This window comes from Nitratireductor kimnyeongensis (assembly GCF_019891395.1).
GTDB lineage: Bacteria > Pseudomonadota > Alphaproteobacteria > Rhizobiales > Rhizobiaceae > Nitratireductor > Nitratireductor kimnyeongensis.
Genome location: NZ_CP078143.1, coordinates 1,316,026 through 1,373,161 on the forward strand (window position 1 = coordinate 1,316,026; position 57,136 = coordinate 1,373,161).

Consider the following 57,136-nt stretch of genomic DNA (forward strand, 5'->3'; position numbering starts at 1 on the left):
GGGTGCAGCTGCCGGTGCGCCAGTTCCCGTCGTGGTCGACGTCTGGGCGACAGCGCCGGTCGCCACAAGAGTTGCAATTGCGGTGGTCGCCAAAAGGTTGCGGAACATGATATGCTCTCCGTGTGCAGTGTTTCTGTACAGGCCACGCACCGAACCGAACCTGCCAGGGAGGATTGGTGTGTGGCCGTTTGCATCGATAGAACGCGCCGCCCCGATTCTTGTTCCGCGATTTTCTTCTCACTCTGACAGTCTTCTTTCGGGAACCATTCTTTCCGCCTCCCCTTAAGGTCGGACTACAGAGAAACCGTTAGGAAACCCCCGATGCATGTTCTGGCCGTTCTCAACCGCAACGGAGGAACACTCCGAACCCTCGACACAGACGCCCTCGCTGAAGAGATAAGAAACATCTTCGAGACAGCCGGCCATTCCATCGAGGTCAGGCTCTGTCCCGGCAAGGATATCGTGTCGATGATGGAAGAAGCAGCCAGTGATGAGAACGCGGACGTTCTTCTCGCCGGTGGCGGTGACGGCACGATCTCGCTTGCCGCTGGATTGCTTGCGAATTCAAAGAAGGCCCTGGGCATACTCCCCGCTGGCACGATGAACCTTTTCGCGCGCAGCCTTGGCGTTCCGCAGGAATTGCATAAGGCCATGCAGTCTCTGGCGCATGGCTCGATCCAGCAGGTAGACATAGCGGAGGCAGATGGCACCTATTATGTGCACCAGATGTCGATCGGCATGCACCCACAGCTTATACGCTTGCGCGAACGCATGGAGTTCCGGTCCCGACTGGGCAAGATCTTCGCTTCAGCGCGCGCGGCATTCGTGACGATGATACGGCCACCCAAACTGGAGCTGGAACTGGAACTGCCCGAGACGAAAATGCTCGCCACCACATCAAACCTGGCTATCACCAACAATCTGTACGGTGAAGGTCAACGTCTTCCTTTCACCGACAAACCAGACGGTGGCCAGCTCGGCATATACATAACGCACGCTCGTACACGCGCCGAAATGATTCTTTTCTTCCTCAATATGGGGATTGGCCGCTGGCGAAAGAACGAACAGGTGGAGATCCATCAGGCGAGCGAGGTCACCGTGCGTGTCCGCTCCGGAACCCAACGCTTCAAATGCGCCATAGACGGCGAATTGCGACCATTGCCCAAAGAGACGCGGATCGTCCTTCATCCGAAGGCCCTGCGTGTTCTCGTGCCTAGGCAGGAGAGTGAGCCCTCCTAAAAAAAAACCGGCCGGAACGAGCCGGCCGGAAGCAGTCTTGGGAGAAATGTCGCTTATCAATCGGCGATGAGTGCACGCAGCATCCAGAGCGCCTTTTCGTGGAAGGTCAGCCGATCGGTGAGCATGTCGGCGGTAACGAGGTCGCCCTTCTCGTCGGCCTTGGTGCCGATTTCGCGCATCTTGCGCACGGCTTCCTCATGATCTTCGACCAGGTCCTGCACCATTTCGAGCGCCGAGCGGCCCGACGCGCGAAGCTCGATCGACGTGTCGACACCCTTGCCACTCAGAATGGGAGCGTGATGGCCGAGTGCGCGCACGCGCTCGGCGATGATGTCAGTCGCCTCGAAAAGCGTGTTGTATTGCTCTTCCGTCAACACATGGATCGAATGAAACAGAGGCCCCACGACATTCCAGTGGTAAATATGCGTCTTGATCAAGAGGCGGTAGGTATCAACGAGAATTTCCGAAAGACCGGCGGAAATTTCCTTCCTGTCAGCGGCAGACAGGCCGATGTCCATCTTTTCGGCGTGGGTTTTCGGTTTGAGAACTTCGGCGGCATCACTCATGGAATACTCCTGTGTTTAACGTAGTTTGGCGAACACCCGGCCGGGTCAGCTCGCTGGTTCATCCTGTGCGGCCGGCATTTCTATGGCCTGCTGATCATCCAGCATCAGGCCGTAAACTTCGACGCCCCACCAGACCAGGGCAGCCAGCAGCAGGCCGAACACCAGCACCATCAGCACTGGAAAGCCACGACGCCCCTGGCGGGCATCCTGCGGCGTTGTCTTTCTGTTGGTTTCGGGCATGATCACTGCTCCTGTTTCTGTGCCTCATTCAATGCCGAGGTCAGAAGAGAGTTCCATCAAAATCCAGGAACAGCGCTGCGTCTGCCTCTCTAATGGTTGTCCGGGTCTTGACCGGAATTCTCGCGAAAGATCGCGTATCCCAGGACCGCCAGAACCGGCAAAGCTATGGTTCCAAGCCGCCCTGTTCGCGAAAGAACCGAGGGCAACAAGGTCAGGGCTGCCGTGCCGGCGAGCACACCTGCATCGGAAACGCGACGGCGGCGCGCACGGCGGACCTGAATCCGGGTCCACACCTTCAAACTGACGAGGACGACGAGCGCCATGGCCACAAAGGCGATACCAAAGCCAAGTGACGCCTCGAGCACACCCCATTCCCGCGAAGCCGCGATGAACCCGGCCAACACCAGGAAGCCGAGCCCGAAAAGGCCAAGCAGTGCCGCCAGCGCATAGAAACCGGTTGCGACTTTCATGCGCTTGAACACACTCGAGAACTCTCCGGCCGCGAGTGAAGTCAACAGCCTTGCCATCATGGCGAAGACCTAACGGCGGGTGGCGAGAGCGATGAGAAATCCTGCCCCCACAGCCAGCGCAAGCGAGGTGAACGGCCGCTCACGCACTGTGCGAGCCAGTTCCTGCTCAAGCTCCTGTGTACTGTCCTTCACGCTGTTCAAGGCCGCCTCACCCTGCCCCCGCAACTGCTCAATGCGTTCTCCGGCCGCCTTGCGCGCTGCCTCGCCAGACTGACCACCCATGTCCTTGAGATGGCTGACCAACTGCGCCATGTCGGTGCGCAGCTGCTGAATATCTTTTTCCAGATCGCCGGTCGTTACCGCATCGTTGTTCTGGGCTCGTGCGGATTTCGCGGTGGTCGTTGCCATGTAAAATCTCCCATATCTGGCGCCATGTTTCGGGCAGGGTTCACTCACAGCCCAACGCAAAACCTTCAACGAAGTTCCCTCATCGAAGGAACCATTTGGCTTCCGACGCGCTTTTCAGTGAAACTCTCGGCGGAAAACTGGATGGATCAAAAGTCTCTGGACACATCGCGCAAACGCTCGCACATCATGACTCTCGAGATGGCGCTGACCTATGGCGCTCAGAGCTCCGTTCTGCTCCTGGGTCTGATGGCGCTGATTGTCGCGCTGCACTTCGGGCGCTTCCTGTTGGCACCGATGTCGCTCGCTATTTTCATTGGCTTGATGCTTGGGCCCATTGCCAACCGCCTTGAGCGAATGGGCATTTGGCCAGCCGTCTCGGCTGTGGCAGTGGTGCTTATCTTCATCGGTCTTGTCAGCGGGTTCCTGACAGCCATCGCAGCCCCGCTAACTGCCTGGGCCGACCGACTGCCCCAGATATGGAACGAATTGCAGTTGCAGCTTTCGAGCTTGAGGCAGCCTCTCGGCACAATCAAGGAGCTGCAGGAACAGATCCGGTCCGTCACAGGGGGCTCCAGCGTGACAGTCGCCGTGCAGGAAGACACCACCGTGGAAAATGTCGCAGTCCTTGCGCCATCACTGCTGGCTCAATTGCTGATTTTCTTTGCCAGCCTCTATTTCTTCGTGGCCACACGGCACGAGACGCGGGCGGCAATTTTGCGCCTCTGTTTTAATCGTCGTTTGCGCTGGCGGGTCGCGCACATTTTCCGGGACGTTGAGAATGCGGTCTCGGATTATCTTCTGTCGATTACAATCATCAATATTGGCCTGGGCCTCGCTGTGAGCATCGCTCTTTGGCTGCTCGGGGTTCCCTCCCCGGCGCTTTGGGGAGCAATGGCTACATTGCTGAACTTCGTGATCTATATCGGCCCTGCGGTCATGGCCTGCGTGCTGCTGGCTGTCGGGCTCGCCACTTTTGATACGTTGACAGCGAGCTTTCTGCCGCCTCTCACCTATCTGGCACTGAACGCGACCGAGGCGCAGTTCGTCACGCCGACCGTGATCGGTCGCCGGATGACGCTAAACCCCTTCATCGTTTTCCTTGCAATTGCCTTCTGGCTCTGGATGTGGGGGCCTATCGGAGGTTTCATTGCCATCCCAGCGCTGCTGACACTTTATGCAATAGCCGGCAACATCATTCCAGGCATCGAGCCTCCCGCGCCCACAAAATCGCGTTCGTCCACGCCCTCCCATGAACCTCGGAGGCCTATAGAAAAGGCCGCTTCGCCACTTTCTCAGCCGTCCAGTCCGCCAGTTCGGCCAAGGCCTCCGGATTGAGTATCCGGCAGCCTCCATCTTCCCATTTGAGAAATCCCCGTTCGGCGAGGCGCGCAATAGTCTTGTTGGTATGGACAAGCGACAGCCCGAGCGTGTCAGCCACGTGCTGCTGCGTAAGCGAAACAGTACCGTTGCCGATCAGGCCACATTGCCGGCTACGCTCAAGAATGAACATCAACAGGTAAGCGACCTTCTCCAGCGCAGTGCGACGACCGACCGTAAGAAGGTTGTCGTCCAGCATGCATTCCTCTCGGGAAGCGATCCAAGTGATGTCATAAGCGAGCTCGGGAAACTCCCGATAGAGAGAAAAGAGCTCCGCTTTCTCAAACACACACAACACCATGCTCGACAGCGCCTCGACCGAGTGTTTCATCTCGCCGAGCAGGTTTCCCTGCAATCCGACAAGGTCCCCCGGCATCACATAATTGACGATCTGCCGGCGGCCGTCTTCAAGCAGTTTGTATCGAAAGCCCCACCCGGAAAGAACGGTGTAGAGGTGTGGATTGTGCGCGCCCTCGACCAAGACGGTCGCGCCCTTTTTCACCGCGAGGTCACCCTTCTTGAAGCGGCCGATAAAATCCAGTTCACCCTGCTCGAAATCACGAAAAAGATCACGCTTCCTCAAGGGGCATTTTTCACACGGTAGACTGGCGTGAGCGCGTTCTTGTTCTTTGGTCACAGGTTGCCTCGATCCGCGGATCCGGAAGCACGTCCGCCGATCCCCTCAGCTTCTTTGGTAGCATGTCTTTTTTTAATGACAAGTCAGTCAACTAATGAGATTTCAGGAGAAAATATCACTGGTTTCGGAAGGATGCCCGTTTGAAAAAAAGCCTTGATGGGGCCCGAGTGCTTCTGGTTGAAGACGAAGCGCTGATTGCCATGAGCATTGAAGAGCTCTGCAAGGAACACGGCGCAGAGGACGTCGTGACCGTCACTTCATTCAACGCGCTCAATCCGGACATCCTAGAATCCGGGCGGATTTCGACGGCGATCCTCGACATCAAAATTTCCGACAATTGGACAAACGAATTCGCCCAGCTGCTGCAAAGCCGGCAAATCCCGTTCATTTTCGCTACCGGCTACGCCGCCAACCATCAGGTCTTCGAGACCTTCAACGGCGTAACCGTGGTGGAAAAGCCATATAAGGACAGCGACCTGATCCAAGCTTTGGCGCAGGCGATCGGCTCATCGTGTCAGAATGGTACCCGCTCGGATTAAGCGGTGAAGACGGAGTTCGTTATCTGGGCCGAGATTGCATCCGGACCGAAATCGTTCTCGCCCGTGATTTCCAGGATTTCCTGCAGACGGGCGCGTGCACGGCTGACCCGGCTCTTGATCGTTCCGACCGCACAGTCACAGATCTCCGCAGCCTCTTCGTAAGAGAAGCCTGAGGCACCGATCAGAATGATCGCCTCACGCTGATCCTCAGGCAGTTGCTCCAGCGCCCGGCGAAAATCCTTGAGATCAACCGAACCTTCCTGAGCCGGGTGGACAGACAAACGCCCCGTGATGGCACCGTCGCTATCTTCCACCTCGCGCTTCCGCTTTCGCATCTGAGAGTAGAATTCGTTGCGCAGGATCGTAAAAAGCCACGCCTTCAGATTGGTGCCCGGCTGGTAGCTCGCCTGCTTGTCCCAAGCTTTGACGAGCGCCTCCTGAACCAGATCATCGGCCCGGTCAGCGTTCTTCGAAAGTGAGACCGCAAACGCGCGAAGGCTGGGTACGGTGGCCAGAAGATCATCACGAAAGCCAGGATATACACTCATTGACATCAATCCTTGCTTCCGGTCGTTTCAGAGCTGCTCTTCTGTTCCAACTGGCTGAGAAGATCGCTGAACCGGTCCGGAATATCTTCCGCTATCAAATCGTCATAGTACTGCCTGAGCTTGCGCCCGATCTCCGAGTTTGCGCCAAGAGGATCGCTGTCCTTCCCGCGCTTCTCCTGACCCCGTTGGGTATTGGGTTTGCCGTAATTCATGCCCTGTCTTTGTCCATATAGTCTTGTCTCCCAATGAAGCGGACGCACTGAAATGGCCCGCACCACCACTCTTCCATACGGAATAGAACGCTGCTGAGCAGAAAACGTTCCCTCCTTATGGAACATTTTCGCGGAACGAGCGTTTCCCATGACATAAATATTCTTTGTTCGCATTGCCATATTACGAGGGAGACCTGAAATCCATGACCTTGTCAGCGCGTATCGCACCGCACCTTCCATATCTGCGGCGCTTTTCCAGAGCTGTGTCCGGCTCTCAAACGAGCGGTGACGCCCTGGTGGCCGCGGCGCTTGAGGCGCTGATCGCCGACACGAGCATTTTCCCCGAGGCATCGACAGACAAGATCGCGCTCTTCAGGCTTTTCACATCGCTCTTTGAGACACTCGATGTGCGTATCCCCGAAAGTGCGCCGACATCCGCTTGGGAACAACGCGCTTCCAGCAATCTGTCGTCACTCGCACCCCGCCCACGGCAGGCTTTCCTTTTGGTAGCCGTCGAGAACTTCCGCCCGGAAGAAGCGGCGGAAATTCTGGAAACCGACATGAAGGGCATCAATGCGATGCTGCATGAGGCCAGCGAGGAAATTTCCCGCCAGGTGGCCACCGACATCCTGATTATCGAAGATGAGCCGTTGATCGCGATGGATATCGAGGAAATGGTCGAAAGCCTTGGTCATCGTGTCGTCGGCAACGCCCGAACGCACAAGCAAGCGGTCGAGATGTTTGCTAAAACGCAGCCGAAAATGGTGCTGGCAGACATTCAGCTTGCCGACGGGAGTTCGGGCCTCGACGCCGTGAATGAGATTCTTGAAGGAGCGACGGTCCCTGTAATCTTCATCACGGCTTTCCCGGAGCGACTTCTGACAGGCGAGCGCCCTGAACCAACCTTCCTCGTCACGAAGCCTTTCAGTCCGGAAATGGTCAAGGCACTCATCAGCCAAGCGCTTTTCTTCGACCACCAGGCTCGTGCGGCTGCCTGAGCAGCACAGCGCTTTTCTGATGAAAAAGGCCGCCTTCTGGCGGCCTTTTTGTTTGCCGGACTTCTTTCTCCGGGAACCAATCTTCGCGGATAACGTTTAAATCGCATAACTAAACGGAGAGACAGAATGCTTTACTGGGCCCTTATATTTCTCGTCGTCGCTCTTGTCGCCGGCGCCCTTGGTTTTGGCGGTATTGCAGGCGCTTCAGCAGGTATCGCGCAAATCCTGTTCTACATCTTTCTGGCCCTTCTCGCGATTTCCCTGATCATGGGACTGCTGAGAGGCCGCCGTTAAACGAGTACAGAAAACGTAAACATACGCGGCACCAACGATGCGGACCTTCCATGGCTTCCGCATCAGGAAAACAGTGAAAGGAGAACGCCATGGAACACATCGCTGGGCTTCTTCTGGTTGTCGGTTGTTCCGGCAACATGGCTGAATGCCGCGAACTTCCCGCCCCTGCTCCGATCTATGAAACCTTCGAGGAGTGCGAGGCCGAGAAGCCGGTTTCCCTGCGTGAGCTTGAAGGTGAAGCGCCGCGGGTGATTGCAACGTGCGTCTTTGTGGATCCTGCACTCGTCTATGATGACGCAGTGCTGGAATGGGACATCACCAAAGATGGACAGCTCACGGCCTCACTGGAGCCGGTTACCAGCTTCGCTGTCGCTCACAACGGGCATGCGCGTCAGAAGAATATCTTCACCGAGTGATCAGACTGCAACTTCAACGAAACCCCGGCAATTTGCCGGGGTTTTCCATGTCAGCCTGCCTCAGGCTTCTCGTATGGCGTAACCTGCGCCGCGAATGGTCCGGATCACATCGGGAAGCCGGCCCTGGTTCACGGCTTTGCGCAATCGGCCCACATGGACATCGACGGTGCGTTCGTCGATATAAATCGTCTCACCCCAGACATTGTCGAGCAGCTGGCTGCGCGAAAATACCCGTCCGGGATGCTGCATCATGAATTCCAGCAGGCGAAACTCGGTCGGCCCGAGCCGGATCTCATTCTTGCGCCGGTAGACGCGATGCGATTCCCGGTCGAGCACGATATCACCCACAGAGAGCACCGTTGAAAGCACCTCAGGCTTGGCTCTGCGCAGAAGCGCCCGCACACGCGCAACGAACTCCGGGGTCGAGAACGGCTTCACCAGATAATCGTCGGCGCCAGTGGATAGCCCGCGAACGCGGTCGCTCTCCTCTCCGCGAGCGGTGAGCATGATGATCGGCAGACGCTCGGTTTCAGGGCGCATGCGCAGCCGGCGGCACAGTTCGATGCCTGATACAGCCGGAACCATCCAGTCCAGCACGAGCAGATCGGGTACATTCTCCTGCAGGCGCACCTCGGCTTCGTCGCCGCGCGAAATCATCTCGACCTGATAACCCTCGGCCTCCAGATTGTATTTCAGCAAGACGCAAAGCGGTTCGTCGTCTTCAACGACCATGACCTTGGGGGCAATCATGGAAGGCATTCTCCTAAAGCATTGCTACGGCCGTCTAGGCATCCGCATCGACCGTCATCTGTGTTTCGTCTAGCTTCGGCCGCTGGACCGGAAGCTGTTCCCCCGTCACCACATAATAGGCATTCTCAGCGATATTCGTTACGTGATCGCCAATGCGCTCCAGATTCTTCGCGCAGAAGAGAAGATGCGTACAGGACGTGATATTCCGCGGATCTTCCATCATATAGGTCAACAATTCGCGGAACACCGACGTGTACTGAATGTCGATTTTCTCATCGTCGTCACGCAACTGGATCAGCGCCTTGGCGTCGCGCTTGACGTAGTGTTCGACCACAGCATCGACCTGTCGCAGCACCAGACCTGCCATCGCATCGATTGAATGAGCAAGCGTGCGCGGCGTGGCGCTCTGACCCACGGCACTGACGCGCTTGGCGATGTTCTTCGCAAGATCACCGATACGTTCCAGATCCGCGGCCATGCGTATGGCGCCGACAACGCTGCGCAGATCCTGTGCCATTGGCTGGCGCTTGGCGATCAGCGTGATGGCACGCTCGTCGAGATCACGCTGCTTGGCATCCATGATCGTGTCATCGGAGATGACGCGCTGCGCAAGTGCGGTATCGGAATGAAGAAGGGCATTGGTGGAGGCGCGGGTCATCGCACCGGAGAGATCGCCCATATCGCGAATGAGGCGGTCGATCTCACCGAGTTCCTCATCGAAGGAGCTGACTGTGTGCTCACCCATGATCTGGTTCCTTATCTGTGCGTCAACCGAAGCGACCGGTGATGTAATCCTGGGTGCGCTTGTCATCCGGATTGGTGAACATCTTGTCCGTCGGACCTTCCTCGACAAGGTTGCCCAGATGGAACATGGCCGTGCGCTGCGAAACGCGCGCCGCCTGCTGCATGGAGTGCGTCACGATGACAATAGTGTAGTTCTCGCGCAACTCGTCGATCAGTTCCTCGACCTTGGCAGTGGCAATGGGATCGAGAGCCGAGCAGGGCTCGTCCATCAAGATAACCTCGGGCGACACCGCGATGGCGCGCGCAATGCATAAGCGCTGCTGCTGGCCACCGGAGAGACCCGTTCCAGCCTCATGCAAACGGTCTTTCACCTCGTTGAAGAGACCGGCTTTCTGCAGGCTGGACTCGACCACCTCATCCAACGCGCTCTTGGAGGAAACAAGGCCATGAATGCGCGGCCCATAAGCAATGTTCTCGTAGATCGATTTGGGAAACGGGTTGGGCTTCTGGAACACCATGCCAACGCGAGCGCGCAGTTCCACCACATCGACTTTCGGGTCGTAAATGTCCTGCCCGTCCAGCGCGATCTCACCTTCCACCCGGCAAATATCGATCGTATCGTTCATGCGATTGAGGCAGCGCAGGAAAGTGGATTTGCCGCAGCCCGAAGGACCGATCAGTGCCGTGACCTGCTTTTGTCTTACGTCGAGATCGACATCGAAGAGCGCCTGCTTCTCGCCGTAGAAAACCCGGACCTTGGTCCCGCGCATCTTCACCGGCAACTCTTCTGTCCTGTTCTGCACCGCTTCTTCCACGGCCGCGTCCGTCAACATGTTCATATCTCCTACTCCGTTACCAGCGGCGTTCGAAACGCTTGCGCAAGACGACCGCAACGGCGTTCATCAAAACCAGGAAGCCCAAAAGGATAAGGATAGCCGCGGAGGTCTTCTGCTGGAAGGCAGGCTCCGGGAAATCCGCCCACATGAAAATCTGCACCGGCAACACGGTGGCCGGCGATGTGAAACCGCCCGGAATATCCACGATGAAGGCGACCATGCCGATCATCAGAAGCGGGGCCGTCTCGCCAAGCGCCTGTGCCATGCCAATGATGGTCCCCGTCAGGATGCCCGGCATGGCAAGCGGCAGGACGTGGTGGAAGACGGTCTGGATCTTGGACGCGCCCACTCCAAGCGCGGCCTCACGGATCGATGGCGGCACCGCGCGAAGCGCTGCACGCGACGCGATGATGATTGTCGGCAAGGTCATCAGCGCCAGAACCATGCCACCAACCAGCGGGGCCGACCGAGGCAGGTTGAACCAGTTCAGGAAGACGGCGAGACCGAGCAGACCAAAGACAATGGATGGTACGGCCGCCAGATTGTTGATGTTCACCTCGATGAAACCGGTCAGACGGTTCTTCGGTGCGAATTCTTCCAGATAAATGGCAGCGGAAACGCCGATGGGGAAAGAGAGCGCCAAGGTAACCAGCATCGTCAGGGCCGAGCCGACAACGGCGCCCCAGATGCCCGCCATTTCCGCTTCGCGGCTGGCGCCGCCAAACAGGAACTGCGTGTTCCAGGCGCTCGCCGTGCGTCCATCGGCCTCGAGCTGATCCACCCACACGATCTCCCGGTCGGAAATCTTGCGCTGCCCTTCCGGGGTGGCGATGACCCGCAGGCGGACGGGTCCGCCAGCCTCTGCCACCACCGGGGAAAGGATCGAACCGCGCGCAACCACACCGGTGTCGCCCGGCTCCACAGCGGTCAGCTTCACGGCGCCATCGCCAAGATAGGCTATGATTGATGAAGCACCCGTCGTCAGCCGCAGGGCGCCCGCATCCTCTTCAACAGCGCCGGCGGCCCTGGCCGTCTGAAGCAGGCTGTCGTCGGAAAAGCTCAAGGTGGCTTCCGCGCCGTCAATGGCGACATTCTGCAGGGTCTCAACTGTCGTTTCGGTGCTGTCGGCAGCCAGCAACCCTTTCAGATAGAGATCGGAGAAATCGTCCATTGGCACGGCATGGTCGACCGTGCCCCCCGGTTGCAGGCTTCCATTTTGCAGAGCCTGCCGGACCAGGGTTGGCGCGCCGCTTGATACAAGTCCGCGAACCTGTCTGCGCTCCTGCCGGCCCTCGACCTGCGGGAAGAGCGACAACAGCGCGTCGTTGACAATGGTGTCGTAATTGCTGCCCGTCAGATTGTCGGGATCCACATTCTCTGCCGACAGGTTCAGAGGCAGTGTCAGCTGATTGGCGTGGAAGGCGGGAAAAGCCTTGAACACAATGGTGGACAGGAGCAGCAGGAGAAAGAATGCCGAGAGAAGGACGGCACCCGCGCCCAGCCATTTGAAACGGCTTTCGGCTGCGTAGCGTTTGCGAAGGCGGGCGCGCGCCTCGTCATTGGTATGCTGACTATTCTGCGGCGTCGCGCCGCCGGCAAGTGTATCAGTCATATTGCTCTCGATATTTCTTCACCACACGCAGGGCGATGATGTTGAGTGCGAGGGTCACGCAGAAAAGAACCAGGCCGAGGGCGAAGGCCGCCAGCGTCTTGGCGCTGTCGAATTCCTGATCGCCGACGAGAAGCGTGACAATCTGCACGGTGACGGTGGTGACAGCTTCCAGAGGGTTGATCGTCAGATTTGCCGCAAGGCCGGCGGCCATGACAACGATCATGGTTTCGCCGATGGCGCGGCTGATGGCCAGCATCATCGCTGACACGATGCCTGGAAGGGCGGCAGGAAGCACAACCTTGCGGATTGTCTCCGACTTGGTGGCGCCGAGACCGGCAGACCCGTCGCGCAATGATTGCGGAACCGCGTTGATGACGTCATCGGATAGCGACGACACGAAGGGGATGATCATGATCCCCATGACGATGCCAGCGGCAAGGGCCGATTCCGAGGCGACACTCAGGCCAAGAACCTCACCGAATTCGCGGAAGAAGGGCGCGACGGTCAAGGCCGCAAAGAAGCCGTAGACCACCGTTGGGATGCCGGCCAGAATTTCGAGCATGGGCTTGGCCACCGAGCGCACCTTCTTGGAGGCGTAATCGGAGAGATAGATGGCCGACATCAGCCCCACAGGAGCAGCAACCAGCATCGCGATGAAGGTGATAAGCATGGTGCCGACAAACAGCGGCACAGCACCGAAAATGTCGGGATTGACGGCGCCGGCTTCCTGCCCCGCGCCGGTGAAGGCGCTTTGCGGGCTCCAATGCGTGCCGAAGAGAAACTTGTAGATGGGAACCTGCTGAAAAAACCGCAGGGATTCGAAGATGAGAGAAAGGACAATGCCAAGCGTCGTGAGGATCGCCACGACCGAGCACAGGATCAGAAACAGGCGAACAACCCGCTCGACCACATGACGCGCGCGGAACTGCGGCGCAATCTGGCGATAGCCCCAGAAGAAACCCAGAGCGGCAAGCAGGGTGACAAACCCGCTGACCAGCCATTCGCTTTGTGAGCGCAAGGTGGAAAAGTGCTCCGCCGCAGCTTCTTTCAACTCGTTCGGGAAACCGGCTATACCGCCAAAGGCAAGCGCACGCGCATCGCGCAAAAACGCCTGTTTCTCAGGAAGGTTCATGCCCGAGAGTTGAGCTGCAAATCGCCCCTCGACAATCGAGGCCTCGACACCAGGGGTCATGACGCCCCAGACGATCAAGGCCAGAAGGGCAGGTCCTGCCGACAGGAGCGCCAGAAACATCCCGTGTTGACTGGGAAGCGAATGCAGCGAAGCGGTTCTGCCGTCGACGCTCGCGAGCGCGCGGTTGCGCCCCAAATAAAACGCCACGGCGAACAGCACCAGCAGCGCGATGACAACATAAGTGATCATACTACCCCCGAGGGTCGGGTACGGACAGATTTGCCGCAACCCACCGGATCCCGCCGGTACCACATCTCAGCGCGACTTCACATTTTGCAGGACCGAAAAATCCGGTCGCCGAAGCGACCGGGTTCTCGTTCGGCCTATCAGGAACCCATGCCTTTGAGAGCCTGGGCATCTTCTGCCTGCTGGGCACGAGCATCATCCGGAAGCGGGATCAGGCCCTTGTCCGCAAGATAGCCCTCGGGGCCCCAAGCTGCATCGGTGGTGTATTCCTTGATGAACTCTTCCATGCCCTTGATCGCACCAACGTGCTCTTTCTTGGCATAGATGAAGAGCGAACGGGAAACGCCATAATCGCCTGCAGCGATTGCGTCGAAGGTCGGGGCAACGCCACCGATCGTCGAACCCTGAAGCTTGTCGGCGTTCTGGTCGAGGAAGGAGAAGCCGAAGATGCCGAACGCATCAGCGTTGGCTTCAAGCTTCTGAACGATCAGATTGTCGTTCTCGCCGGCTTCCACATAGGCGCCGTCTTCACGGATTTCCGTGCAGCCATCAGCAGCCTCGATGGCTTCCGGGCAAGCCTCTTCCATAACCAGCTCGACGAAAGCGTCGCGCGTGCCGGAGGTCGGGGGCGGGCCCAGAACTTCGATCTTCGTGTTCGGCAAGCTCTCGTCGATGTCCGACCAGTTGGTGTAGGGGTTTGCTACGACCTTGCCGTCAACTTCCACATTCTTTGCCAGAGCGGCGAAGATCTGTTCCTTTGTGAGGTCGATCTGATCTGCCGCTTTGGAGTTGGAGATGACGATACCGTCAAAGCCAACCTTGATCTCCACCGGCGTCACGCCGTTTGCCTTGCAGTCCTCAAGCTCGGAGTCCTTGATGGCGCGCGAAGCATTGGTGAAATCCGGGTGGCTCTCGCCAACGCCGGCGCAGAAAAGCTTCATGCCGCCGCCCGTGCCGGTAGATTCCACGACCGGGGTCGGGAACTCACCGCTCTGGCCAAGGCGCTCGGCAACAGCGGTGGTGAAGGGGAACACCGTCGACGAACCGACGACACGGATCTGGTCACGGGCAGCAGCCGTACCAACCGCACCTGCGAGGGCGATTGTGGCCGCCGAGGCGGTAAGAAGGAATTTTTTCATTGGAGACAGCTCCCTGTTCGGAATTCGGTCAGACGCCCAGCCGGCGTCGAGGAGCGGGATAACAACTCTGTGTAACAGTTCCGTGACAGTTGCGTGTCAGCCCGATTACGAACGGAGATCAACGTGGCCTTCCCAAATCAGCGCAGCAGGCAAACGGGTGCCGCGGACCTGCGAAAACCATTGGTCTGTGCACCGCGAACACCGACGTCGACGCCGTTCCAGTGGCTCAGCTCAAAGATACATCTCTTGAGATCAGAAAAAGCCGGGCGGGGGGAAAGACCATATAGAATGGCTAATCACACTGGGCTGGGTTTAAAAAACCCGGATAGATCCTGTTGGGGCTCGTTTGGACCACCCATGGCCTGTGGACCTCCACCCGCCCGGAAAACCATGATCAAGAAATGACCATTTCTCTCAACTTTAATGAGAGTGTTTATTTCTCTAAATGGTGCGATCACACCAGTAATACAAAACACGCAAGTTTGGATAAAAATAATATATATATCAGTGTCTTATAAAAAATTCTTACTCATTTTTGGATTGATTTTACGGATGGATAATTCACCCAGGAGTTGATTTTGTCCAAAAGAGCTCTGGGGCTGATGGGCTTGGAGAGGTAATCGTCCATTCCTGCTTCGAGACACAATTCGCGATCGCCCTTCAATGCGTGTGCCGTCACGCCAATGATGGGTAAGCGTGATAGGGCTCCATATTCGCGTTGACGAATCTCCCTCGTTGCTTCCAACCCGTTCATTTCGGGCATGGAAACGTCCATCAGAATCAGCCGTGGCTTCTTTCGTTCGCACTCTTCGATTGCGCGTCGACCATTCTCGACGATTTCGAAGCGCAATCCCGCTTCGCTGAGAATTTGCCGGAAAACGAGCTGGTTGACCTCATTGTCTTCCGCAACCAGGACATCAATTTCTGGACAGGTTGCGTCATCCGTCAAGGACGCAGCGTCTGACGCTGGCATCGATTCGGTGTCGGGTTCCGCACGCCCATCCCCTGCCGCGAGGGGCGCCGCGCCTGACGACGTGGCTGTCGTGCTCTGCATCGCAGTGATCATCGCCTCAAGAAGCGCGGACGAGCGCGCCGGCTTGATGAGATGCGCCGCGATTGACAGCTCGCGCGCGCCAAACCCGGACAAAGACTGATCGACAGATGTAAGCAACACCACAGGCACCTCCGCGATCTCGGGTTCAGCGCGGATCGCTTCGACCAGCTCCAGTCCGTTCATGCCCGGCATCTGGTAGTCGACAACGATGCAGTCGACCCGCAACCCCATTCCGGCCACGGCACGAAGCACTTCCAGCCCTTCAAGCGAATTGCGCGCGACGCAGGCATCAAAACCCCAATGCTCCATCTGCTCGCGCAGGATCATCCGGTTAACCGAATTGTCGTCGACAACCAGAACACGGGCATTCTTCACCTCGCGCGGGGCCAACGGCTGCTGCGCGGCACCCGCCGCCTTCGGGAGGGTCAGGGTGAACCAGAACGTCGACCCGCGTCCTTCAACGCTTTCGACGCCGATTTCCCCTCCCATAAGACCGACAAGACGCGAGGTGATGGCAAGCCCAAGACCGGTTCCCTCATGGCGCCGGGTCGACGATGCATCAACCTGGCTGAACTTGTCGAAAATCAGGTGAAGCTTGTTCTTCGGGATACCGATGCCCGTGTCGGTAACGCTGAATTGCAGCGCGAGTTCGCCATCGGGCGTCTCGCTGCCACTTACATTCACGAGAACATGTCCCTTCTCGGTGAACTTGACGGCATTGCCCACGAGATTTGTGAGTATCTGACGAATGCGCCCGACATCCCCCACAACCGCGCGCGTGATGCCGGGGTCCACCCGGACGATCAGTTCGATGTCTTTTTCCTTCGCCCGGGAAGACATCAGCGTCGTAACATCTCCGACGGCTTCGCCAAGATAAAACGGCTCCGCCTCGAGGACGATGTGCCCCGCATCTATCTTCGAAAAATCGAGAATATCGTTGATGATGGTCAGGAGCGCGTTTCCCGACTTCAGAATGATATCCGTGAAGGTCTTCTGTTTGGCTGTGAGGTCTGTTTTCGCCAACAGCTCAGTCATGCCCAGAACGCCATTCATCGGCGTTCGGATTTCATGGCTCATATTGGCAAGAAACTCGGATTTTGCCCGGTCGGCGAGCACCGCCTCTTCCCGCGCGGCCTGCAACTCGGCCTCACGTTGTTTCAGCTCGGTGATATCCACCCGCACGCCGACGAAGGTTCCATCCTCCGTCCGTGTATCGATGGCCTTGACCCAGCGACCATTGGAGTGACTGCGTTCGAAAATGCGGTGACGCACCTGGTATGACCTGAGGTAGCCTTCAATCCACGCCTCTCGATCAGTCTCGTAAAGTGCATCGAGCTCTGCATCGCCGCTCTGCCGAAAATATCCGGCGTCATGCGCCAGCTCAACCGCATAACGCAAGGACTTCCCCGGCCGCATAGCCGGAATCATGGCCGGCAATGCCTCCTGCATCTTGTGATTCGCCAGAACATACCGGTCATCACGATCGTAGATGACGACACCGGCCGGCAGCGTCTCGAGAACCTCAGCAAGTTGCCGCCTGGCATCCTCGGCATCGTTCTCGCGCTTACGGATGTCCGAAATGTCGAACAGGGCGCCCACCACGTAGGGCGTCCCGCTTTCCGTCTCCACGCGACATTTTCGGACGATGCGATACTTGCCAATGCCCGGCTGGTCGAAATCCTCCTCGACTTCAAAATCCTCGTGCGTGTCCAGCACGTGCCGTTCGCTTCTCTCGAAGTTTTCAGCGAGTTCGGGCGATGAGAAATCTGTGGCTCGCCGACCAAGGATGTCAGGGACTTCGACGCCAAGCGTACGCTTGAATGCCCTGTTGACCAGGACGAAGCGAAGTTTCTCATCCTTCGCGAAAACCGGATTCGGCAACTCATCGAGAATTGCCTCGGCAAGCTTTGCTTTTTCGAGAGCCGCCGCCAGCGCATCCTCATGACGCCTGAGCCGAGTAATGTCGGTGCAGATGCCTATCGTGCCACCATCGGCTGTCCGCTTCTCACGATGCATGATCCAGCGTCCATCGGTGAAGCGGATAACGCTTTCGAACGCATCTTCACAACTGCGAAGAGCCAGCACCTTCTGAAGCCAGACCTGCGGGTCCGCGCCCTCCGTTGAAAGGATGCCACGCTCAATACCCGCACGCAGCAATGCTTCGAAAGACGTCCCAGGACGGATGAAATCCTCGAGTCCGGCATACATCACAAGCATCGCCTGATTGCACAGGACGAGGCGATCATCCGCATCGTAACAACACAAGGCGTCCCGAGTGACATCGAGCGCGGCCATCAGTCTCGCAAAGTGTCCCCCGCTGCCGGGGTAACGCTCCTTCGGGTCAGCATCGTCATCCGAGCGATGCACACCACGCAGAAGTCCCATCATCTGCGTGACATTCTGCGCCACCCCACGATAGCCACAGAAGCGGTTCTCGTCGTCAAACACCGGGGAACCGGATACCGAGATCCAACGACAGTCCGGCGGCCCCCCTTCAAGGTCATAGACAAACTGCTCGAATGGTGCCCGCGCAGCAAGAAGCCTCTCATGCGCCTCCACGTCACAAACGGGATGAAAGGCATTGCGGACTAGCGTGATACGCGACCGGCCGATGAAACGCTTCGGATCGAAGCCTGTGACCGTCTGAAATTCTTTTGAAATCCAGGTCAGACGATGATTTTCGTCCGTTTCCCACACCCAACCGGAGGCAGACCGAAGCAGCGCGGCCAGTGCATCACCGCGAAATCGCTCATCAACATCTGAACCCTCACCGGTTGCCAAAACCACACGCTCCCCAGAAAGGCACAATCGAACCTTCTCGTGCTCCCAAAACTTCAACCTCAGTGTCGTGTCCAAGGCTTAACGATTCGCAAAGCATAAGAGATGTTCGCAGCATACCCTGCCAGACGGAGCTTGCCCGTCGCTGGACAGATGACGGCGAAGCCGCAAAAAAGAATATGGTGAGAGAATGGTACTCCCAAGGGGACTCGAACCCCTGTTTCCGCCGTGAGAGGGCGGCGTCCTAGACCACTAGACGATGGGAGCGCAGTGATTGCGGCGATATAGTCGCCTTCGCCGGCAAATGCAACAGGGGTTTTACGTTAGCTGCGATTTCGGCTCCAAAAGATCCCAGAGATTGCCGTGGAGATCCGAAAAGACGGCGACCGTACCATAGGCTTCTTCCCGAGGCTCTTGATGAAATGCGACGCCCGCTTCTCGCATGGCGTGATAATCACGCCAGAAATTATCGGTGTGGAGAAAGAGAAACACACGGCCACCCGCCTGATTGCCGATGGCGGCCTCCTGTTCCTCACTGGCCGCCCGCGCCAGTAGCAACGCGCCGGATGCACCGCGTTGTGGCGCAATGACCACCCAACGCTTATCAGGTGACAGCGGAGTGTCTTCCAATAGCTGGAAAGCCAGTTTCTCACGATACCAGGCGATCGCCTCGTCATAGTCGCGCACGACAAGCGTGGTGAGCGCGATGCGACGGTCGGCCAACGTCACGGCTCCAGAACGAATCGGGCGATCATCCGACCGCTTCTGAGATCGAAAAGGCGCAACTCCTCACCGCCATTCGCCAACCTCAAATGCAGAGAGACCCGCATCCCGTCCAGCCCCTGAGAGACGATGCGAGCCCCCTGGGGCAGAACAATTTTTCCCTCAACAGGATCGCCCGGCAGCGCGATCGTGGCCGCTGGTTCTTCAGGTCGGCTGCTAAGGGTCTTGTAGACAAACGCGAGTACGACGGCCATAACCGCAGCGAACAGAATGCCCAGATTGATGGCCATGAAGCGGACCATCTTGCGGCGCACACGCTCGGCCGCCGGGTCGAGTTCGTCCTGCTCCAGGTCTTCCTGTTCTTGTGGCGTGGCCATGTCTCACCGTTTCGAAAGCAGTTTCAATGGGCGATCCTGATACCGAAGACCACCATGAATGGGAAGCCATGAACGGGCGCAAAGCGTTTTCCGTTGCGCCTGAAGACGCCGGCGAGCGGCTGGATCGCTGGCTTTCGGGCAGGCTGGGCGCGTCGGTTTCACGCAGCCGTCTTCAGGCGCTCATACGTGCTGGCTCGGTCATGCAAGGTGAAAAGCCGGTCACCGAAACCAAGCTCAAAATTGCCGAGGGTGAGGTTTACACACTTCTGATCCCGGAAGCGGCGCCCGCAGAACCCGAAGCCGAAGCGATTTCGCTCGACGTGCTCTTTGAAGACGACGCCCTGATCGTCATCAACAAGCCGGCCGGGCTGGTGGTTCACCCCGCCCCCGGCAATTGGTCGGGCACGCTGGTCAACGCGCTGCTTCACCATTGCGGCGATTCACTCTCGGGGATTGGCGGCGTGCGCCGCCCCGGCATCGTGCATCGTCTCGATCGGGACACCAGCGGGGTGATGGTCGTCGCCAAGACAGACAATGCCCATCGCATTCTATCGGAGAGCTTTGCCGACCACGGGCGCAGTGGCGATCTGGAACGCGCCTACATCGCCCTCGTCTGGGGCGCACCCGAACGGATGTCCGGAACGATCAACGCGCCGCTCGGCCGTCACGCGCAGAGCCGCACCCTGCGCGCTGTTGTGCCGGCGGGACGCAGCGATGCACGCCATGCCGTAACCCGCTATCAGGTTCAGCAACGCTACGGAACCGACGGCAGCGGCAAGGCGTTTGCCGCGAAAGTGGAATGCAGGCTGGAAACCGGGCGCACGCACCAGATCCGCGTGCACATGGCTCATATCGGCCATCCCCTGATCGGCGACGCCGATTATGGCCGCGCCTTCCGCACGAAGGTCAATCGGCTACCTGAAGACATACGCCCCACAGTTGCCGCTTTTCCGCGCCAGGCTCTTCATGCGCGCCTTCTGGCATTCCGCCATCCGGAGACCGGCGATCTCATGCGTTTCGAGGCCGAACCGCCCTCCGACATGATGGCATTGACAAAGGCACTCGATATTTTGTAATCATCGGTACAATAATATTATCGTTCACCATCTGGTGACATAATGTTGACAACAGAGTGAAACTTTAACCGTCGGAATTCGTTCCTATATAGGATATGGTGCAGCGCATCAAAGATGGTCGCACTGTCTCTCATTTCAGCATACGCCAAGGTTTCAAGGCGTCCCGCATGAGGGCATATCCGGCAAAGGAGGGTGCTTTAATGGCCCAGACATTACCTAGTATCGCTTCGGGTGAAGGCGGATTGACCCGCTACCTGGAGGAGATTCGCCGCTTCCCCATGCTTCAGCCTGAGGAAGAGTACATGCTCGCCAAGCGTTATTCCGAGCATGACGACACGGCTGCAGCCCACAAGCTTGTTACGAGCCATCTGCGTCTCGTGGCGAAGATAGCCATGGGTTACCGCGGCTACGGGCTGCCGATCGGCGAAGTTATCTCTGAAGGCAATGTCGGCCTGATGCAGGCCGTGAAGAAATTCGAACCGGAGCGCGGCTTCCGTCTCGCCACCTACGCCATGTGGTGGATCAAGGCCTCCATTCAGGAATATATTCTACGCTCGTGGAGCCTCGTGAAGATGGGCACCACGGCGAACCAGAAGCGGCTCTTCTTCAACCTTCGCAAGGTGAAGAGCAAGATTCAGGCGCTTGACGATGGCGACCTGAACCCCGAACAGGTTTCGGAAATCGCTACACGCCTGAATGTGAGTGAGGAAGAGGTGGTTTCCATGAACCGCCGCCTCTCCGGTGACGCTTCACTCAACGCGCCCATTCGGGCGACCGAGGGTGAATCGGGCGAATGGCAGGACTGGCTGGTCGACGATGGCGAGAGCCAGGAAGACATCCTGGTCGAGCAGGACGAATTGGAGACCCGCCGCCGCATGCTCGGCGACGCCATATCCGTGCTCAATGACCGTGAAAAGCGCATCTTTCAGGCGCGGCGCCTCTCCGAAGATCCGATGACCCTGGAAGAGCTTTCAGGCGAGTTCGACATCAGCCGCGAACGGGTGCGCCAGATCGAGGTTCGCGCATTCGAGAAGGTACAGGAGGCCGTGCAGAACTCGGCCCGTGAGCAGGCGATGGCCGCAAAGGCCATGGCTGCAGAGGCACACCGGCAGGCAGGCGCCTGACGCTCGCTCTCAAAATCGGGCGCGACCCACAATCAAAAAAGCCGGCGGAATACTGCCGGCTTTTTGCATTCTTGTTCCTGCTATTGAAGCGAATTCCGGTTAACCGCTCGTCGCAGATTGCCAGGCGTTCAGCACGTCGGTGAACACCTTGTCTCCCGGAATCCCTTTTTCGATCGTGATCAGTGCACGCCTGCCCGACTTGTAAACCACGGGTATGTCGATCCAGCTCTGCCGACGCAGCAGAAGCATATTCGTTTCTGTATCTGCGGTGCTGTCGCTGAGCGCCACGAGGAAGAAGCCATCGGCAATTTTAGCCGGGATGCCCAACAGCGGATTGCCCGTATCCTGTTCGGAACGCTTCAGGGAGACCCGCAGCACACTGTCGATCCCACCGCCATCGAAATCATCGGGTGTTAGAAAGATGATCTCCAATATGTGGCTGGCCGGCAAGGACTCATCGGCGTTCCTCCGAATCGTCATCTTCAGCTGGAGATTCTTCTCTGGAATGGTCGCATCGGCGCGAATGGCCGGTTCCGGCGGGAGATCATTGCCCGGCGATTCCTGAACGACCGACCAAACGACCGCGCCAAGATCCGCTGACCCCTGCGAAACGCTCGTCCGTTCTTCATAGTAAATGGCTTTTTGCCCCACCGGCAGTGCTTCACTGGGGCCAGGGCTCTCTGTCTGACTGCCTTGAGAGGGTGGCGGCTGGATGGCGTCGCCATCGTTCGGTACAGTCGCCTGCGCAACGGAGGTGCCTTCGCCCAGACCCGGTTCTCCACCAGCAGGGCCTTCGTCGACCTCGCGCCCATCAGCCAGGAGACGTTGGGTGAATTTCTGCACAGGCTCGGGCTGAGCCGGCTGCTGGCTCGCGTCCGTATTGCCCGTCTCCGAAGGTGCGGGTGCCGCGCTCTCATTGTCGCCAGACGTCTCGCCCCCAGAAACCGGCGCAGATTCGCCGTTTTCGGCAAGCGTCTGCTCAGCACCATCAAAACCGGCCAGACGCGTGAGATCGTCTTTATAAAACCAGGCTCCGGCCACGAGTGCAGCAAGAAGCAGCACCACCCCGGCAATCAACCCGGTTGCGCCACCCTTTCCTGATTTTCTGCGCGGCGGCGGCGGCGGCGTTTCGAGAGCAGGTTCCGCTCCCGAAGCCGATGGCGCCTCAACCCGCGCAGCTTGGCCCGCTTTTCCATCCACCGGTTCGGGCCCGGCGTCCTGTGATGTCCTGTCCTCGAAGGAAGCAGGCTCCGGCGGTGTCCGCTGAGCCTGGAAGGCTGAAGGGACCGGATCGCGCGGCTTTGCAGGATCGACGTCCAGCTCGGCAAAGATCTGGTCGAGCTCGTCCTGTGCAGGTTCTTCAGGAGCCGGCGGGGGGGCGTACTCGGCCTCAACCCGGGCAATTGCATCTTCCAGCAGCTTGCGCTGCCGGTCGGCAACGGCGGTTGATGGCGCCGGGTCCATGCCCTTGAGCTTGTTCTCGATCGTTGCCCGGGCTTTCTGATAGATACGCTCGCGCGCCGCCGGAGTGTTTTCCGACAATGCGTCGATCGTCTTCTTCAGAACCGCAGAAAAATCCGCCATGCCGTATCAAACCTGTGTTACTTCCAGAACGCGCACTCATCTGAATAGCACGCAACGCAATTTTGCACGCGAAACTAGTCCTGAAAAGGATCTGTCACAAGTATGGCGTCTTCGCGTTCGGGACTGGTGGAAAGAATCGCCACCGGCGCGCCGATCAATTCTTCCACGTGGCGCACATATTTGACGGCCTGAGCCGGCAAATCCGTCCATTTGCGCGCGCCCCTGGTGGTGCCCTTCCAGCCTTCGAGCGTCTCATAGACAGGCTCAAGTCGCGCCTGCGCACCCTGGCCGGCCGGGAGGTAGTCGATCAATTCGCCATCAAGCTTGTAGCCCGTGCAGATCTTGATCTCATCCATGCCATCCAGAACGTCGAGCTTGGTGAGCGCGATGCCATTCATGCCATTGGTCACCACGGCCTGTCGCACCAGAACGGCGTCAAACCAGCCGCAGCGCCGCTGACGTCCTGTCACGGTGCCGAACTCATGCCCCCGTGTGCCGAGAAATTCACCAACCTCGTTCTTCTGCTCGGTCGGGAACGGTCCCTCTCCGACTCGGGTGGTGTAGGCCTTGGTGATGCCGAGCACATAATCGATGGATCCTGGCCCAAGCCCGGAACCGGTCGCCGCCTGCCCTGCAATCGTGTTGGAAGACGTCACGAACGGATATGTGCCATGGTCGATGTCGAGCATGGTGCCCTGCGCACCCTCAAACAGGATGCGCTGACCGGCCCGGCGCGCGTCTTCTAGGATTTTCCACACACGATCGACATAGGGAAGAATCTTGTCGGCGACCGACGTCAGCTCCTCCATGATCGCTTGATGCGTGACTTCTTCATGCCCAAGACCGCGACGCAGCGCATTGTGATGCGTGAGCAGCCGGTCGATCTTCATCGGCAGCGTGTCCTTGTTGGCCAGGTCCATCACGCGGATGGCGCGGCGGCCCACCTTGTCTTCATAGGCCGGGCCGATGCCGCGGCGTGTGGTGCCGATCTTCGTGCCCGAATTGGAAGCGGCATCCTCGCGGAAACCATCAAGCTCGCGGTGAAGCGAAAGGATCAAAGCCGTGTTCTCGGCAATCTTCAGCCGATCCGGCGTCACCTCCACGCCCTGCTCGGCGAGGCGCCCCATTTCCGCAACAAAAGCATGCGGGTCGAAGACCACACCATTGCCGATGACAGAAAGCTTTCCGGGGCGAACGACGCCGGAGGGAAGAAGCGACAGCTTGTAGCTCACGCCGTCGATGACGAGGGTATGCCCGGCATTGTGCCCGCCCTGAAAGCGCGCCACCACATCGGCGCGTTCCGACAGCCAGTCCACGATCTTGCCTTTGCCCTCGTCGCCCCACTGTGAGCCGACAACCACCACATTTGCCATGAAAATGTCCTTCCGGCGCAACGTCCGGCGGGTCCCCCGCCTGGATGATCTAAAAAATCGAAAGGCTTCTATAGAGCCTCAAAGCCCCGGTGGGAACCATCTCGGACTCTCCCAAACCGATTTCCGCAGCGAATGGTCCTCATGTCGCACTTGACGGAAAAAGCGGATGGGCGTAACTCCGTCCGTGGGCCACCTCTCCCCACCGAGAGGCGTGCTATCTGGAAGGATAGGATATATCATGAGCACACTCCCTACGCCGGACCTCCGTCCGGCCAATACGCATTTTTCATCAGGTCCCTGCACAAAACGTCCCGGCTGGTCGCTCGACGCGCTTGCCGACGCTCCCCTTGGCCGGTCGCATCGATCCTCCATCGGCAAGGCGAAACTGGCAGAGGCCATCGATCTTACCCGTGAAATTCTGCAGGTTCCGGCGGATTACCGCATCGGCATCGTGCCTGCATCCGACACCGGCGCCGTGGAAATGGCGCTCTGGTCGCTTCTGGGCGAGCGCGGCGTCGACATGGTTGCCTGGGAATCCTTCGGTGCCGGGTGGGTCACCGATGTGGTCAAGCAGCTGAAACTCGTCGATGCGCGCCGCATTGAGGCCGACTATGGCGATCTGCCCGATCTCAATTCCATCGATTTCGACCGCGACGTGGTGTTCACCTGGAACGGCACCACATCCGGTGTGCGCGTGCCCGATGGCAATTTCATTCCCGCCAACCGCGCGGGCCTGAGCATCTGCGACGCCACATCGGCGGCTTTTGCGCAGCGCCTGCCCTTCGACAAGCTCGATGTGGTCACCTTTTCCTGGCAGAAAGTGCTGGGTGGCGAAGGCGCACACGGTGTCATCATCCTCTCGCCGCGCGCCGTGGAACGGCTGGAAAGCTACACGCCCGCATGGCCGCTGCCGAAAATCTTCCGCCTCACCAAGGGCGGCAAGCTCATCGAAGGCATCTTCCGTGGCGAGACGATCAACACGCCATCCATGCTGTGCGTGGAAGACTATCTGGATGCGCTGAACTGGGCCAAATCCATCGGCGGCCTCGACGGTCTCGTCGCCCGCGCCAATGCGAATTTCGCTGTTATCGACGAGTTCGTGCGCAAGACACCCTGGCTCGACCATCTGGCGAAGGTTCCGGCCACGCGCTCCAACACATCCGTGTGCCTGACGATCGTCGATCCCGAGATCGCCGCACTCGATGCGAGCGAACAGGCGGCTTTTGCAAAGGGCATGGTTTCTGCGCTGGCCAAAGAGAAAGTTGCCTTCGACATCGGCCATTACCGCGACGCGCCGTCTGGTCTGCGCATCTGGGCCGGCGCCACGGTTGAAGCCTCCGATCTGGAAGCTTTGATGCCCTGGCTCGACTGGGCGTTCCAGTCCCAGAAGGCAAGCCTCAAGGCTGCGGCCTGACGTTGAACTGCGGCTCCGCAATCGGAGCCGCCTCCCTTCTTCATTGTATTGAAACAGGAGGCCGCCATGGCGCCCCGCGTACTCGTATCCGACAAACTGTCGCCCACCGCCGTTCAGATCTTCAAGGATCGCGGCGTCGAGGTGGATTACCTGCCCGATCTGGGCAAGGACAAGGAAAAGCTCCTTTCCGTCATCGACCAGTATGACGGCCTTGCCATCCGCTCCGCGACCAAGGTCACCGAAAAACTCATCAACAACGCCACCAATCTGAAAGTGGTGGGTCGCGCTGGCATCGGCGTGGACAATGTCGACATTCCGGCAGCTTCCCGCCGCGGCATCATCGTGATGAACACGCCTTTCGGCAATTCCATCACCACCGCCGAGCACGCCATTGCGATGCTGTTTGCGGTCGCCCGCCAGATTCCGGAGGCCAACGCTTCCACCCATGAAGGCAAATGGGAGAAGAACCGCTTCATGGGTGTCGAGATCACCGGCAAGACGCTGGGTGTCATCGGTTGCGGCAATATCGGCTCCGTGGTCGCCATGCGGGCCATAGGCCTGAAAATGCATGTGGTGGCCTTCGACCCGTTCCTTTCGGCAGAACGTGCCTCCGAACTGGGTGTCGAAAAAGTCGAGCTCGACGAGCTCTTCAAGCGCGCCGACTTCATCACCCTGCACACGCCGCTGACCGACAAGACCCGTGGCGTCATCGACAAGGATGCCATCGCCAAGATGAAAAAGGGCGTGCGCATCATCAACTGCGCGCGCGGTGGCCTTGTGGTTGAGGCGGACCTCGTTGAAGGCCTGAAATCCGGCAAGGTGGCCGGTGCCGGCATCGACGTTTTCGAGACGGAACCGGCAACGGAGAATCCGCTCTTCAACATGCCTAACGTGGTCTGCACACCGCATCTGGGTGCATCGACCAGCGAAGCGCAGGAGAATGTCGCCATCCAGGTGGCGGAGCAGATGTCGGATTACCTGACCAAGGGTGCGGTGACCAACGCGATCAACATGCCTTCGATCAGCGCCGAGGAAGCCCCGCGTCTGAAACCCTTCATCAAACTCGCGGAAGTGCTTGGTGCGTTCGTCGGCCAGGTGACCGACGAGGCTATCGAGGAAGTGGAGATCCTGTTCGACGGTTCCACCACGGAGATGAACCGCCGCGCGCTGATCAGCGCAGCGCTCGCCGGCCTGATCCGCCCGCAGGTGGCCGATGTCAACATGGTCTCCGCCCCGATCATGGCCAAGGAGCGCGGCATCATCCTATCGGAGGTCAAGCGCGACAAGTCGGGCGTGTTCGACGGCTATATCAAGCTGACCGTGAAAACCTCCGAGAAGACGCGTACCATCGCCGGCACCGTGTTCTCCGATGGCAAGCCGCGCTTCATTCAGATCAAGGGCATCAATCTTGATGCCGAAGTCGGCCAGCACATGCTCTACACGACCAATTACGACGTGCCGGGCATTATCGGGCTTCTGGGCTCGATCTGCGCAAAGCACCAGGTCAACATCGCCAACTTCCAGCTCGGTCGCAACCGGCAGGGCGGCGATGCCATCGCGCTGCTTTATCTTGATGCGCCCTTCCCACCGGAAGTCCTGCGCGAGCTGCGCGCCACGGACGTAATTCTGTCAGCCAAGCCGCTTTCCTTCGACGTGGCTGCGTAAACTTCAGACTATCTGTAAACGTGCAATGCCGGCGTCACGCGCCGGCATTTGCCTGTCTGGATGCCAGTTTCCGGCCACCATGCTCGGCCAGCCATATACCGCCCAGCACCAGAACAAGCGCAACCGCATGATAGGTAAAGAACGCTTCGCGCAAAATGACGATAGACAGAAGCGTTCCGAAGATCGGCACCAGATTGATGAACAGGCCGGCACGATTTCCGCCGATCAGCTCATTGCCGCGAATATAGAGCGTCTGTGCGAAGATCGAAGGGAAGAGCACCACATAAAAGACCACCATCCAGCCCTGCAGGTCAGGCACGATGAGCCGATCCGTCGCGGCCTCCCACGCCACCAGCGGCAACGAGGCGAGAAGCGCGAATACCGAAAGCATGAACATCAGGCTTAACCAATGAATAGCCGGTTTCAACCGAAGCCCGACCGTATAGCCTGCGTAGAGCAACACGGCGACAAGCATGAGCGCGTCGCCGAAGTTCACGTCCAGTTCCAGGAGGCGGGAAAACTCGCCATGGCTGGCGACCAGCGCCACACCGACGAGAGATAGAACAAAACCAGCAATTTGCAAAAAGCTCACGCGTTGGCGGAAGAGAACAAAATTGGCAACGAATATGACCATCGGTATTGCGCCCTGTTCGATGGCGATGTTGATGGCGGACGTAAACTGGGCCGAACTGTAGAAAACCGCGTTGAACCCGGTAAAGCCAAGTGTGCCCAGTGCGGCCAGCAGAGGCAATTTTTGTCGGATCGCCGGCCAGTCGCGCCGCAAATGCGGCCACGCGAAGGTGACGAGCAACACGCAACCGATGATCCAGCGAAGCGTTGTCAGCATCATCGGCGACACATGGCCCACAGCCAGCCGGCCGGCCACGGCATTGCCGCCCCAGAAAAGCGTGGTCAGACAGAGAAAGAGATAGGCTTGGCGATACATAGGGTCACAGTCACAACAGCGTTGAACCTCGCCTGATAGAGCCTCGAGCCAAAATCGTAAATGCCAGCGTCACAAATCGACATTCAAATTGAGGCGCAACGGCGGGCGCTAAGAGAATGGCCTGCGGTTGAACGTTTCCCTGAAACAATGAACCGGTCTAAGGTCAGTCGAATCGCTGCCGATCCACGGCTCTCCATCGAGGTTGTCTGTGGACGCGGGAACAATCATCGATTGCGTTTCCATTTTTCGCATGGCAAAGCGCGGTTGTACGAGTTCTTACTGCGCGTCAGGAAGTAACGTTGAACGACTGGTCAAAAGCAACGGGCGAAGGTGACCGACCAGGAAGTCGGAAAGCAGGGCGCGTTCTGACGCGTAGCCTGGCCGAAACGAGTCCCGATCTTGAAGACGTTATTCAACACGGAGCCTCTCTGCGGAAAAGGCGGTTCTTGCGAAATTTGCGCCCCATGCTCCCGGAGATTCTCGCGGCGTCATTTCTGCAATGCGTCGTCTATACGGCATTCATTCTGAATGCGCCGCGCAACGATTGGAACAATCTCGCGATTGTCTGCATTGTCCTGTTTGCGCTGCCTTTCGCCATTGCGCTGGCGCTCCTGGGCTTCCGCCGGCAGCGCAACACCTTTTCCATCGCGATCTTCGTAACGTTCGTCTGTTTCAACGTCGCCGTGGCAGGCTTGTCGGGACTGCGTATCCCGGTAAGCTACTCAGCCCTGTTGACGGCTTGCCTCATTGCCATGGTTGCAATGACAATTGCCAATCTCAGGCTCCACCGTTCACTGGAAGATCGTGTGGCCCTGCTGGACTTCCCAAAGGCCGAAGAAGTTGCCGCAAGGCTCGCCGGCCACGTGGCGGTGATCAGTGACAAGACCACAGACATCGGTGCTTTTGACCGATTGCTGATCGACACCAGGACGCATCACAACCCTGAGTGGTCGGCCTTCCTTACAAAGGCATATATGGTCGGCATCGACGTTACACCGTGGTTCAATTTTCTAGAACTGCGTGAAGGACGCGTGGACGTCGACACCTTTGATGTATCGCATCTCGCCTACACCCCCAGCCAGATTTACTACTCCAAGGCAAAGCGCGCGCTCGACCTCTTTTCCGTGGTTCTCACGGCGCCGATAACCATCCCATTGGGGCTGGCGCTTTGGCTCTACATCCGGCTGCTTGACGGGGGCCCTGCGATTTTCGTGCAGACGCGGCGCGGATATGGTGGCCGCTCCTTCAACATGTTGAAATTCCGCACGATGTATCGGGGCCAGCAAGGTGGAGCCACGCAGACCAATGACGAGCGGATCATCACCGGCTGCGCATTTCTGCGTCGTCTAAGGCTGGATGAGCTGCCGCAGCTCATCAACATCTGGCGGGGAGAAATGAGCCTGGTCGGGCCACGCCCTGTCGCTGAATATGTGGCGCAGGAAAGCGAGACTGCGGAGAAGAAATTTATCCACCGCACCATGGTCCTGCCCGGCATCACCGGTTGGGCCCAGGTGAACTCCGGCTACGCAGGCAACACGCACGAAGAGATTCACAAGCTCTCCTACGATCTCTATTACATAAAGCATCTATCGTTCGACCTGGACCTCCTGATCATTTTTTCGACCGTGAGCACCGTTCTTTTTGGACGCGGCGCCCGATAAGCTGATCTCAGCGCAGACGCTTCTCCTGTCGGATATTCACCACTGGCGCACAATCGCCTAAAGAGAAGCACACGCTGCGCCAGGGAGAGACACGACATCATGAGCGATCCTAAAATCATCTGCATGGGCGAACCGCTCATCGAGTTCAATCAGGTAGACGCCACGGGCCACTATCTCTTCGGTCACGGCGGCGACACCTCGAATTGTGCCATCGCTGCAGCGCGTGCCAGGGCTTCTGTCGGCTTCTTCAGCGGCCTCGGCGCGGATGAGTTTGGCGACAGCCTTATGCAACTCTGGGCCGACAACAATGTGGATGCCAGCCACGTCCTGCGCAATCCGGACGCCCATACGGGCATCTATTTCGTCAGCCATGGCGAGAACGGGCACGTGTTCTCCTATCTTCGCAAGGGCTCGGCTGCGAGCCGTATCACCCCGCGCGACCTTCCCCGCAGCGCCATCGAGAACGCCGACATTCTTCACTTGTCCGGCATCTCTCTGGCGATCAGCGCAGAAGCTTGCGACGCCGCCTTCGAAGCGATCGACATTGCGCGCGCAGCTGGAACCAAAGTTTCCTTCGACACCAATCTGCGCCTGAAACTGTGGCCGCTCGAGCGCGCCCGCGCGCTGACCGAAGCCGCCATGCGCAAGGCCGACATCGCGCTTCCCGGGCTGGAAGACGCCGAGCAGCTGGTCGGCATCAGCGATCCGGACGCCATCGCCGATCACTATCTGTGTCTTGGCGCCGGCATCGTCGCGCTGACGCTCGGCAAGGATGGCTGCCTCGTCGCCACGCCGGACGAGCGCCGCCGCGTGCCCGGCATCAAGGTCAGCGCTGTGGATGCCACAGGTGCGGGCGACACGTTCGATGGCAATTTCCTCGCCGAGCTCAACCGGCATGGTGATCCGTTTGAGGCAGCACGCTTCGCCAATGCGGCCGCTGCTCTGTCCACACAGGGTTTCGGCGCGGTCGCCCCGATGCCCATGCGTGAGGCGGTTCTAAAGGCACTCGCCGACGCGGCCTGAACTACTCCAGGAAAACATCCACGCTGGCGGTTCGTCCAGCCGCGTCGATCACCGTCAGGGTCGAAGCGCCGCCGCCATCGGGCATCCAGCTTGCCCTGCGGCGGCGATAGGCCTCCGGCAGCGGCTCGCCATTGGCCAGCCAGCGAAACGGCGCGCGGCCGCCATTGATCTTGAGCGCCAGCGGCATGACCCGCGCGCCGCGCGCAAGCCCCACATCGATGCGCGCGCCCTGCGGCGGAAACACGATTTCCGGCGCGGGCTCCACCGGCGCGCCGGCGCGAAATCCGCCACCATCAGCAGAAAACCGCCGCATGGGAAACGGAAGATCGGACGCGGCAAGCCGGATCGCCCCTGCCGGCGCAGGCGGGAATGGAACGATGCCCACGCCCGAGCGCGAAAACGCCTCGAACAGAATGGGAGCGGCGGCCAGATAGCCGGTCAGCCCCGGCACCGATCCGCCATCGGGTCGCCCGGCCCAAACACCCAGCACATGCCGCCCGTCATAGCCCACCGACCACGCATCGCGGTATCCATAGGACGTGCCCGTCTTGTAGGCGATGCCGAGACGCGGTGCACCTTCCGGCGGTGCAATGGCCGAGAGAATATCGGCGACCTGCCAGGTGGCCTGCGGCGTCAGAACGGAAGGAGGATGCGCGGCAATCTCTGCATCGTCCAGATAGTGCAGCGGGCGCACCCGCCCCCGGTTGGCGAGCCCACCATAAATCTGAACCAGCTTTTCCAGCGTCATTCCAGCACCGCCAAGCCCGATCGCAAGACCCGGTGTCTCGCCGGGGGGAAGGGTTGGCGGCACGCCGGCCCGTCGCATGCGCGCCACCAGCCGCACCGGCCCCACCGCATCAAGCAGCCGGATCGTCGGCACGTTGAGCGACATCTGCAAGGCCGTGCGCACCGAAACATCGCCCTGATAGGCCATGTCGAAATTGCGCGGGCGATAGCCCGAGAAGTTGCCAGGCCTGTCCTCGATCATGGTTTCCTGCATCACCATCCCCTCCTCGAAGGCGAGACCGTAGACGAAGGGTTTGAGCGTAGAACCTGGCGACCGCTCCGCCCCGCTCATGTCGATCCATCCGGCGCGCGCGGCGTCGAAGTAACCCGCCGACCCGACCCGCGCGAGCACCGCGCCGGTCTGCGCATCCGCCAGCACCATCGCCACGGAAACCCGCGCCCCCAACCCGCGTGCCGCCTTGGCGGCAACAGCCTCCAGACTGGCCTGCGCGGACCGGTTGATGGTCAAGCGATGCACGCGCTTGTCCGGTTCCGTCTGAACCATCGCATCAGCCAGATGCGCGGCATAGGCCGGCATAGGCAGTCGCCGTCCGGCAAGCTTCACGGCAGATGCGCGGGTGACCTCGCTCTCAATGATGACGCCAGCCCCCGCCATGCGGGCAAGCACGCGGTCGCGCGCGGCTTTTGCCATTTGCGGATGACGGTCGGGCCGGCGCGCCTCCGGCGATTGTGGCAGGGCGACCAGAAGAGCGGCCTCTTCCAGCCGCAGCTTGTGCGGCTCCTTGCCGAACCAGGCGAGGCTTGCGGCGCGAACCCCTTCAAGATTGCCGCCATAGGGCGCAAGCGTCAGATAGCGCTCCAAGATCTCCCGCTTGGGAAGCCTGCGCTCGATTTGAAGCGCCCGCGCAATCTGCCGAAACTTGGCGCTGAAACTGCGCGCCCCGCGCGGTTCAATGAGGCGGGCAAGCTGCATCGAAAGCGTCGAGCCGCCCGAGACGATGCGCCGGTTCCACAAAAGCTGCCATGCAGCGCGTACAAGCGCATGCAGGTCGACGCCCGGATGCGACCAGAAGCGCTTGTCCTCATAGGCGACCAGCATTTTGAGAAACTGCGGGTCAAGCGTGTCGATATCCGCCGGCAGACGCCAACGCCCGTCAGACGCCGCGTAGGCGCGCAGCAGCGCCCCATCACGGTCGAGAACCTCCACCGAAAGCGGGACGGGATCGAGCGGCGGCGGATAGGCTGTGTCCAGCCGGTCGAGCGTCACCGCCCCGCCGATGGCGAGCACGATCGCAAGGCCAGCGGCCATGGCGATCCGGCGCATATGTCGACGCGTTTTCATCGCCGCCGCCTACTGCCCCACGATCTCCATGAAGCCCGTCGCCGTACGGGCGGAGAGTTGCGGACGATACATATCCTCAACGCTCGCCGCGGGATGCGTGTAGACACCCGGCGTCACGGCGCGCACCACATAGGCGAGCCTGAAATTGCCACCGCCGTTTCTATTGAAAGCGGCGATGAAGCGGTCGTCGCGGAACTCGGTGTGAACCGCATCCGTCTCGCCAAGCCATTCGAAATTCGCCAGATCCGCACTGCCGACAAGGCGCGGATTGTCGATCTCGAAGCCTGCCGGCAACAAGTCGGACACCAGCACGCGTGAAGGCCAGGCGTTCTGTTCCATCATCTCCAGAACCACCACATAGCGCTCGTTCTGGCGCGCTTCGGAGACATTCGCCTCCCTGCCGTCGAGCGTGTAGTAGCGCCGCTCGATGGTGAAACCCTCTCCGCCCGCCGGCAAAGGCTGCTGCGGCGCGGCAACGACTGTCATCACCGCATCGACCGGCTCATCCCCCTGATTGGCCACGGTCAGCGGCGCAGCCTCGATCTCCAGTCCCGAGAGCCGCCGCGAGAATGCGCCCTGATGCGCATTGCCGTCCACGGTCAGGCTCAGATCGTCGCTTGACTGGCTCAGCGCACGGGCGGCCAAAAGCATCCACGCCTCGTCCTGCGTGCTCGTGTAACGCGTGTCACCGCGCACATCAGATACCAGATCGATCATCCGCGGGACCAGCGCCGGTTCGGGCCGGCTTTCTGCAGCCAGCGCCAGCATCGCCGCGCCGTCGCGCAGACGCGATCCATAATCGGAGCGCGCCGTGTAGCGCCCGCTCATGCCCTGAGCGAGACGAAAGGCAGAGGCAAAGCCCCGTTCCGCACGTTCCGCATCGCCATAGAGCGCGAGCCCCGCGGCAAGCTGCGCCCGCGCCAGCGGCGTTGAAAACTCATCGAGCCGCGTGTCGAGATAGTAGCGCAGGTCGCCGGCCGAAGCCTTGCGGTTGCGCGCCAGCACATAGAGCGCGTAGGCGATTTCGCTGCCGCGCGAGGCAACGTCCGTGTCATAGGAGAGTGTGTTCTCGAGGTTCTGCAACGACAGGCTCATCGCGGCCTCCGGCACGGCAAAACCCTGTTCACGGGCGCGAGTGAGGAAGTCCGTCACATAAGCGTCGAGCCACAGATCGCCCGATCCCGGTCCCCAGAGACCGAAACTGCCAGACGAAGACTGGGCGGCAAGAACGCTTGTGATGGCGTCCTCGATGCGCCCCTTGAGCGCCGGATCGTCTTCCAGACCCGCAGCCTTTGAAAGCTCGCTCACATAGAGCAGCGGCAGCGCGCGGCTCGTCGTCTGCTCCGTGCAGCCATAGGGGTAGCGGTCGAGCGACATCAAAAGTGCCGGGATGTCGAATCCGTCGGCCCGCGAGATGTTGAGGCTCACCGACGCGTTCTCGGCAAAGCTGTCTTCCAGAAGCGCACCGTCCAGCGTGACACTGCCGCCATTGGCCGCAAGCGTCACCACGCTGCGGGTAGCAACCGGCATCACGCCGGGCCGCACCGGCAGGGGCACGCTTTTCTCCACGGCAAGCCCGCTCTCATGCGCAAGCGCCACCGTCAGCGCACCCTCGCCCGTCTGGTTCGTCGCCGAAATGGGCACGGAGAGCGTGGCCTTGCCGCCCGCTTCAAGCGTCACCGTATCGGAGAGCGACCGCAGATCGACGTCGACTGGCCCTTCGCCCGACACCGCAATGCGATAATCGCCGGCAGGGCCATCCGTGTTGGCGATTTCAAGCAGAAGCCGCGCCTCGTCGCCCGGAGCCAGAAAACGCGGAAGGCTGGTGGTCAGCACAACCGGATCGCGGATGATCACGTCCTTTTGCGCGCTGCCCACACCCTTCTTCGACCACGCCACCGACATGATGCGAGCGGTACCGTTGAACTGCGGAATGTCGAAGGTGACCACCGCCTTCCCCTCATCATCCACTTTTACGATGCCGGAAAAGAAGGCGAGCAGCTTCTGCGTTGGCGCACTGCCCGATGTGGTCATGCCGCCGCCATCGCCGCCGGTGCGCAACCGCCCCATCGCGCCGAGCGACCCATCGATCAGCCGCCCGTAAATGTCGCGGATCTCGATGCCAAGCATGCGCTGGCCAAAATACCATGCATCTGGTTCCGGCGGCTCGTAGCGCGTGAGGTTGAGAATGCCCACATCGACTGCCGCGACCGTCACATAGGCCTCTTCGCCCGGTTCCAGCCCGCCAACGCTGACTGGAATGGAGAGGCTCTCATCGGGACGCGCCTGATCTTCCACGCCGAGATCAACCGGTAGATCACGCGTGCCCGGATCGACCTTGAGCCAGCGCACGCCAATGGCGCGCATGGGCAGGCGGTTGTCGGCATCATCGCCGGGGCGGAACAGCGTCGCGGTCACATAGGCCCCGGCCCCGAATGCATCGGTCACGGGAATATCGAGGGTCGCACCCGCTTCCGCAACATTTGCGGTGTAGGTTTCGATGAGGCTGTCTGCGCCCACCGTGACCAGAACCTCACCGGCAAAGCGCGGCGAGATCCTGAGATGAGCCGTATCCCCCACGGCATAGGCGTCGCGGTCGAGCGCCACTTCCAGCCCGTCCGGTGTCTCGGTAGAACCAGCTTCCACATACCAGCCGGAATCGAACGCCACACTGGTGATCGGCCCACCCGCCTCGGGGCTTTCCACCTCGAGACGATAGCGCCCCCAGTCCACGGAAACGCCGATCTGCGGCTCGCTGTCGGCCTTCGCGTCCACCGTTCCCTCGCGCACGAGGCTCGTCGTGGTGATCGGCTCATAGTTCCACGAACCACCCTCGCGATACCACTGATAGTGCCGCTCCACCTTCAGCAGTTTCCATTCAAGGCCGTCCATGGCGATGCGCTCGCCCTTCGGATCGACCGCGATCACGCGGAAATTCGCCGTCGCTCCCTCGGCAACGCGACCGCCGGTGAATTCCGGCTTCATGCCAATCATCGCACTTTCCGGCTCGACATCGATCTCCAGCGCGCGTTCCACGGCGCGGCCACCGGCCTCGCGCATGCGCACGCTCACCTGCGCTTTCAGAAGACGCGTGGTCGAAGGCGCGCCATCGAGCGCGACCGGAAACCGCGCCTGCCCCTGCGCATCGGTCTCGGGCAGGCCGGGCAGGGAGACACGCAGCGCCTCCACGTCCTCTTCATCATCGAGGCCAAAGACATAGCCGGGGAAGGCTTTCCATTCGCGCGTCGGCGCGACCGTCAGTTCGCCTTCAAGCGCAAGCCCCGCCGCCGGTGCGCCATAGAGATAGCGGCCATCGACGGTCACATCCGTCGCACCACCAACGGGCACGGTCTCATCCGCGCTCGCAAGCTCGAACTCGGTGCGGTCGGGCACGAAATCCTCGACCAGAAAGTTCTTTTCGGCCAGCGCCGGCTTTTTCGGATCTGCATAGATGCCCAGCGCCCAGGTGCCGCGCATCGCGCTTCCGGGCAGATCGAGCGCCACCGCATGACCGCCAAGCGCCGCGCCGTCGGAAACGACGCGCCGATGTTCCACGCCATCGGGACGGCGGAAGATGAAGGTCAGCGGCAAATCCTCCACCGCATCCGAAGCGGGATTGCGCGTGAGCGCACTCGCATGCACCGTTTCACCGGCGCGATAGATGCCGCGCTCCGTCCATGCAAGGACGTCAAGCGGACCGGCGGAGGGCCTTCCCGTCACGCCTCGATCCGAAAGGTCGAAGCCCGCGCGTGTCATGTCGAAAAAAACGAAATCTTCCGCGCCGTTCTCCGCGATGATCGCCGCCGGCGCCAGCCCGGCCGCGCCTCGCGCCAGACCGGGATCGAAACGCGCATGGCCGTCGCCATCGGTCTCCGCCTCACCGAGGATTTCATTGTTGCGGGCAAGAAGCTTCAGCTTCAGCCCCTCAAGCGGCTCTGCACGCGCCAGAGAGCGTGCGAAGACCGAAAGCCCGTCCGCACCTGCGAAGGTGGAGAGACCGATATCGGAAACGAGAAACCACTGGGTCGCGCGATTTTCCCAATGTTCGGTCCGGTCGCCTTCGGGCACCGCCGTCATCATGTAAATGCCAGGCTTGCGCTCCGGCACCGCCTCATCAATGGGAATGCTGGTGACAATATCCGTGTTGAGTTGAGACTCGATCTCAATGGTGCCTTCGAAGACCGGCGCGCCCATATCATCGACCACCTCTCTTGCACCATACTGGTTGAGCTGGCGGAGAAACTGCCCCTCGCCCAAAAGTTGTGCCAAAGCGCGCTCACCGACCCGGTAGACGGAGAGGTTCGCGCTGTCCGCATTGACCGAAACGAACGGAATGCCCCGGCGCGCCGAGGACGGCAGCACGAAATTGTCACCGGTAAAGCGCAGTGAAGGCGCACGGTCCCGCACGTAGATTTCGAGCGGCACCGGCTCGGCGATCACCTCGCCGATGGCCGCTGGCAGGCCTTGCCGGATGACGATGCGATACTGTTCGCCATGCTTCAGGCCACTGACACAGAGTTCCTTGTCGCTGCGGTCAAGCGCAAAGGAGCGCACAGTGTCGACGGTCACATATTGCGCATAATCGACGCCATTCTTCACCAGACTTTCGGAAAACTGCACGCAGGCGCGTGGCGTGGCGCTGTCGGAATCGACCGAATGGTCAACCACGCGAAAGCCTTTGCGACGCTTGAGGTCGGCATAAGCTTCCTGCACATCGCGCGCCGCTTTAAGCGCAAGGCTCGCCTCATAAGCGCTGAGCGCGGGGCGAAAGAGATTGCGCCGCTCCAGCGCTGGCGCGAGAACGGCCAGAGCCTGCGCACGGTCATCGGCGCTGCGCGAAAGATTGTAGGCGTTGATCGCCGCTCCAGTGCCCGCACGTTGCAGCCGATAGGCGTTCATGTTGCCGGCCGGCTGTGCCGCCAAGGCGGCACGCGCGAGCTGAGACCAAAGCTTGGTGTCTTTCGGCTCCATGACGAGCGCAGTGGAGAAGGCTTTCATCGCATTGAGCGGGTCACCGTTTGCAAGCGCCTGCACCCCGGCAGAACTCAATCGCACAAGTCCGGCATTCTCGGGGCGCGGGGTGCGCAAGACCTCGGCGCGGTAATCGTCCGCCTCGCGCTGAATGTGATCGGGCACGAAACGCAACGCAGGCGGCGCTCCGATATCGGGTGCGTCTCCACTGGCCACAACCTTGCCGGCCACCGCACCGTCAAACCCGTTGAGCCGGTTGAAGTCCGACTTCAGAAAGCACCATTGCGCGCTGGTATTGTAGGTAAAGGCCCGGCATTGCGGATCGGCAAGACAGACCGCCTTGCACTGATCGAGCGTCACATCCTTCTCGGTGCGCAAATCAAAGCCGAAATAATCGGCATTCTCGCTGGTCACGATCCGGCGTGCATCCTGCGCGGCAGCCAAAGCTGCAAATCCGAAAAGAAAGACAAAGAACAGGGAGAGTCCGCGTGCCCCAAACATGGCCATCCTCCAGGCGCTGCCGATATCGTCGCAACGATATTGGCGCAGCCTTGTAAAAGCCAGTCAACAGGCCCGGAGAATTATCGCTTCCCTTATAGTCCCTTCGGATGGGTCATGAACTCTTCAATGATCTCTTGCGGCGGTTTCACGAAATCCGAGGTGCGGCTGACCCCAAGGCCCGTCAGTGCCTTCAGCTTCACCGCCATCTCCGCCAGTTTCACGACGATCGGAATGCCGTTGATCACAGGCGCGCCATCCACCCGATGTGCCTGCAATTGAGAGAACAAAAGCATGGGGATGCCGCCACCGGGGATCAGCACATCCACACCGTCGCGCACCAATGGCCGCGCCTGCTCCTCGAACAGGGCGCGCACCGTCTCAAGCCGCTCATCGGAGCCGAAGGCGGCAAGGATCTGCCCCGGCTCGAAATCCATGGCGTGCACGCCGGTCACCCGCTCTCTCAAACCGTATTTGCCGATCTGGTGGTGAAACCAGGGAATGTAGCGGCGGTTGATGGTGACGATGCCCGAGCGCTGGCCAAGCTGGCAGGCATGCAGCATGGACGCCTCGCCCATGCCCAGCACCGGAATATCGACCACCGACCGCGCCTCATAGAGGCCTGCATCCTGAAAATGGCCGATGATGAAGGCGTCATAGCCCTCGCGCTCGGCCCGCACCGCATTGCAGATCACCTCCCGCGCGCAGCGAAACTCCACGATGGCGTGGGCATAGCTGTCATGCGGGGTGATGCCCTTGATATCGATCTCGGTGCCGGGATCGACAATCGCATCGAGATGCTTTCTGAGTTCATCCCAGTAACCCGCGCCATTCTCGTAATCGACATAGCTCTGATACCAGATCTTCATGCGGTCAGCTCCTGATGAGGCCCGGCAGCCAGAGGGCCAGTTGCGGGAATAGCGCCAGCAAGACCACCAGCAAAAGCGTGCAGGCGATGTAGGGCAGCGCGGCCCGCGCCACCTGCCCGATGGTCGTGCCGGCCGGGCTCACGCCAACCATGACGAAAAGCAGAAGGCCGAAGGGCGGGGTTGCTAGGCTTAGCTCCAGCGCCAGAAGCATCACCACGCCGAACCAGATCTGATCGAACCCGTAGAGTGCCACCAGCGGCATGAAGATCGGCAGTGTCAGCATCATGATCGAAAGCTGATCCATGAACATGCCGAGAAGCAGAAGCACCAGGAACATGATGGCAAGCACCACATAGGCGTTGAGCTCGAAACTGGTGGCAAACGCGATCAGCCCGGAGGAAGCACCGGAGAAGGCCAGTATCTGCGAAAAGGTCGTGGAGCCCACAATGATCATCAGCATCATGGCCGAGACTTTCAGCGTGCCGGTGAGTGAACGAACGACGGCCTCCCAGCTCAGCGTGCGATAGCAGGCCGCGAGCACCACCACCGACAGCGCCCCGAACGCGGCGGATTCGGTCGGGGTCGCCCAGCCGAGCAGGATGAGCCCGACCACGGCAAAGACCACGATGCCCATGGGCAGCACGTCGACAGCAAGCGCCCGAACGATCTCGGAGACGCTCGCCCGTTCCGCCGCATACCCGGGTGCCGCGTCGGGATCGAGTGCGATCTGGATGCGGATCGTCGCAAGGAACATGAGCGCCAGAACGAGGCCGGGTACCAGACCCGCGATCAGCAGGGCACCGACATCGATCCGCGCCAACGATCCGAGCAGCACGGCCAGCGAAGATGGCGGAATGATCATGGCCAGACCGCCCGTCGCCAGGATCGGTCCCATGATCATGTGCGGTTTGTATCCGCGCTTGATCATGTCGGGCATTAGTGTCGTGCCGAGCATCGCCGTGTTGGCCATTGAGGAGCCCGACAGGGTGGCGAAGATCGTGCCGCCGCCCACTGTCAGATAGGAAAGCCGCCCCTTGATGCCGCCAAAACACTTGTCGAGCGCATCGAAAACACGAATGGCAAGCCCCGTGTGAAACAGAAGCTCGCCCATGATGAGAAAAAGCGGCACCGGCACCAGCGCGAAACTTGTCACCGATGTGGTGGCATTGGCGACCAGCTGATCGATGCCGATCATGCCACCCATGAAAATGACAACACCGACAATGTTGATCGCCAGAAAGGCAATCGCCACCGGCATGCCGAAGAACATCAGTGCAAGCAGCCCGCCGATCATGAGGAGTGTGGCTTCATACCAGGCCATCAGTGCGCTCCCCCGCTGCCTGTATAGGTTTCGCCCCGCACCAGCATGCGCAGGAACTCCAGCGCCATCAGGCCGAAGCCTACGGAAAGCATGGCGTAGAGAACCCAGGAGGGAATGTTGATGGAGCGCATATCGACCGCGCGCGATTGAACCATCTCAAGTCCCACTGCCGCCGAACGCCAACACAGAAGACCAAGCGTGAGGATGGCGAGCACCAGAACGACCCGCCCGGCCAGCACCCGCAACGTTTCAGGCATCGCTCCGATGAAGGAAGCAATGGCCACATGGCCGTTGTTGCGCACCAGCCAGGGTGCCGCCGCCATGGTGGAGAAAAGCATCACATACTCAACGATGGCGCTGGTCGACTGGAACGGGCGAAACCCGGTGTTGCGCAAGACAACATCGACAATGATGGCGAGCGAAATGAAGACGAGACTGGCGGCGCCCAGCACGGCCAGCCCGGTTATGACCCGGTTGTAGAGACGTATCAGAAACATGGCGCGCGGCTTTTCAAAGCGAGTGTGGCGGGAGCCGAGGCCCCCGCCAATACGGGATCAACGATCGTAATAGGCTTCGCGCAATGCGTCGTAATATTCCGATCCGGAATCCTTCATCCGCTTCCAGGCGCTGTCATAGGCCAGATCAAGGAACTTCGCCTCTGCCTCCCCCTCAAGCGTGATCACTTCCATGCCGTTCTCACGAACCGCCTTGTCTGTCTCCTCGATCACCTTCTGGAAGTTCTCATAGGAAGTCTTTTCATACTCGGCGGCAGCGTCGTTGATGACCTTCTTGGCCTCATCGCTCAGGCCATCCCATTTGGCCGGGTTCACCACGACGGCAAGATCCGTCTGGAAGAAACCCGGATCAATGCGGTAGCGCAGGAACTTGTCCCAGGAGAGATCCCGAATGCCGACAATGGGCCAGCCCGAACCGTCAAACGTGCTGCGCTCCAGACCGGTATAGACGTCCGGCACCGGGACGGAGACCGGGATTGCGCCCAGCGCTTCAAAGAACGAATTGTAAATCGGCTGCGAACGGATGCGCTGACCGTCGAGATCGATGCCGCCATCGTCGGTTCGCTTTGGCTCGTTGATCGTGTAGATATAGAACTTCACACCCGTATCGAGGTGCGCCAAAAGGTTCACGCCGAGCTTCTTGGAAAAGGCTTCCTGCATGATGCCGAAGCCGCCGTTCTCACGCGCCTTCGCCGCCGTCACGGTTGAGCCGACCCAGGCATCCGCCTCCGGCATCGTGCCGAGATAATAGGAGGCGGGGCCATACTGCATGTCGACGACACCGCGGCGCACGGCATCCACCTGCTGGTTCGGCGGAAACATTTCCGGCCCGCCCGCATAGTTGATCTGGATGACACCCTTGCCGCGCTCGTTCACGAGGTCGACAAAACCCTTGAAGCTTTGCGAGAAGGCGAGCGACTGCGGGAAGGCGGAAATCGCCTTCAGCGTTTCTTCCGCGCTGGCCTGTCCGGTAAAGGCGATGCTGGTCAGCGCCGTGGCAAAAAGGCCGTTTCTGATGGTCCTTGCGATCGATCTGGTCGTGGCTTGGTTCATTTTTTAGTCCTCTCTGGTTGTCCGGGCTTGTTCCACCCGGTTTTGGTTTCAACTGCTCCCTAGGGTTCTGACCCTAAATCACAGGCGGTCGCACGAGACCTGCATTGTCGAGCGCCTTCAGGAAGGCGCCCATGCGGCGTTGACGATAGGCATCGACATCCATGTCGGAATAATCGAAGAAGCCGGATCCGGTCTTCAGGCCGATGCGCCCCTCTTCCATGTTGCGGCTGATGATCTCTGGCGCACGGTAGCGCTCATCCTCGAACGCGCCGGCGAGATAGCGGCTTGCATAATAGAGAATGTCGCCGCCGCCCCAGTCGATGAATTCCAGAAGGCCGAGCACACCGAAGCGCAGGCCGAAACCATAGGTCACCGCCTTGTCGACATCCTCAGCGCTCGCAACGCCTTCCTCCACGATGCGCGCCGCCTCGTTCATGGCGAGCGCCTGAATGCGCGGCACGATGTAACCGGGCGAAGCCTTGCAGACGATCGGCACCTTGCCGATCCCTTCAAGGAAGGTGCGCAGGAAGGCAATCGCTTCCTCCGCCGTTTCATCGGCCGGGCTCAGTTCCACCAGCGGCATCAGAAAGGCCGGGTTCAGCCAGTGCGCATTGAGAAAGCGCTCCGGCGCAGAGGTGAACCCTGCCAGCTCCGTCGACAGCATGGTCGAGGTCGTCGAGGCCAGAATGGCGTCGCCGTCCGCATGGGCGTCGAAGAGCGCAAACGCATCGCGTTTTGCATCCGCGACCTCCGGCACACCCTCGAATACGATCCGCGCGCCGGCAAGACCTGCCGCCGCCTCGCCGCGCGGCACGATGCGCACCCGTTTCATAATCTGCGGAACGGCATCCACGTTGAACGCGCCGAGTGCTGCGATCGACGCGAGCGCCGTGCGGATTTCGTCCAGCGCCTCATCGCGCAGTTTTGCGAAGGCGTCGGCGTCGCGCTCCTTCGCATCGATCAGCCGCACCTCATGACCGGCATAGGCCACGCATTGCGCAATGCCCCGGCCCATGCGCCCGGCGCCAATGCAGGTGATGGTCACGTCACCCGCCATCACAGGCCCTCACGCAACATGGTCTGCACGGCCTCACGGCTCTCGCCCGCAAGACCGATCTGCTCCATGGTTCGCCCCTCGGCGCGGAAGTCGCGCTCGGCCACCGCTCCGGCAATGGCGAGAAGCCCCGCCGCCACCGGACAGGGCACGCCGGCCCAGTCGCCCACCGAAACCATGAAGGCGAGGCCCATGCCCACATCCTCCAGCATGTAGCGGTGGGATTTCAGGTCCAGCTTCTCATGCCAGTCCCCGGAATCCACCAGCTTGTCATGGGCCAAATTGCCATACATCCAGTTGCTGGTCTCGTAGTGATCGGCCAGCGGGAAATGCGGCGCGCCATAGCCCAGCGCCTCGCGGATCGCCATGCGCTCATTGTCGAGCGCGGTATGCGTGCGGCGGATAGAAGCCTGCGTTCCCTCATTGTGAATGTCCCAGCGGTCGAAATGCTCAATGGGACCGGCATTCATGAGGATCAGCGGCGGGTGGATGATCGGACCGGCATTCATCAGCGCGCCCGACAGGGCATCCTCAACGGGCTCGATGGAAGCCGGGAACACCGCCGCAATCGCCTTGATCGCGTGATCGGTATGCTTTGCTGGCAAGACGCCCGTAGGCAGGCGCGAGGCCCGCGTCGTCACGCGCACTTCCAGCGGCCCCTGCTTGCGTGTCAGCCAAGGCAGCGTGCCCGTTTCGGCAATCGCGATGTCGGCCTTCGAGCCCGCGTCACGAATACGCTTCATCATCAGGTAGGAGCCAAACGTGCCCGGCGGCAGGTAGATCACCTGCCCATCCTCCAGATGCGGCGCGAGCTTTGTGGCGATGTCCTCCTGCGCAAAGGCCGGGGTCGGCGCAACGATCAGCTCCGCTCCCTTCAAAGCTGCGGCGAGATCATCGGTCGGCACGACCGCGATCTTCCGGCTGCCCTCGTGATCTGTCAGGGTGATGCCACCAGCCTGCTCGACATCGGCGAAACTAGCGCGATCCCGCCGCCACCAGCGGACATCATGCCCCGCCTCGGCAAAATCCGCAGCCGCAGCATAAGACCCGTTGCCTCCGCCCAGAACCGCTACTTTCATTCCTGTACTCCCCTCATTGCCACGCAATTTTTTGCGGATGGTTGTTCTACTTTCGAGCAGGCAAAACCGCCGTCGCCTCGATCTCCACGACTGCCTCAGGCTCCACGAGTCTCGTCACCTGAACGGTCGCCATGGCCGGAAAACAGCGCCCGAAGACATCGCGATACGCCTTTCCGAGCCCTTTCGGATCGGCGAGATAGTCTTCGACATTGGTCACATACCAGGTAAGACGCGTCAGGTGCTCCGGCCCCGCTCCAGCCGCTTCCAGCACATCGCGAATGTTGCGGAACGTCTGGTGAGCCTGCGCCACGAACCCTTTCGGAAAGCGCCCGTCCCGGTCCCAGCCGACCAGGCCACCCGTATAGATGATGCCGCCATCCGTCTTGACCGCGTTGGCATAGCCCCTTGGCTGTGGCCAGCCCTCGGGGTGCACCGTCTCATGCAGCAGTGTGGGTTCGGAGTTGTCCGTCATGACAGGCTAGCCTCAAGTTCTGCCGGTGCTGCCCGCGACTGCGCCGCAGCATCGTCTCCTCCCCGGCAAATTGCATGTATGTCTTTCAGCGCCGCCTTCAGACGGGCCGCATCCGTTTCGCCAAGCCGCGACACAATCGACTTTTCATGGACCCGCGCCTTTTCCACCAGCTTGGTGCCCAGCGTCCGCCCCTGCGCTGTCAGATTGACGCGCACTCGCCGGCGGTCGCGCGCGTCGCTGCGGCGCTTCACCAGCCCTTTCACCGCCATCTGATCGACGATCTTGGTCAGGTGCGATTGCTCCATCAGCGCAAGCTGGGCGAGCTGCGTCACCATCTGGCCATCCTCGTCGCAAAGGCAGGCGAGGATGCGCCATTCGGGAACACGCAACCCCTGCTCGCGCACATGAGCGTGGAAGTCGGCGCTGGCCGCGTCGCTGGCGGCAGCAAGCAGGTAAAGCAGGTAATCACCCACAAACCCTGCATCGCGGTCGATTTCTATTCTGTCATCTTCACTCGCCATCAGATCGTCCGGTCACATGGAATTGGGGATGAGAAGCGCCATCGCCGGCACCGCGATCAACAGGGCAAGCCGCAGCACGTCCATAGCGACGAAGGGCACGATGCCGGCAAAAATGCGTTGCAGCGGAATGTCGGGCGCCACTGTGCGCATGACGAAAACATTCATGCCAATGGGCGGCGTGATGAAGCTCAGCTCGGTAGCAATCACCACAAAGATACCGAACCATATCGGGTCGAAACCGAGACCGGTGACGATCGGAAACAGGATCGGCACGGTGAGCGTGATCATCGAGATACTTTCGAGCAGGCAGCCCAGTACGAGATAGATCAGCACGATCATGAAGATGACCGGATACGGACCGACACCGAAAGCGTTGATCCAGTTGCGCAGGTCGCCTGTCAGGCCGGAGAAATTCACATAGTTCAGGAAGTAGAGCGCACCGAACAGAATGAAGAACATCACCGCCGTGGTCTTCGCCGTGTCAAACAGTGTGGACAGCGTATCACGCAGGGTGAGCCGCCCTCGCATGAAAGTGAGCAGGAAAGCGCCCCCCGCACCCATGCCTGCCGCTTCCGTCGCCGTGAACACGCCCAGATAGATGCCGCCCAGGACAAACACGAAGAGCGCCAGCGCCCACACGACACCGCGCAGGGCGCGGATGCGGTCGATCAGAGGGAGCTTCGGCTGTGTTTCCAGATGCTCGGAATAGACCACCAGCGACAGACGCACGGCGATCATGTAGCCGATGACGCCAATCAGCCCCGGCAGGAGGCCCGCCAGAAACAACTTGCCGATATTCTGCTGGGTCAGAATGCCGTAGATGACGAGGATGACGGACGGCGGAATGAGAATGCCGAGCGTACCGCCCGCCGCGATGGATGAGGCGGCCAGCCGGTCGGAATAGCCATATTTGCGCATCGCCGGCAGCGAGATGCGGGCCATGGTCGCCGTGGTGGCGAGCGACGAGCCGCACACCGACGAGAATCCGCCGCAGGCGACGATGGTCGCCATGGCAAGCCCGCCCTTGCGATGGCGCAGCCAGGCATTCGCCGCCGCATAGAGATCACCCGCCACGCCCGACTGAACCACGAGATTGCCCATCAGAAGGAAGAGCGGCACGACGGACAACGTGTAGCTCCTGCCACTGTCGAAGAACACCTGCCCCAACATGGCCAGCGCCGGATGCCAGCCAACGATCGAGACAACGCCGACCAGCCCGACTGCCGTCATGGCGAAGGCGATGGGCACGCCCGCAAAGATGAGCGCCAGAAGCAGCGCCATTCCGACCGGCCACGCCATCAAACGCCCCCGCCATCGCTTTTGGGCAGGCGCAGCACGGCCATGACAAATGTAATCACCGCACAGACGCCGGCGATGACCGCCGTCGCCTTGGCAAACGGCCCGAGCGGCGCGCGCAGATAAACCGTCACCTCATTGTAGCTGTCGAGCTGTGCCCCGTGCTTCCAGAGCTGCCAGGAGACGAGCCCCAGTACAGCGGCAACCAGAAGCCGGGCGAGATTGAGCTGAACTCTTTCAGCCACACCCTTGAGCCCGGCCGTGAGCAGATCGACACTCACATGCCCATCATCCAGGCACACCGCCGGCAGCCCTACGAACACGATCGCCATCAGGAGGATCTCGGTATATTCCGCGGCACCCGGCAGCGGCGACGACAGGAGATAACGGCCGATCACATCGACCACCGTCACCAGTGTCAGCGCCACCAGAAACGCGCCGCAGAGCAAGGCGGTCGCCAATCGTAGCCACCGCCGAGCCCGCATTGCGATCCGCTCGGAGGAAGCGGCCATTATTCGGCCGCCACCGCTTTGATTTCGTCCTTGAGCTTGCCCAGAACCACGTCGAAATCGAGCCCCTTTGCCTCATAGGCCTTGGCCAGATCATCGAACATCGGCTGCGTCTTCTCACGGAGCGCCGCAAGCTCTTCATCGGTCGCATCGTGGAAATCCACCGTCGAGCCGATGACCTCCATGCCGGCTGCATCCGCAGCATCCCATGCCTGCCCCGCCATGCGCGAGAATGCCTCGCCGGAAACCTTTTCGATGGCCGCCTTGTCTTCATCCGACAGGCTGTCAAACTTCGCCTTGTTCATCACGAAGAAGAACGAGACGTTGTAGAGGCCGCCGGGAACACGCAGCGCCTTGTCGACCAGTGTTTCGAGCTTGAAGAAAGGCACGGATTCGACGGGGAAGAAAATACCGTCGGCAATACCGCCCGAAAGGATCTCATAGGATTGAGGAGACGGCGCCTGGATTGACACCATGTCCATCGCTTCGGCGAGCTTGTTGGTGATGTTGCCTGCAACGCGGATCTTCGCACCGGAAAGGTCCGACAGGGGCGAAACAGGCTTGCCCTTGGTGAACAGGAGCCCCGGCCCATGGCCGAACACGCCCAGCACCTTGGTGCCGCGGTGCTCTTCGGCCTGCCCCAGATCGCTCTCGAACACACGCCAGAAGGCCACCGAAAGGCTCTCCGACGTATCGGCGAGGAACGGCATTTCGGCAATTTCGGTCAGGGTGAAACGCCCCGGCGTATAGCCATGCACACCAAAGGTCAGATCGACAGCACCATTGGCGGCGAGGTCGAAATGCGCCGGTGGCGGACCGAGCGGTGCATCCAGAATTTGCACTTCGATACGGCCGTCGCTGGCTTCTTTCAGTTGCTCCGCCCAGGGCATCATCATGTCCCGGACGATCGGGTGAGATGGCGGCAGCCAGTTCGACATGCGCAGAACCGTCTCCTGCGCCATCGCACCAAAACTCACGGCTGTCGACAGAATAGATGCAGATACAAATGTTTTCAGCATGCGCGTCATTGTCTTTTTCTCCATGACGGCCTCCTCCTGTGCATGAGGCTTCCATAAGTTTTAATGCTCTTCAAGCTTAAAAAGATGAAATTTCACTTTTTTAGGTTTGAAGCTTGACAGGGAAAAATATGCGAATTCATATTAATCGGAAAGTGTGGCCACAGCTCAAAACCAACAACAAGATTTGGCTGGCCGCCGCAGGAGGAGAAATCGCCAATGAGCGAATTGAAGCTCAAGGTACGCAAATCCGAGGCGCTCACACCGCAGATCCGGGCGCTCGAACTGGTGGCGGTCGATGGCGGCCCGTTGCCGGGCTTTTCAGCCGGCGCGCATATCCGCGTTGCGCTGCCCGATGGCTCGGACCGCCACTATTCCCTCGTCAATGCAAGCACCGAAGCCGGCGCCACGGAAACGCCTGAAACCTATCGCCTCGGCGTGCGCCTCGAAGAGGAGAGCAAGGGCGGCTCGCGCTTCATGCATGGGCTGAAGGAGGGCGACATCATCGAAACATCCGCGCCGCGCAACGATTTTGCGCTGGTCGACACTCAAGCGCCTGTCCTTCTCTTCGCTGGCGGCATCGGCGTCACGCCGCTCATCTCCATGGCTGCCGAACTCAAGGCGAAGGACCGCCCTTTCTCGTTTCACTATGCGGGCCGTTCCCGCACTCTGCTGGCCTTTGTCGATGCGCTTGAGGCCATCGAAACCAATGCCCTCACCATCCATTGCGACGACGAGCCTGAGACCTGCATTGACCTCAAGGCGCTGATCGGCAAGGCGCCTGCCGAAGGCCACATCTATGTGTGCGGCCCGCGCGGCATGATCGAGGCGGTGCGCGAAATCGCCCATGCCCGCGGCATCGCGAAGGACCATGTGCATTTCGAACTGTTCGAGGCGCATGAGGCCGAAGCGGGCGACAAGCCCTTCGAGGTCGAGATCAATTCCACGGGTCAGGTCTTCACCATACCGCCGGGCAAGTCCATCATCGACGTGCTCGAGGAAGAAGGCGTCGACCTGATCTATGATTGCCAGCGCGGCGATTGCGGCATCTGCCAGACCACCGTTCTGTCCGGCATTCCCGACCACCGCGACGTCATCCTCACCGACGATGAACGCGCGGCCAACGATGTCATGCAGATCTGCGTATCACGCGCAAAATCCGACCGGCTCGTCCTCGACCTCTAGGAGTCCGGACGGCGGCCAGCAAGGGAGCAGCAAGCCATGAGCCGTTACGCGAACAACCCCCAGGCGATCAGAAATCTGATCCGACCCACGGAAGTCCACCGCGACGTCTATATCGATCAGGAAGTCTTCGAGCTGGAGATGAAATATCTCTTTGCCAACACCTGGGTCTTTGTCGGCCATGAGAGCCAGACTCCCAACAAGGGCGATTATTTCACCACCGAGATCGGCACGCAGCCGGTCATCATGGTGCGCCATTCCGACAACGAGATCTACGTCCTGCACAATCGCTGCCCGCACAAGGGCACGAAGATCGCCATCGACCGGACGGGCAACACGGGCAAGTTCTTTCGCTGCCCCTATCACGCATGGTCGTTCAAGACGAATGGCTGCCTCCTCGCCATCCCGCTGCGCAAGGGCTACAAGGACACCGGGCTCGAAGAGAGCGAATCCGTGCACGGCATGGCCCCGGTCGGCGCGGTGAAAAACTATCGCGGTTTCATTTTCGCCCGCCTCAACAAGGACGGTCCGGACTTCGAAAGCTTCTTCGGAGAATCGCTGAGCTCCTTCGACAACATGGTCGACCGCTCGCCGGAGGGCCGTCTGGAAGTGGCCGGCCCGCCGCTGCGCTACATGCATCGCTGCAACTGGAAGATGCTGGTCGAGAACCAGACCGACACCTGCCACCCCATGGTCGCGCATGAAAGCTCGGCCGGCACGGCCATCGACCTGTGGGAGAAGATGGACAAGCCCGAGGGAACGCAGAAGCCCATGGCCATGGAGGTGATCGCCCCCTTCATGAGCCCCTATGAGTTCTTCGAGAACATGGGCATCCGCACCTGGCCGAACGGTCACGGCCACACCGGCGTGCATCACTCGATCCACTCCGACTATTCGGCCATTCCTGGCTATTTCGAACAGATGGTCGAGGCCTATGGCGAGGAGCGCGCAAAGGCCATCCTCGGCGAGAACCGGCACAACACGGTCTATTTCCCCAACATCATGATCAAGGGGCCGATCCAGCAATTGCGGCTGTTCACCCCTATCGCCGCCGACAAGACGCTTGTCGAAAGCTACATCTACCGGCTGGTGGGCGCGCCCGACATGCTGCTGGAGCGTACCGCCATGTACAACCGCATGATCAACGCGCCCACCTCCATGGTCGGCCATGACGATCTGGAAATGTATGAGCGCGCGCAGGAGGGCCTGCATTCCGACGGGCTCGAATGGGTCAACGTCCAGCGCCTCTATCAGGAGGGCGAGAATTTCGATGAGATCACCGTCGAAAACGGCACCACCGAGCGCCAGATGCGCAACCAGTTCCACGCGTGGGAAAAATACATGACGTTGACGATGGAAGGAGACGCGCAATGACGACCCCGACCCGCGACGACCTGATCGACTTCGTCTATGAAGAAGCCCGGATGCTGGACGATGGCCGCTTCGACGAATGGCTCGATCTGTGGACCCATGACAGCTATTACTGGATGCCGCTCGACTACAATCAGGAAGACGCCAAACACGTCACCTCGCTGCTGCATGAAGACGCCTTCATGCGCAAATTGCGCGTCGAGCGCTTCAAGGGCGAGCGCACCTTCTCGCAGAAACCGAAGACCCGCTGCCACCACGTTCTGAACCGCCCCTTCATCGACCATATGGACGAGGAGAAGGGTGAGTATGTCACCCACACGGCGTTTCACTATGTGGAGACGCGGCTCGACGACCAGATCCTGCTCGCCGCCACGGCGCGCCACGAGTTGAAACTCATCGAGGGAAAGCTGAAGATCACCCACAAGCGCGTCGATCTGCTCAATTCCGATGCCGCCTTCGGCAATATCCAGATGTTCCTTTGAAAGCGCGCAGCAGATGAAATCGCAGATCCCGCCGTTCGACACCGTGTTCGCGGCCTTTGCCGACACCGCACACCGCTGGCCCAAGCGCCCCTTCCTGCACGTGCTGGAGGAAACGGCGTCGGTCTACGACATCCCCGCCGGCGAACTCTCCTATGGCGCAGCCCTCGCCGAGATTGAACGCCTGAGAAACGCCTATGCCGCCGGCGGCTATCGCACCGGCATGCGCGTCATGCTCCTGATGGAAAACCGGCCGGGCTTCTTCCTGCACTGGTTCGCCTTAAATGCGCTCGGGCTTTCGGTCGTGCCGGTCAACCCCGACCTGCAATCAGCCGAACTGGAATACATGGCCGGCCACGCGCGCCCGGTTCTGGCCGTCGCCATCGCGAGCCGCGTGGCGGATCTCGAGCAGGCTGCAACTGCCTCCGGCGTTGGCTTTCCGGTCGTCACGCCAGAGGCCGACACCCCGCCGCTCGATCCACGCTTTGCAGACATGGAGACGCCGCAGGGTGCGCCGCTCAGCCGCGAAGCGGCCATGCTCTACACCTCCGGCACCACGGGCAAGCCCAAGGGCTGCGTCCTGTCGAACCTCTATTTCCTGCATTCGGGCCGCTGGTACGCGAAGGCGGGCGGCCTATGCGCCATGAACGAGGACGGCGAGCGCATGATCACGCCGCTGCCCATCTTCCACATGAACGCCATGGCCTATTCGCTGATGGCGATGATCACGGTCGGGGGCTGCCTCATCGCGCTCGACCGTTTCCACCCGCGCAGCTGGTGGCAGAGCGTGCGTGACAGCCGGGCCACCTGCCTGCATTATCTGGGCGTCATGCCGTCCATTCTCATGAAGGCCGAACCCACGAAAGAGGACAGGGCGCACAATGTGCGCTTCGGCTTCGGCGCGGGCATCGATCCCAAGCTGCACGGCCCGTTCGAGGAGCGTTTCGGCATACCGCTGATCGAAGGCTGGGCGATGACGGAGACGGGGGCCGGCGCGGTCATCGTCGCCAATCACGAGCCCCGCAAGCGCGGCACGAACTGCCTTGGCCAGCCCGGCCCGGACATCGAGGCCCGCGTGGTCGCCGACGATGGCAGCGAGGCAGCCCCCGGGCAACCCGGCGAACTCCTGGTGCGCCATGCCGGCGAGGATCCGCGTTTCGGCTTCTTCTCCGAATATTACGCGAACCCCGAGGCCACTGCCGAAGCGTGGGAAGGCGGCTGGTTCCACACCGGCGACATCGTCATGCGCGACGCCGATGGCGACTTCTTCTTCGTCGATCGCAAGAAGAACGTGATCCGCCGTTCAGGCGAGAACATCGCCGCCGTGGAAGTGGAATCCTTCTTGATGCAGCATCCCGACATCAAGGCGGCCGCCGTCGCGGCAGCACCGGACGAATTGCGCGGCGACGAGGTCTTCGCCTGTCTGGTCGTCGAGAGCGGCGAACGCGATGAAGCGCGCGCGCGCGCGATTGCCGAATGGTGTCTGGACCGCGTCGCCTATTACAAGGTTCCGGGCTACATCGCCTTTGTCGACGCCCTGCCCCTGACCTCGACGCAGAAGATCCAGCGCGGCGAACTGAAAACACTGGTCGCCCGGCTTCTCACCGATCCGGCAACGGTCGACACACGCTCCATGAAGAAAAGGCGCGCGGCCTGATGGCGGGTCGCACCTCGAGACGGATGGGCTATGAGGGCGTGGTGCTCGCCGCGCCCGCCACAACGCCCTATCAGCGCTTCTCCAAGGAAACGGCGCATTGGTGGATCGCCCGCGCGCTGCGCCAGTCGCTTCAAAGCGCCGGCCTCAGCCCCCGCGATGTCGACGGCTTCTCGGTTTCAAGCTTCACGCTCTTTCCCGACACGGCGGTGGGGCTGACCCAGCATCTCGGCCTCACCCCGCGCTGGCTCGATCACATCCCCATGGGCGGGGCGAGCGGCGTTGTGGCGCTCAGGCGTGCGGCCCGCGCAGTGCAGGCGGGTGATGCCGACATCGTCGCCTGCGTTGCCGGCGACACCAACCATGTCGACAGCTTCCGGCGCATGCTCTCAAGCTTCAGCCGCTTCGCGCAGGACGCCTCCTATCCCTATGGTGCAGGCGGGCCGAATGCCTGTTTCGCGCTCCTGACCGACCACTATATGAGCGCCTATGGCGCGACCCGCGAGGATTTCGGCCGCATCTGCGTCGCCCAGCGCGACAATGCACTGAAGAACCCGCATGCGGTGATGAAAAAGCCGCTGACCATGGATCAGTATCTTGCCGCGCGCATGATCTCCGATCCCATCGCTCTGTTCGATTGCGTCATGCCTGTCAGCGGCGCCGAGGCATTTCTTGTGATGCGCGAGGAAGACGCCCGCGCCGCCGGCCTTCCCTACGCGCATATTCGCGGCAGCATCGAACGCCACAACGCCTTCCCCGAAGACCCGATCCAGATGCGCGGCGGCTGGGCCATGGATATCGACGAGCTTTACGCCATGGCCGATGCGAAGCCCGACGACATCGACCTGTTGCAGACCTATGACGATTACCCGGTCATCTCCATGATGCAGTTCGAGGATTTGGGGTTCTGCGGGAAAGGCGAAGGCCCGGCCTTTGTGCGCGAGCGCGATCTCACCATTGCCGGCGATTTTCCGCACAACACGTCGGGCGGTCAGCTTTCGGCCGGACAGGCGGGAGCCGCCGGCGGCTTCATCGGACTGGTCGAGGCCATCCGCCAGGTCACCGGCGCAGCCGGCCCCACCCAGGTGGAAGGTGCCACGACCGCCATGGTCTCGGGCTTCGGCATGATCAATTACGACCGTGGCGTCTGCTCCAGCGCCGCCATCATTTCGGGAGCCGGCACATGACCGACGCCATTCTGCCGCCACCGAAGAAAGATCCGCAAAAGCGCACCCGCACACAGACACTGCCCTCGGGCCTCAGAAGCCGCGCGGCGCTGGGGCTCACGGCGGCTGCCGCCGAGGGGCGCTTCATGCTTCAGGTCTGCGGCGAATGCGGCGCGCTGCAATATCCGCCGCGCGACGCCTGCTCCGCGTGCCTGTCGACCGACCTGCCATGGCGCGACATCGACCCGGCGGGCGAACTCATCGCCGAGACCACGGTGCGCACCAGCACCAACACCTATTTCCGCGAACGCACCCCATGGCGTGTCGGCACCGTCCGGCTCGACGCCGGCCCCTCCGTCATGTGCCACGTACATGGCGATGTGCCGCGCGGCGGTCGGGTGCGCATCATCAACCGGCTCGACAAGTCGGGCCAGGGCGTTCTCTACGCCCTGCCTCCCGAAGGGACGCCCAACATGGAAGACGATCCGCAACTCCGCGAAATCACCGCCGATCCGAAATTCCGCCGCGTGCTCATCACCGATGCGCGCAGCGAAAACGCCGTGGCGCTGGCCGAGGCCTTTGCAAAGGCCGGGGCATCGATCATCTTCATCGGCGAGCCCGAAGGCTGGCGGCCCTATCCGCACCGCGCGGCACTTGAGGCGATCCCCAATGTCCAGATCGTGCCGCTCGACGTCACCGACACCGGGTCGGTCGCCGAGCTGGCGGGCGAGATCGGCGGCAAGACGGACATTCTCGTCAACAATGCCCGCTTCGTACGCCCCGGCGGCATCATGGACCGTGGAGACACCGTGTTCGCCCGCGACGAGATGGAAGTGAATTATCTCGGCCTGATGCGGCTTGCCCAGTCCTTCGGCCCGGCCATGCGCGGGCGCGGCGCAGACGGCGACAACAGCGCCGCCGCCTGGGTCAACATCCTGTCGGTCTACGCTTATTCCAACATGCCGGCCTTTGGCGCGTTCTCCGCGTCCAATGCCGCCGCCTACTCGCTGTCGCAGTGCCTGCGCGCGGAGATGCGGCCCGGCGGCGTGCGCGTGATGAACGTCTATACGGGCCCGACGGACGACGCATGGCACCAGCCCCTGCCGCCGCCCAAGGTCGCGCCCGCAGCCCTTGCCCGCGCCATCGTCTCCGGCCTCAAGGACGGGCTTGAAGATGTGTTCGTCGGCGACGTGGCGAAGGACCTGATCGAACGCTGGCGCGCCGGCGCAAAGGTGCTGGAGCGCGAGATGAGCGAAACCGACGGAGGCGGCGCATGAACGTCCACGCAACCGACCCATCCGCCCTTCTGGGCAATCTGGCGGAGGCGCTCGGCACCGGTGCCATCGAGGTGGTGGACCTCACCCACACGCTCGACCAGGATTTTCCGGTCATCGTGCTGCCGCCCGAGTTCGGCCAGTGCGCCCGCTTCCGCATGGAAGAGGTGTCCGCCTATGACCATCGCGGCCCGGCGTGGAAATGGCACAACTTCACCTGCAGCGAGCACACCGGCACCCATTTCGATGCGCCCTCACACTGGATCTCCGGCCGCGACGTGCCCAATGGCAGCGTCGACGAGATTCCCGCCGAGCGCTTTATCGGGCCGGTCTGCGTGATCGACTGTTCCGAAGGCGCTGCCGCCGACGAGGATTTCGAGCTGACGCCGGAGATCATCGAGGCGTGGGAGGCCGAGCATGGCCGCATTCCCGCCGAGAGCTGGGTTCTGATGCGCACCGACTGGTCAAAGCGCCGGGGCGCGGCCTATCTCAACATGCGCGAGGATGGCGCGCATTCGCCCGGCCCCACGCCGGCAGCGATCCGGCTTCTGGTGGACGAACGCGGCATTCGCGGTTTCGGCACCGAGACCGTCGGCACCGACGCCGGTCAGGGATCGCACTACACGCCGCCCTACCCGGCCCATTTCTATCTTCACGGCGCGGGGCGCTACGGGCTGCAATGCCTCAACAATCTCGACCGGCTTCCGCCCACAGGCGCGATGCTGATCGCAACCCCGCTCAAGATCAAGAACGGCACCGGCAGCCCGCTGCGCGTGGTGGCGCTTGTGCCCGGCAGGACCTGACACGATGGAAAAAGAACTGACAGCCGTGATCACCGGCGGCAACAAGGGCATCGGCGCGGATCTCGCCCACACCATGCTGGATGCGGGCTACCGCGTCGTCTCGGTCGCGCGCCGCGCGCCGGAGTTCTCGCATGAACGGCTGAGCTCTGTCGAAGCCGACCTGCTGGACGACACAGCCGTCAGCTCGGCCGCAGCCGAGATCGCCCGCAGGCACGACGTCACCCATTTCGTGCAGAATGCGGGCCTCATCTGGCCGAACCTCATCGAGGACGCCAGCGCCGAAGACATTACCGGCCTCGCCCAGCTCCATCTGGGCTCAGCCCTGACACTCCTGAAAGCCTTCCTCCCTTCCATGAAAGAGCGCCGCTTCGGCCGCGTTCTCTTCAATGGCTCGCGCGCAGCGCTCGGCGCACAGACCCGCACCGCCTATGGCGCATCCAAGGCCGGCATGGTGGGCATGGCGCGCACCTGGGCGCTGGAGCTCGCGCCCCATGGCATCACCGTCAATGTGGTGGCGCCCGGCCCGATCCAGACCGACAATTTCTGGGGCATCATCCCCAAGGGCAGCGAGCGGGAAGCAGAGCTTGCCAAACGCATTCCCGTCGGCCGGCTCGGCGCGGTGGAAGACGTGACCAACGCCTTCATGTTCTTCGCAGACCCGAAGGCAAGCTTCGTCACCGGACAGACGCTCTATGTCTGCGGCGGCGCAAGCGTGGGCAGCATGCAGCTTTGACAGCGGCCCA

General features: G+C 60.8%; 53 protein-coding genes and 1 tRNA gene (1 of these 54 cut by a window edge). 20 read left to right on the top strand and 34 right to left on the bottom strand.

Annotated features, from left to right (window positions below; all coding sequences use genetic code 11):
- Positions 1 to 108 carry the 5' end (the start) of a PRC-barrel domain-containing protein gene (locus tag KW403_RS06185; RefSeq protein ID WP_223021854.1) on the bottom strand. 924 nt of this gene lie to the left of the window's left edge, so only the first 108 of its 1,032 coding nucleotides appear in the window; it begins with the start codon at positions 106 to 108; its stop codon lies beyond the left edge, outside the window.
- 213 nt (positions 109 to 321) lie between these two features.
- On the opposite strand from KW403_RS06185, the gene KW403_RS06190 reads away from it, so the two are divergent.
- Entirely contained in the window at positions 322 to 1,239 is a 918-nt protein-coding gene (locus KW403_RS06190; protein WP_223021855.1) for a diacylglycerol/lipid kinase family protein, read from the top strand.
- A gap of 56 nt (positions 1,240 to 1,295) precedes the next feature.
- Here KW403_RS06190 and KW403_RS06195 read toward each other — a convergent pair whose 3' ends face one another.
- From KW403_RS06195 to KW403_RS06210, 4 genes are all read right to left on the bottom strand, one after another.
- Positions 1,296 to 1,805, bottom strand: a complete 510-nt coding sequence (locus tag KW403_RS06195; RefSeq protein ID WP_223021856.1) for a Dps family protein — start codon at positions 1,803 to 1,805, stop codon at positions 1,296 to 1,298.
- A gap of 45 nt (positions 1,806 to 1,850) precedes the next feature.
- On the bottom strand, positions 1,851 to 2,045 hold the full coding sequence (locus KW403_RS06200) for a hypothetical protein (RefSeq protein ID WP_223021857.1): 195 nt from the start codon (positions 2,043 to 2,045) through the stop codon (positions 1,851 to 1,853).
- 89 nt (positions 2,046 to 2,134) lie between these two features.
- Positions 2,135 to 2,560 (bottom strand): hypothetical protein, encoded by a 426-nt coding sequence (locus KW403_RS06205; RefSeq protein ID WP_246637908.1) that lies wholly within the window; start codon positions 2,558 to 2,560, stop codon positions 2,135 to 2,137.
- A 24-nt stretch (positions 2,561 to 2,584) separates the two neighbouring features.
- Positions 2,585 to 2,923 carry an ElaB/YgaM/YqjD family protein gene (locus KW403_RS06210; protein ID WP_223021858.1) on the bottom strand — a complete coding sequence of 113 codons (339 nt, stop codon included), beginning with the start codon at positions 2,921 to 2,923 and terminating at the stop codon, positions 2,585 to 2,587.
- Between the two features lie 141 nt (positions 2,924 to 3,064).
- Here KW403_RS06210 and KW403_RS06215 point away from each other — a divergent pair, with 141 nt between their 5' ends.
- Positions 3,065 to 4,258, top strand: a complete 1,194-nt coding sequence (locus KW403_RS06215) for an AI-2E family transporter (protein WP_246637909.1) — start codon at positions 3,065 to 3,067, stop codon at positions 4,256 to 4,258.
- Here the strand turns inward: KW403_RS06215 and KW403_RS06220 are convergent.
- Positions 4,188 to 4,937, bottom strand: coding sequence for a Crp/Fnr family transcriptional regulator (locus tag KW403_RS06220; RefSeq protein WP_223021859.1), 750 nt, complete (start codon positions 4,935 to 4,937; stop codon positions 4,188 to 4,190). The genes KW403_RS06215 and KW403_RS06220 overlap by 71 nt on opposite strands.
- A 167-nt stretch (positions 4,938 to 5,104) precedes the next feature.
- Here KW403_RS06220 and KW403_RS06225 point away from each other — a divergent pair, with 167 nt between their 5' ends.
- Positions 5,105 to 5,476, top strand: a complete 372-nt coding sequence (locus tag KW403_RS06225; RefSeq protein WP_246637910.1) for a response regulator — start codon at positions 5,105 to 5,107, stop codon at positions 5,474 to 5,476.
- Here KW403_RS06225 and KW403_RS06230 read toward each other — a convergent pair.
- Positions 5,473 to 6,024, bottom strand: a complete 552-nt coding sequence (locus KW403_RS06230) for a sigma-70 family RNA polymerase sigma factor (RefSeq protein WP_223021861.1) — start codon at positions 6,022 to 6,024, stop codon at positions 5,473 to 5,475. The two genes, KW403_RS06225 and KW403_RS06230, sit on opposite strands and share 4 nt — an antisense overlap.
- Positions 6,025 to 6,029: 5 nt before the next feature.
- Positions 6,030 to 6,236: a NepR family anti-sigma factor gene (locus KW403_RS06235; protein ID WP_223022464.1), complete on the bottom strand. Its 207-nt coding sequence runs from the start codon at positions 6,234 to 6,236 to the stop codon at positions 6,030 to 6,032.
- Positions 6,237 to 6,439: 203 nt separating this feature from the next.
- Between KW403_RS06235 and KW403_RS06240 the strand changes: the two genes are divergently transcribed.
- The 3 genes from KW403_RS06240 to KW403_RS06250 all read left to right on the top strand — a co-directional run bounded on the left by KW403_RS06240 (position 6,440) and on the right by KW403_RS06250 (position 7,944).
- Positions 6,440 to 7,234 carry a response regulator gene (locus tag KW403_RS06240; RefSeq protein ID WP_223021862.1) on the top strand — a complete coding sequence of 265 codons (795 nt, stop codon included), beginning with the start codon at positions 6,440 to 6,442 and terminating at the stop codon, positions 7,232 to 7,234.
- Between the two features lie 126 nt (positions 7,235 to 7,360).
- Positions 7,361 to 7,528: a DUF1328 domain-containing protein gene (locus KW403_RS06245; protein ID WP_223021863.1), complete on the top strand. Its 168-nt coding sequence runs from the start codon at positions 7,361 to 7,363 to the stop codon at positions 7,526 to 7,528.
- An 89-nt stretch (positions 7,529 to 7,617) separates the two neighbouring features.
- Complete coding sequence (locus tag KW403_RS06250) at positions 7,618 to 7,944, top strand: hypothetical protein (protein ID WP_223021864.1); 327 nt, start codon at positions 7,618 to 7,620, stop codon at positions 7,942 to 7,944.
- Positions 7,945 to 8,004: 60 nt separating this feature from the next.
- Here the strand turns inward: KW403_RS06250 and phoB are convergent, their stop codons facing one another.
- The 10 genes from phoB to KW403_RS06300 all read right to left on the bottom strand — a co-directional run bounded on the left by phoB (position 8,005) and on the right by KW403_RS06300 (position 19,335).
- Positions 8,005 to 8,691: a phosphate regulon transcriptional regulator PhoB gene (phoB, locus tag KW403_RS06255; protein ID WP_025030226.1), complete on the bottom strand. Its 687-nt coding sequence runs from the start codon at positions 8,689 to 8,691 to the stop codon at positions 8,005 to 8,007.
- A 37-nt stretch (positions 8,692 to 8,728) separates the two neighbouring features.
- Positions 8,729 to 9,439 carry a phosphate signaling complex protein PhoU gene (gene phoU, locus KW403_RS06260; RefSeq protein ID WP_223021865.1) on the bottom strand — a complete coding sequence of 237 codons (711 nt, stop codon included), beginning with the start codon at positions 9,437 to 9,439 and terminating at the stop codon, positions 8,729 to 8,731.
- 22 nt (positions 9,440 to 9,461) lie between these two features.
- The gene (pstB, locus tag KW403_RS06265) at positions 9,462 to 10,277 is read right to left on the bottom strand and encodes a phosphate ABC transporter ATP-binding protein PstB (RefSeq protein ID WP_223021866.1); all 816 of its coding nucleotides are present in this window, start codon (positions 10,275 to 10,277) and stop codon (positions 9,462 to 9,464) included.
- 13 nt (positions 10,278 to 10,290) lie between these two features.
- Positions 10,291 to 11,886, bottom strand: coding sequence for a phosphate ABC transporter permease PstA (gene pstA / locus KW403_RS06270; RefSeq protein ID WP_223021867.1), 1,596 nt, complete (start codon positions 11,884 to 11,886; stop codon positions 10,291 to 10,293).
- A complete protein-coding gene (gene pstC, locus KW403_RS06275; protein ID WP_223021868.1) occupies positions 11,879 to 13,267 on the bottom strand; it encodes a phosphate ABC transporter permease subunit PstC in 1,389 nt (462 codons plus the stop codon). The genes pstA and pstC overlap by 8 nt, the downstream gene beginning before the upstream one ends.
- 137 nt (positions 13,268 to 13,404) lie before the next feature.
- Positions 13,405 to 14,403: a PstS family phosphate ABC transporter substrate-binding protein gene (locus tag KW403_RS06280; RefSeq protein WP_223021869.1), complete on the bottom strand. Its 999-nt coding sequence runs from the start codon at positions 14,401 to 14,403 to the stop codon at positions 13,405 to 13,407.
- 529 nt (positions 14,404 to 14,932) lie between these two features.
- On the bottom strand, positions 14,933 to 18,238 hold the full coding sequence (locus KW403_RS06285) for a response regulator (protein ID WP_223021870.1): 3,306 nt from the start codon (positions 18,236 to 18,238) through the stop codon (positions 14,933 to 14,935).
- A 188-nt stretch (positions 18,239 to 18,426) separates the two neighbouring features.
- Positions 18,427 to 18,502: transfer RNA gene (locus KW403_RS06290), tRNA-Glu, on the bottom strand.
- Between the two features lie 51 nt (positions 18,503 to 18,553).
- The gene (locus tag KW403_RS06295; RefSeq protein ID WP_223021871.1) at positions 18,554 to 18,958 is read right to left on the bottom strand and encodes a VOC family protein; all 405 of its coding nucleotides are present in this window, start codon (positions 18,956 to 18,958) and stop codon (positions 18,554 to 18,556) included.
- Between the two features lie 2 nt (positions 18,959 to 18,960).
- Positions 18,961 to 19,335: a fimbrial protein gene (locus tag KW403_RS06300; protein WP_223021872.1), complete on the bottom strand. Its 375-nt coding sequence runs from the start codon at positions 19,333 to 19,335 to the stop codon at positions 18,961 to 18,963.
- Between the two features lie 68 nt (positions 19,336 to 19,403).
- Here KW403_RS06300 and KW403_RS06305 point away from each other — a divergent pair, with 68 nt between their 5' ends.
- Together KW403_RS06305 and rpoH are read left to right on the top strand one after the other, a co-directional pair.
- On the top strand, positions 19,404 to 20,411 hold the full coding sequence (locus KW403_RS06305; RefSeq protein ID WP_246637952.1) for an RluA family pseudouridine synthase: 1,008 nt from the start codon (positions 19,404 to 19,406) through the stop codon (positions 20,409 to 20,411).
- Positions 20,412 to 20,611: 200 nt separating this feature from the next.
- Entirely contained in the window at positions 20,612 to 21,535 is a 924-nt protein-coding gene (gene rpoH / locus KW403_RS06310) for an RNA polymerase sigma factor RpoH (RefSeq protein WP_223021874.1), read from the top strand.
- 99 nt (positions 21,536 to 21,634) lie between these two features.
- Here rpoH and KW403_RS06315 read toward each other — a convergent pair whose 3' ends face one another.
- Entirely contained in the window at positions 21,635 to 23,119 is a 1,485-nt protein-coding gene (locus KW403_RS06315) for an ICP22 family protein (RefSeq protein WP_223021875.1), read from the bottom strand.
- Between the two features lie 74 nt (positions 23,120 to 23,193).
- On the bottom strand, positions 23,194 to 24,492 hold the full coding sequence (locus tag KW403_RS06320) for an adenylosuccinate synthase (protein ID WP_223021876.1): 1,299 nt from the start codon (positions 24,490 to 24,492) through the stop codon (positions 23,194 to 23,196).
- Positions 24,493 to 24,730: 238 nt separating this feature from the next.
- Between KW403_RS06320 and KW403_RS06325 the strand changes: the two genes are divergently transcribed.
- Complete coding sequence (locus tag KW403_RS06325; protein WP_223021877.1) at positions 24,731 to 25,906, top strand: phosphoserine transaminase; 1,176 nt, start codon at positions 24,731 to 24,733, stop codon at positions 25,904 to 25,906.
- A 66-nt stretch (positions 25,907 to 25,972) separates the two neighbouring features.
- Entirely contained in the window at positions 25,973 to 27,571 is a 1,599-nt protein-coding gene (gene serA / locus KW403_RS06330; protein ID WP_223021878.1) for a phosphoglycerate dehydrogenase, read from the top strand.
- Positions 27,572 to 27,605: 34 nt separating this feature from the next.
- On the opposite strand, the gene KW403_RS06335 is transcribed toward serA, so the two are convergent.
- Entirely contained in the window at positions 27,606 to 28,517 is a 912-nt protein-coding gene (locus KW403_RS06335) for a DMT family transporter (protein WP_223021879.1), read from the bottom strand.
- Positions 28,518 to 28,981: 464 nt separating this feature from the next.
- Here KW403_RS06335 and KW403_RS06340 point away from each other — a divergent pair, with 464 nt between their 5' ends.
- Both KW403_RS06340 and KW403_RS06345 read left to right on the top strand, forming a co-directional pair.
- On the top strand, positions 28,982 to 30,178 hold the full coding sequence (locus KW403_RS06340) for a sugar transferase (protein WP_223021880.1): 1,197 nt from the start codon (positions 28,982 to 28,984) through the stop codon (positions 30,176 to 30,178).
- A gap of 99 nt (positions 30,179 to 30,277) precedes the next feature.
- Complete coding sequence (locus KW403_RS06345; RefSeq protein WP_223021881.1) at positions 30,278 to 31,201, top strand: sugar kinase; 924 nt, start codon at positions 30,278 to 30,280, stop codon at positions 31,199 to 31,201.
- A 1-nt stretch (position 31,202) separates the two neighbouring features.
- Here the strand turns inward: KW403_RS06345 and pbpC are convergent, their stop codons facing one another.
- The 13 genes from pbpC to KW403_RS06410 all read right to left on the bottom strand — a co-directional run bounded on the left by pbpC (position 31,203) and on the right by KW403_RS06410 (position 48,491).
- Positions 31,203 to 33,272, bottom strand: a complete 2,070-nt coding sequence (gene pbpC / locus KW403_RS06350) for a penicillin-binding protein 1C (RefSeq protein WP_246637953.1) — start codon at positions 33,270 to 33,272, stop codon at positions 31,203 to 31,205.
- Positions 33,273 to 33,299: 27 nt separating this feature from the next.
- On the bottom strand, positions 33,300 to 38,768 hold the full coding sequence (locus KW403_RS06355; RefSeq protein ID WP_223021883.1) for an alpha-2-macroglobulin family protein: 5,469 nt from the start codon (positions 38,766 to 38,768) through the stop codon (positions 33,300 to 33,302).
- Between the two features lie 86 nt (positions 38,769 to 38,854).
- A complete protein-coding gene (locus KW403_RS06360) occupies positions 38,855 to 39,628 on the bottom strand; it encodes an aspartate/glutamate racemase family protein (RefSeq protein ID WP_223021884.1) in 774 nt (257 codons plus the stop codon).
- A gap of 4 nt (positions 39,629 to 39,632) precedes the next feature.
- Positions 39,633 to 40,949, bottom strand: coding sequence for a TRAP transporter large permease (locus tag KW403_RS06365; protein ID WP_223021885.1), 1,317 nt, complete (start codon positions 40,947 to 40,949; stop codon positions 39,633 to 39,635).
- Complete coding sequence (locus KW403_RS06370; protein ID WP_223021886.1) at positions 40,949 to 41,446, bottom strand: TRAP transporter small permease; 498 nt, start codon at positions 41,444 to 41,446, stop codon at positions 40,949 to 40,951. Before KW403_RS06370 ends, KW403_RS06365 begins: the two co-directional genes overlap by 1 nt.
- Before the next feature lie 57 nt (positions 41,447 to 41,503).
- Entirely contained in the window at positions 41,504 to 42,517 is a 1,014-nt protein-coding gene (gene dctP / locus KW403_RS06375; RefSeq protein WP_223021887.1) for a TRAP transporter substrate-binding protein DctP, read from the bottom strand.
- 73 nt (positions 42,518 to 42,590) lie between these two features.
- Positions 42,591 to 43,574: a 3-hydroxybutyryl-CoA dehydrogenase gene (locus KW403_RS06380; protein WP_223021888.1), complete on the bottom strand. Its 984-nt coding sequence runs from the start codon at positions 43,572 to 43,574 to the stop codon at positions 42,591 to 42,593.
- Positions 43,574 to 44,650 (bottom strand): NAD/NADP-dependent octopine/nopaline dehydrogenase family protein, encoded by a 1,077-nt coding sequence (locus KW403_RS06385; RefSeq protein ID WP_223021889.1) that lies wholly within the window; start codon positions 44,648 to 44,650, stop codon positions 43,574 to 43,576. Before KW403_RS06385 ends, KW403_RS06380 begins: the two co-directional genes overlap by 1 nt.
- Positions 44,651 to 44,696: 46 nt before the next feature.
- On the bottom strand, positions 44,697 to 45,122 hold the full coding sequence (locus KW403_RS06390) for a RidA family protein (RefSeq protein ID WP_223021890.1): 426 nt from the start codon (positions 45,120 to 45,122) through the stop codon (positions 44,697 to 44,699).
- Entirely contained in the window at positions 45,119 to 45,643 is a 525-nt protein-coding gene (locus tag KW403_RS06395) for a MarR family winged helix-turn-helix transcriptional regulator (RefSeq protein WP_223021891.1), read from the bottom strand. The genes KW403_RS06390 and KW403_RS06395 overlap by 4 nt, the downstream gene beginning before the upstream one ends.
- A gap of 12 nt (positions 45,644 to 45,655) precedes the next feature.
- The gene (locus tag KW403_RS06400; protein ID WP_223021892.1) at positions 45,656 to 46,942 is read right to left on the bottom strand and encodes a TRAP transporter large permease; all 1,287 of its coding nucleotides are present in this window, start codon (positions 46,940 to 46,942) and stop codon (positions 45,656 to 45,658) included.
- Positions 46,942 to 47,400, bottom strand: coding sequence for a TRAP transporter small permease (locus tag KW403_RS06405; protein WP_246637911.1), 459 nt, complete (start codon positions 47,398 to 47,400; stop codon positions 46,942 to 46,944). The genes KW403_RS06400 and KW403_RS06405 overlap by 1 nt, the downstream gene beginning before the upstream one ends.
- A gap of 50 nt (positions 47,401 to 47,450) precedes the next feature.
- Positions 47,451 to 48,491: a TRAP transporter substrate-binding protein gene (locus tag KW403_RS06410; protein ID WP_246637912.1), complete on the bottom strand. Its 1,041-nt coding sequence runs from the start codon at positions 48,489 to 48,491 to the stop codon at positions 47,451 to 47,453.
- 192 nt (positions 48,492 to 48,683) lie between these two features.
- Between KW403_RS06410 and KW403_RS06415 the strand changes: the two genes are divergently transcribed.
- From KW403_RS06415 to KW403_RS06450, 8 genes are read left to right on the top strand one after another with little or no spacing between them, the layout of a single operon-like run.
- Positions 48,684 to 49,649, top strand: a complete 966-nt coding sequence (locus tag KW403_RS06415) for a PDR/VanB family oxidoreductase (RefSeq protein WP_223021894.1) — start codon at positions 48,684 to 48,686, stop codon at positions 49,647 to 49,649.
- Positions 49,650 to 49,685: 36 nt separating this feature from the next.
- Positions 49,686 to 51,020, top strand: coding sequence for an aromatic ring-hydroxylating dioxygenase subunit alpha (locus KW403_RS06420; protein ID WP_223021895.1), 1,335 nt, complete (start codon positions 49,686 to 49,688; stop codon positions 51,018 to 51,020).
- Entirely contained in the window at positions 51,017 to 51,499 is a 483-nt protein-coding gene (locus KW403_RS06425; RefSeq protein ID WP_223021896.1) for an aromatic-ring-hydroxylating dioxygenase subunit beta, read from the top strand. Before KW403_RS06420 ends, KW403_RS06425 begins: the two co-directional genes overlap by 4 nt.
- Positions 51,500 to 51,512: 13 nt before the next feature.
- Positions 51,513 to 53,153 carry an AMP-binding protein gene (locus KW403_RS06430; protein ID WP_223021897.1) on the top strand — a complete coding sequence of 547 codons (1,641 nt, stop codon included), beginning with the start codon at positions 51,513 to 51,515 and terminating at the stop codon, positions 53,151 to 53,153.
- Complete coding sequence (locus KW403_RS06435) at positions 53,153 to 54,337, top strand: thiolase family protein (protein ID WP_223021898.1); 1,185 nt, start codon at positions 53,153 to 53,155, stop codon at positions 54,335 to 54,337. Before KW403_RS06430 ends, KW403_RS06435 begins: the two co-directional genes overlap by 1 nt.
- A complete protein-coding gene (locus KW403_RS06440) occupies positions 54,334 to 55,593 on the top strand; it encodes an SDR family NAD(P)-dependent oxidoreductase (protein ID WP_223021899.1) in 1,260 nt (419 codons plus the stop codon). The genes KW403_RS06435 and KW403_RS06440 overlap by 4 nt, the downstream gene beginning before the upstream one ends.
- Complete coding sequence (locus tag KW403_RS06445) at positions 55,590 to 56,393, top strand: cyclase family protein (RefSeq protein ID WP_223021900.1); 804 nt, start codon at positions 55,590 to 55,592, stop codon at positions 56,391 to 56,393. The genes KW403_RS06440 and KW403_RS06445 overlap by 4 nt, the downstream gene beginning before the upstream one ends.
- A 4-nt stretch (positions 56,394 to 56,397) precedes the next feature.
- Positions 56,398 to 57,126: an SDR family NAD(P)-dependent oxidoreductase gene (locus KW403_RS06450; protein ID WP_223021901.1), complete on the top strand. Its 729-nt coding sequence runs from the start codon at positions 56,398 to 56,400 to the stop codon at positions 57,124 to 57,126.
- The last annotated feature ends 10 nt before the right edge of the window (positions 57,127 to 57,136 follow it).

What these genes read in the sequence shown, in the direction of transcription:
- KW403_RS06190 (WP_223021855.1), top strand. Translation starts at nt 322, where the DNA reads ATGCATGTTCTGGCCGTTCTCAACCGCAACGGAGGAACACTCCGAACC.
- KW403_RS06195 (WP_223021856.1), bottom strand. Translation starts at nt 1,805, where the DNA reads ATGAGTGATGCCGCCGAAGTTCTCAAACCGAAAACCCACGCCGAAAAG.
- KW403_RS06200 (WP_223021857.1), bottom strand. Translation starts at nt 2,045, where the DNA reads ATGCCCGAAACCAACAGAAAGACAACGCCGCAGGATGCCCGCCAGGGG.
- KW403_RS06210 (WP_223021858.1), bottom strand. Translation starts at nt 2,923, where the DNA reads ATGGCAACGACCACCGCGAAATCCGCACGAGCCCAGAACAACGATGCG.
- KW403_RS06215 (WP_246637909.1), top strand. Translation starts at nt 3,065, where the DNA reads ATGGATCAAAAGTCTCTGGACACATCGCGCAAACGCTCGCACATCATG.
- KW403_RS06230 (WP_223021861.1), bottom strand. Translation starts at nt 6,024, where the DNA reads ATGAGTGTATATCCTGGCTTTCGTGATGATCTTCTGGCCACCGTACCC.
- KW403_RS06235 (WP_223022464.1), bottom strand. Translation starts at nt 6,236, where the DNA reads ATGAATTACGGCAAACCCAATACCCAACGGGGTCAGGAGAAGCGCGGG.
- KW403_RS06240 (WP_223021862.1), top strand. Translation starts at nt 6,440, where the DNA reads ATGACCTTGTCAGCGCGTATCGCACCGCACCTTCCATATCTGCGGCGC.
- KW403_RS06245 (WP_223021863.1), top strand. Translation starts at nt 7,361, where the DNA reads ATGCTTTACTGGGCCCTTATATTTCTCGTCGTCGCTCTTGTCGCCGGC.
- KW403_RS06250 (WP_223021864.1), top strand. Translation starts at nt 7,618, where the DNA reads ATGGAACACATCGCTGGGCTTCTTCTGGTTGTCGGTTGTTCCGGCAAC.
- phoU (WP_223021865.1), bottom strand. Translation starts at nt 9,439, where the DNA reads ATGGGTGAGCACACAGTCAGCTCCTTCGATGAGGAACTCGGTGAGATC.
- pstB (WP_223021866.1), bottom strand. Translation starts at nt 10,277, where the DNA reads ATGAACATGTTGACGGACGCGGCCGTGGAAGAAGCGGTGCAGAACAGG.
- pstA (WP_223021867.1), bottom strand. Translation starts at nt 11,886, where the DNA reads ATGACTGATACACTTGCCGGCGGCGCGACGCCGCAGAATAGTCAGCAT.
- pstC (WP_223021868.1), bottom strand. Translation starts at nt 13,267, where the DNA reads ATGATCACTTATGTTGTCATCGCGCTGCTGGTGCTGTTCGCCGTGGCG.
- KW403_RS06280 (WP_223021869.1), bottom strand. Translation starts at nt 14,403, where the DNA reads ATGAAAAAATTCCTTCTTACCGCCTCGGCGGCCACAATCGCCCTCGCA.
- KW403_RS06300 (WP_223021872.1), bottom strand. Translation starts at nt 19,335, where the DNA reads ATGGCCACGCCACAAGAACAGGAAGACCTGGAGCAGGACGAACTCGAC.
- KW403_RS06305 (WP_246637952.1), top strand. Translation starts at nt 19,404, where the DNA reads ATGAACGGGCGCAAAGCGTTTTCCGTTGCGCCTGAAGACGCCGGCGAG.
- rpoH (WP_223021874.1), top strand. Translation starts at nt 20,612, where the DNA reads ATGGCCCAGACATTACCTAGTATCGCTTCGGGTGAAGGCGGATTGACC.
- KW403_RS06315 (WP_223021875.1), bottom strand. Translation starts at nt 23,119, where the DNA reads ATGGCGGATTTTTCTGCGGTTCTGAAGAAGACGATCGACGCATTGTCG.
- KW403_RS06320 (WP_223021876.1), bottom strand. Translation starts at nt 24,492, where the DNA reads ATGGCAAATGTGGTGGTTGTCGGCTCACAGTGGGGCGACGAGGGCAAA.
- KW403_RS06325 (WP_223021877.1), top strand. Translation starts at nt 24,731, where the DNA reads ATGAGCACACTCCCTACGCCGGACCTCCGTCCGGCCAATACGCATTTT.
- serA (WP_223021878.1), top strand. Translation starts at nt 25,973, where the DNA reads ATGGCGCCCCGCGTACTCGTATCCGACAAACTGTCGCCCACCGCCGTT.
- KW403_RS06335 (WP_223021879.1), bottom strand. Translation starts at nt 28,517, where the DNA reads ATGTATCGCCAAGCCTATCTCTTTCTCTGTCTGACCACGCTTTTCTGG.
- KW403_RS06340 (WP_223021880.1), top strand. Translation starts at nt 28,982, where the DNA reads ATGCTCCCGGAGATTCTCGCGGCGTCATTTCTGCAATGCGTCGTCTAT.
- KW403_RS06345 (WP_223021881.1), top strand. Translation starts at nt 30,278, where the DNA reads ATGAGCGATCCTAAAATCATCTGCATGGGCGAACCGCTCATCGAGTTC.
- pbpC (WP_246637953.1), bottom strand. Translation starts at nt 33,272, where the DNA reads ATGCGCCGGATCGCCATGGCCGCTGGCCTTGCGATCGTGCTCGCCATC.
- KW403_RS06355 (WP_223021883.1), bottom strand. Translation starts at nt 38,768, where the DNA reads ATGGCCATGTTTGGGGCACGCGGACTCTCCCTGTTCTTTGTCTTTCTT.
- KW403_RS06360 (WP_223021884.1), bottom strand. Translation starts at nt 39,628, where the DNA reads ATGAAGATCTGGTATCAGAGCTATGTCGATTACGAGAATGGCGCGGGT.
- KW403_RS06365 (WP_223021885.1), bottom strand. Translation starts at nt 40,949, where the DNA reads ATGGCCTGGTATGAAGCCACACTCCTCATGATCGGCGGGCTGCTTGCA.
- KW403_RS06370 (WP_223021886.1), bottom strand. Translation starts at nt 41,446, where the DNA reads ATGTTTCTGATACGTCTCTACAACCGGGTCATAACCGGGCTGGCCGTG.
- dctP (WP_223021887.1), bottom strand. Translation starts at nt 42,517, where the DNA reads ATGAACCAAGCCACGACCAGATCGATCGCAAGGACCATCAGAAACGGC.
- KW403_RS06380 (WP_223021888.1), bottom strand. Translation starts at nt 43,574, where the DNA reads ATGGCGGGTGACGTGACCATCACCTGCATTGGCGCCGGGCGCATGGGC.
- KW403_RS06385 (WP_223021889.1), bottom strand. Translation starts at nt 44,650, where the DNA reads ATGAAAGTAGCGGTTCTGGGCGGAGGCAACGGGTCTTATGCTGCGGCT.
- KW403_RS06390 (WP_223021890.1), bottom strand. Translation starts at nt 45,122, where the DNA reads ATGACGGACAACTCCGAACCCACACTGCTGCATGAGACGGTGCACCCC.
- KW403_RS06395 (WP_223021891.1), bottom strand. Translation starts at nt 45,643, where the DNA reads ATGGCGAGTGAAGATGACAGAATAGAAATCGACCGCGATGCAGGGTTT.
- KW403_RS06400 (WP_223021892.1), bottom strand. Translation starts at nt 46,942, where the DNA reads ATGGCGTGGCCGGTCGGAATGGCGCTGCTTCTGGCGCTCATCTTTGCG.
- KW403_RS06410 (WP_246637912.1), bottom strand. Translation starts at nt 48,491, where the DNA reads ATGGAGAAAAAGACAATGACGCGCATGCTGAAAACATTTGTATCTGCA.
- KW403_RS06415 (WP_223021894.1), top strand. Translation starts at nt 48,684, where the DNA reads ATGAGCGAATTGAAGCTCAAGGTACGCAAATCCGAGGCGCTCACACCG.
- KW403_RS06420 (WP_223021895.1), top strand. Translation starts at nt 49,686, where the DNA reads ATGAGCCGTTACGCGAACAACCCCCAGGCGATCAGAAATCTGATCCGA.
- KW403_RS06425 (WP_223021896.1), top strand. Translation starts at nt 51,017, where the DNA reads ATGACGACCCCGACCCGCGACGACCTGATCGACTTCGTCTATGAAGAA.
- KW403_RS06430 (WP_223021897.1), top strand. Translation starts at nt 51,513, where the DNA reads ATGAAATCGCAGATCCCGCCGTTCGACACCGTGTTCGCGGCCTTTGCC.
- KW403_RS06435 (WP_223021898.1), top strand. Translation starts at nt 53,153, where the DNA reads ATGGCGGGTCGCACCTCGAGACGGATGGGCTATGAGGGCGTGGTGCTC.
- KW403_RS06440 (WP_223021899.1), top strand. Translation starts at nt 54,334, where the DNA reads ATGACCGACGCCATTCTGCCGCCACCGAAGAAAGATCCGCAAAAGCGC.
- KW403_RS06445 (WP_223021900.1), top strand. Translation starts at nt 55,590, where the DNA reads ATGAACGTCCACGCAACCGACCCATCCGCCCTTCTGGGCAATCTGGCG.
- KW403_RS06450 (WP_223021901.1), top strand. Translation starts at nt 56,398, where the DNA reads ATGGAAAAAGAACTGACAGCCGTGATCACCGGCGGCAACAAGGGCATC.